Genomic DNA, 57671 nt, shown 5'->3' with positions numbered 1-57671 from the left:
ATATCCCGGTTGATAAGGTAACGACGTTTGTGAAGAGCTTGCGTGACTATCTGAAGACGGGTAAGCCGAAGTATGTGGAAATCGTTCAAGGTCAGAAAGTGTTGACCGATGAAGCTGAAGGTCTGCTGAAGGAAGCGATTACCGAGACGAAGCAAACCATGATGGCTGCTGCGTAGTTTATTTTGCTTCGTTGAAAACGACTTCTGCCCCCTAAATCCCCCATTCTGAGGGATTTTGAAAATCGAGACTTTCTTGGTTTGAGGTTCCTTACAAGTGGGGGATTTAGAAGGTAGACCCTAAGCAATTTGAACTCAGATAAACCGCTCTCTGAAACAGCTTCGGATTTTGGATTTTAGATTGATCCAGAATCCAAAATCTAAACTCTAAAATCGTTTCAAACTATGGCAAACCTAAAATTTATTCGCGATCGCATTCAGTCGGTCAAGAACACCAAAAAGATTACAGAAGCGATGCGGCTCGTGGCAGCAGCGAAAGTGCGTCGGGCACAAGAACAAGTGACAGCAACTCGTCCGTTCGCTGATCGCCTCGCGCAAGTGCTATACGGCTTGCAAGCGCGATTGAGATTTGAAGAAGCAGATCTGCCGCTCTTGAGAAGGCGTGATGTTGGAACCGTTGGATTGCTTGTGATTTCAGGCGATCGCGGATTGTGCGGCGGCTACAATGCCAACGTGATTCGTCGGGCTGAAAACCGCGCCCAAGAACTGAAAGCGGAAGGTATCGACTACAAAATGGTTGTAGTTGGGCGTAAAGCGGCACAGTATTTCCAGCGTCGGGACTATCCGATCGTCGAAAGCTATTCAGGCTTGGAGCAGATTCCAACCTCAGCAGAAGCGGCACAAATCGCGGATGTGGTGCTGACTCAGTTCTTGTCGGAGAGTGTCGATCGGGTTGAGTTAATCTACACGAAGTTCGTGTCCTTGATTGCGTCCCGTCCGGTAGTTCAAACGTTGTTACCACTCGATCCGCAAGGGTTGGAAGTTTCTGATGATGAAATTTTCCGGCTCACAACTCGCGGTGGGCAGTTCCAAGTTGAACGGGAACGAGTAGCGGCGCCTGAAGTTCAAAGCTTCCCGCAAGACATGATCTTCGAGCAAGATCCGGTGCAAATTCTTGATGCGCTGTTGCCGTTGTATCTGAATAATCAATTGCTGAGAGCGCTGCAAGAGGCGGCTGCGAGTGAGTTGGCGGCTCGGATGACGGCGATGAACAACGCGAGTGATAACGCGAAGAATTTGATCGGTTCGCTTACGTTGTCGTACAACAAGGCACGTCAGGCAGCAATTACTCAAGAACTGCTGGAAGTGGTCGCAGGTGCAGATGCACTGACTTAAGATAATTCTCGAAATTCTTTAGAGCGTCCAGGGGAACTTGGGCGCTTTTTTGGTTGAATTACGCCGATAGTCTCAAATCAGCAACGATCGGCACTTCTAAAAACGGATTTTCTTGAAGGCATTTCGAGAAAAATAGAATTTCGAGGTTTTCAATTTCACAAGTAGAAGAATTCAAACGCGCCACAACACGTACTCAATTTCTTCAGATTCTTGTTCAGCATAAGGTTTGCATTTGTTGATGTAGAGAATGTCACCTTTGCGATCGCACTCAAATCCTAACTTTGCGTCCATACAACCTCTCCTTGAGTGACAGTCCGAGACAAATAGGCAGTAAGCACCGTATTCATGAAGCCCGATCGCAAAGCTTCAAAAAGATAGAATGACCCTAGCAGCATGAGGATAGATTCGATGACCCCTCAACTTGGAAACGCGATCGCCATTGCCAAATCTCTCTGTGTTTCTGAACAGAGAGAACTGATCAATATTCTTTCCAACTTGCTCAACGAGTCAGAAGATGATCCAAGCGTTGAAGAAGTCGCCGCAAGTCTTCAGAGAGCGCTACACGAAGTTAAAACTGGACAAACTAAACCCATCTCTCAGCTTTGGGATAGTTTAGATGGAGAATGAGTCTTCGAGTATTGAAGTCGAATTCTCTCTTGAATTTGAGCGACAGTTGAAAATGCTGTTCAAGCGATATCAACAAATTCGCACTGATGTTCAAGCGATGTAGAACAGCCTCAAGCCGGAGAACTTCCCGGAGATTTCTTAACTGGACTAACCGTCGATCGCTGCCGCAGGAATTGAGGAGATTGTTGCTGCGTTGAAGCGTCGAGAAGAGCCTTGAATCAATTGGGTGGAAGAACAACCGCACTCTATCCAGCCTCAACATATTCACAAATCGAGATAGGTTCAGGAATTGACAATCCATCTTCTCTGAGTCCTTCTAGGTGAAAGTCGATCGCTTCTTGAATCAATGCTCTGACTTCCTCGATCGTTTCTCCAACTGCCACACAACCGGGAAGATCGGGAACGTAAGCGCCGTAGCTAGTTTGTCCTTTTTCTATCACAATTGCATACCGCATCAGTTCTCCTCCTCTTCAGATCCGATCAGCTCAATCTGTGCTTGCCGCCAGATGCTTTTTAGTGTACCAATCGGAACATCAACACTGAGTTTACCCGATACGGTAACGGTTCCTGGCTTCTCTGAATGCTTAAATTGTCGATGACTCCCTTTAGTTCGAGCAAGATACCAACCGTCTGCTTCTAATCGCTTGATGACGGCTCTGACTTTCATTTTTCCTTCTATAATGGCTCAGGCGATTATAAATGAATTGTTCGCTAAATTCACCGCGACGCTTTGCATTACAACTTGAACCCTGCAAAATAGAGACTAGGTTACTCAAGGGAATTTCAATGTCTGAGAACATCGTGAAAGTAGAAATCTCCTGATCGATCGCTTCTAGAAGCTGTTTCTTCTCTAGACCTCTCTGAAAAGCGGCAATTGTGGGAAGTTCTCGACGCTGAGCTTTTCGACGATGAAGAAGATTCTCCAGAAGACATTGCTGAAATTCAAGCAGCTTACGCAGATAATGAGGCTGGCGATTGTATGACCTTGCAAGAGTATGCCGCGCAACGGGCGCAGTGAATTTCATGACAGTAATGCTCTAACTTGAGACAAAATATTCAAATTTATGTAGATCAAGCGTTCTAAGTGTGCTATCTATGATAGAAATCCGATGATTCTCGTTTAATTGTCGGATTCCGGGCTACACTAAACACTGATTTTTACTCAACCCCTGTGTACGTCAAGCGCGTTGAACTGACTAACTTCAAATCCTTTGGCGGCACAACGCCGATTCCGTTGCTGCCGGGATTTACTGTGATTTCAGGACCAAACGGGTCAGGAAAATCGAATCTGCTCGATGCTCTGTTGTTTTGTCTCGGTCTTGCTGGCTCGAAAGGAATGCGGGCGGAGCGCTTGCCGGATTTAGTGAATCATACGCAGGCATCGAAAGGTCGATCGACCGTTGAAGCTGCCGTAACTACGGTGTTTGATTTGTCGGATGAGCTGGATTTGTTTCAGGCATTAAGCAATCCGAATGAAGAAAACGCGGATGTTTCGCTGAATGAGCCACATCGCGAGAATGGACATCAACCGGATACCGTTTATGAATTGAATGGCAATGGCAATGGCTCGATTAATGCAGAATGGAGCGTCACTCGTAAGCTTCGTGTAACGCAGCAGGGAACCTATACATCAAACTATTACATCAATGGTGAACCATGCACACTAACAGAGCTACATGAACAGTTAGAACGGATGCGGATCTATCCGGAAGGATACAACGTTGTACTTCAAGGGGATGTCACGCGAATCATCTCGATGAATGGTCGAGAGCGGCGTGAGATTATCGATGAATTGGCGGGAGTTGCATCGTTTGATCGCAAGATTAATCAAGCCAAAGATAAGCTCGATGCCGTTAAGGATCAGGAAGATAAATTCCACATTGTTGAACGTGAATTAATCGAGCAGCGCGATCGCTTAGCGCAAGATCGAATCAAAGCTGAGAAATACAAAAAACTGCGATCTGAACTGCAAGCCAAAGAACAATGGGAAACTGTGATTCGCTACGAGCAGGCGGCTCAAGGCGTTCGCAAATTGCAGGAACAGATTCAAGCGGGTGAAAAAGAAATTGCAGATTTAACCGAGCAAATTGCTGCGATCGATCTGCAAATGAATGAAAAGACGGTTGAGTTAGAAGCACTCAATGCTCATGTGCGATCGCTCGGTGAAGAAGAATTGATCGCAGTGCAATCCACTTTAGCCACCCGCGAAGCTGAATTGCGGCAATTAGAGCGTCAACAGCAAGACTTACAGAAAGCTAGTCGAGAACTGAGTGAGAACTTAGCGAAATTGCAGCAGGATCTACAAGAAAATATTCAAACGTCAACCGCTTTAACTCGCGAGAAACAATCGATCGACACGCAAGAGCTAATTCAGGCAAAACAGCAGCGTGATCAGGCGCGGGAATTGCTCGATCGTAAACGCGATGAAGCGAATGCTTCTGCTGCAAATGCGGATGCTTGGGTGCAGGAACAAACGCAGTTACACCATCACATTGAAACACTGATTAAATCATTGGAGCCTCAGCGTACTGAACAAGCTGCACTAGGAGAGAAGATTAATCAACTCGATCGACAAGTTCAAGACCAAACCGAATCACTCAGAACAACTACCGCTCAACTCAACGAACAGCAAATTGAAGAAGGCGAGTTATCACAGCAATTAAGTGCTGCAATGACTCAAGTTCAATCACTAGCAGCATCGCTTTCATCAGTTGAACAGGAATTACAAATTCAACAGCAAACTCAATCACGACTCCTTGAAGAACAACGCGACAAGCAACGCAAGTTAGACAAACTAGAAGCGCAAACGCAAGCGGTACAAGAAGCACAAGGAACCCAAGCCTCACAAGTCATTCTGAAAATGGGATTGACGGGCATTTGTGGGTTAGTCGCAGAGTTGGGACAGGTTGATCCGCGATATCAGCTTGCTTTAGAAACCGCAGCCGGCGCGAGATTAGCAAATATCGTGGTCGAAGATGACGCGATCGCGGCGGCTGCGATCGACATTCTCAAACAACGCCGCGCTGGACGTGCCACATTTCTCCCGCTCAACAAACTCAACCCGCCACACATTCCCAATCGGGCAACGATGCGATCGATGCAAGGTTGTATCGGTTATGCGATTAATCTGATCGAGTTTGAAGAGCGCTACTACGATGTGTTTGCTTATGTGTTCGGGACAACGGTTGTATTTGAAACTTTAGGCGATGCACGACGGCATTTAGGGCAATATCGGATCGTCACGCTTGATGGAGAATTGCTAGAAGCAAGTGGCGCAATGACCGGGGGAAGTAGCGGACATCGATCGTCGCTCAGATTTGGCACAGGTCACGCGGCAGAATCGCCCGAACTTGCAGGCCTCCGCCGCAGGTTGCAGGAAATTGACCAAATTTTGGGACATTGCGAAGGCGCGATCGCAAAAGCGACGATCGCCCAAAAAGACCAGACCAAGGCTCTCAACGAAGCGCGTCAACAACACCGAGAATTAGAACTCAAACGAGAACAGGTACAAAAGGAACTGAAACGGCTTGAATCTGAGCAAATCCAATTCACTCGCGCTCTTGAAAAGAATCAGCAGGAGCTTTCCACGGCTCAGGTTCGCTTAAAAGTCCTAGATACCGAAGTTCCAACTCAAGAAGCGCAACTCGATCGACTCCGAACTTCTCTCGCTGACCTTGAACAATCCCAAACGCATAGCGAATGGCAACACATTCAGGCAGCGCTACGATCGCTCGAGTCTGCCCTAAACGACAAGGAACTCGCCCTGAGAGCCATCGAGCAACGATCGCAAGATCTCGAAACTCGCCTCCAACGACTACAAGAAAAAATCGAGCAAGGACAACTTCGCATCCAGGAAGCGCGATCGCAGCAAACGCTTTTATTACAACAACAATCTGAAAACACCACGCAACAGACCGCCGTTCAGAGTCAAATCACTGAATTGAAAAACGCACTGGCTGAACTCGATAAAACGCTGGGTGAAGCAAGACATCAGCGCGACGCGGTCGATCGACAACTGCGCGACCTTCAAAACCGCCAGCAGCAACACGGATGGCAGCGTGATAAAACTCACGAAACCATTCAAGCGCGGCGGGAGCAACTGCTGACCGAACAAGCACAGCTTTCGGTTCAAAGCGCAGAACTTCCCGACCCGATTCCCGAAGTCCCTGAAACCGTTACTCGTGATCTGGGACAACTTCAGCACGAAATTCGCTCAATGCAGAAGCGCTTACAGGCGATGGAACCTGTGAATATGCTGGCATTAGAGGAATACGATCGCACCCAAGCCCGCCTTGATGAACTCACCGAAAAACTCGAAACGCTTCAAGAAGAACGCACCGAACTGCTGCTGCGAATTGAAAACTTCACCACGCTCAGACAGCGCGCCTTTATGGAGGCATACGAAGCCGTAGACATCAACTTTCAAAAGATCTTTGCCACCTTGTCCGATGGCGACGGACGACTCCAACTCGAAGATCCCAACGATCCCTTTAACGGCGGCTTAAATCTGATCGCTCACCCAAAAGGCAAGCCCGTTCAGCGGTTGGCTTCCATGTCGGGAGGAGAAAAATCTCTCACCGCACTCAGCTTTATTTTCGCCCTACAGCGCTACCGCCCATCGCCGTTCTACGCTTTTGACGAAGTTGATATGTTCCTAGATGGGGCAAACGTGGAGCGATTAGCTAAAATGATCAAGCAGCAAGCCCAACAAGCGCAATTTATTGTGGTGAGCTTGCGTCGTCCGATGATCGAATCTGCCCAACGCACGATCGGGGTCACTCAGGCGCGAGGAGCCTTTACCCAAGTTCTGGGAATCAAGCTGCCTCAAAGCGTTTAGAGTGCGCTAACCCAAATTGCGTTCGGAATTCCGTATCGATCGATCCTTGATATGGTTTGATAATTAGAAAAAAGTGTAAGCAACAGGATTCGGCACTCAATGACAGAAGAATTTCGCCAACGCTCCGACCTTCTTGGAACTCAGGTGATTACACGCAGTACGGGCAAAAGACTCGGCGTGGTGAGTCAGCTTTGGGTCGATATTGACGCGCAAGAAGTTGTTGCCCTTAGTTTGCGTCCGAATCTGTTGTATGGCACCGCTCAACCAATGATGCTTTCCAGCATTCGCCAAATCGGAGATGTCATCCTGGTGGATGACGAAGACGTGGTTGAAGATGTCGATCTCGAAGGATACAGCAATCTGATCGGCTACGAAGTCATCACCGAAACTGGGGAATTACTCGGAAAAGTGCGCGGCTTCCGATTCAACATCGATACAGGCAAGCTGGATAATTTGGTCATTGCGTCGATCGGGCTTCCCCTCATTCCCGATCAAGTGGTGAGCACCTACGAATTACCGATCACCGAAATTGTGAGTAGCGGGCCTGATCGATTAATCGTAATCGAAGGTTCCGAAGACCGTATGACCCAGCTCAGCGTGGGTGTTCTAGAGCGGCTTGGCATCGGCAAAGCCCCGTGGGAGCGCGAACAAGACCAATACCTTGCCCCCGCTCGCCCGGAAAATCAGCTTCCGTCGGGTCAACCCACGCAGGTCGATGTGCGTCCGCGCATTCAAGAACCGATCGTGCAAGTTGAGGAAACCTGGGAAACTGACGAATGGGAGCGCGAGCCGATTCCACTGCGCCGAGAACAAGAACCTCCGCGTCAGCAATATCGCGAAGCCGAAATTTATCCGCCGTCTTCGGTCTATGACGACGATGAAAAAGAGAACTGGGAGGATAGCGACGACACGAATTGGGGACTCTCGACGCGCAACGACGAGCCTGAATACGATGACGAAGCGTATGACAATACCTATGTCGATGAAGAAGATGACGCGATCGCAGTAGAGTTTGAGGAAGTAGGATCTGAGGCATCTGCATCGCCAGAAAGCTTTGAGCCAGGAAATCTCGATGAAGATCCTTGGGCAGACGCGCCAGAAGAAGATATTCCTCCTCAACCCCTGCAAGAACTGAAGATTCCAGATAAGCCGAAGCAAAAACAGCCCGAATACGAGGAGGAAGGCTACTAGATATATGTCCGCCCATGAACCAAACTTACCCGCGATGTCCCATCCGTTTGCTCATGGGCATATTTTCTCTAGTCCCGGTGGTCACTTCACGTATCGCGTGATTGGGTCTTGCTGTCGCTTATTCGATCGAGAACAACTCCCCTATCCTTGCTGCCGGATCGAATGGCGCGGCAAGGAACCAAGCTGGCGACGCATCGGACGGAGGTTTATTGTCGATTTGGCTTCTCGAAATAGCCCGTCTTACAACGTTGAAATCGTCGGGCGTGAGGCGCACGAGCCGATCGTGCTGACGTTGTACTGGGTCAAACTGCCTCAACCCCTGAAAGAATGGTGGCATTCCCGTAAACCTGCGACTGCCGCTTCAACAGAAGACAAATCTGCTGAAGACATCAAAATTGAAGGATAAACCGCACTTCCCCAGCGCGGATGCACAATTGTGAAACAATTTCCCGCAGGTGTGATCCCATATCCCAAGGTCGATCGCACTACTGCCACGTCGTCGAGCCGTAAAGATCCCGCTTTCGACAAAATCGGTAATCCTGTTTTAGGGTCGAACAATTCCGCTAAATATCCGCGTTGACGCAGCAATTCTGCCACCTTGAATCCAAATTCAAGAAACTGCGATCGCAAAATTTGTTTTTGCAAATCAGTTTCCCAACACCGCTCGGTTAATTCTCGATCAGAAGGCTGCAAAACCACCACGATCGAGCGAACTGGGGTAGACCATTCTGGAAGTAATTTCTCGGAATGCTGACAGATAAACTCGCTTGGTGGATGGACAGAATATTGCATCATTTAGCAAAAAGAAGGAAACGATCGGATATAGTGCTAATGCACCAATTTTAAGTGAAAAATTTTGAGTGAGAGATGCAGCAATTTGACTCAGCTATTGATCATCTTAATTCGCTCGATCGAATCATGATCAATTCAGATCAAAAAACTTCTTCTCCTAACCTTTTCTACGATCATGATAACGGTCAGCTTTGGCTTGGAGATGCGGTGGAATGGCTGAAATCACTCCCTTCTGAGTCAATTGATTTAGTGTTTTCCGATCCTCCCTACAACTTGAAAAAAGCAGAATGGGACAGCTTTGAATCTCAACGATCGTATGTTGAATGGTCGGTGCAGTGGATCGAACAAGCTGCACGAATTCTAAAGCCCACTGGAACGTTTTATATCTGCGGCTTTTCTGAGATTTTGGCAGATCTAAGACTGCCGGCTTCACAATTTTTTCAAGGGTGCCGCTGGCTGGTTTGGCACTACAAAAACAAAGCCAATCTTTCAAATGATTGGGGTCGATCGCACGAAAGTATTTTGCATTTTCGTAAAACGAAGAAATTCACGCTTACAGCTGAAAACATTCGCACCCGTTACAACGAACATACGCTGAAATATCCCGAACATCCGCAAGCATCTACCAGTCGATACAGCGATCGCGGCAAAAACGACACAAAACTCTGGCATCCGCACCCAAAAGGCGCAAAACCGCGAGATGTAATTGAAATCCCGACCACCTGCAACGGAATGAACGAAAAAACGCCGCATCCCACCCAAAAACCCGAAGAACTGGTGCGAAAATTCGTTCTCGCTTCTTCCCAAAGAGGCGATCGCATTCTCGATCCCTTTATCGGCTCTGGCACAACCGCCGTTGTCGCGGAACAACTCGGACGCAACTGGCTCGGCTGCGATCGCTCAGCCGAATATCTCACCTGGGCAGTCGAGCGGATCGAATCTGCCGAACACCGCAGCGACGAAGACTGGTTCTGGCACGATCGCGAGCGCGAAGAACGCCGCACAAAAATTCGCCAAACATTTTGAAAAATTCAGTTGACGATCGTACAACTGCCGTATATCTTTTTCAGGCAACGACACAAGGAGTTTTTGTGAGCATAGTCATCGGCATTCTCGGTAGCATCGTCGGATTTATTCTGTTGGTGATGTTGGCGCTTGAAGTTCAGTACAGGCAGCGACCCACCCGCACACTCGATCTGAGTTTGGGCAAGTGGGAGCTGGCAGTTTATGAGCCTCAGCGATACGTTTTAGTCGGACAGCTAGAGCTACAAAATCTTGCCCGCCGATTAGAGGTGATGACCCCGCGCATTGATGCAGAGGTTAAACTGCTGTCTTCTGGAAGTCTTGACGGGATCAAGGTCAAAACGCGCATCATTCCCCGATTCAAAGATGCAGAAGTCCGCGAGGATGGCTACTGGGAAGGGCGTGTCGTTAAGCTGGGAGCGCGTGATCCGATCGAAGCCGTGATCGAAATCGAAGGCGAAGATCTGCGCGACCTCAAAGTTGCCTGGATTCAACTGCATTATGTCTATTACGGCTCTCAAGGCTGGATTCCCAAAGTTCGGCATGTGATCGTGCCGCTTAAATTCCCTTCAGCCGAGGAATCAAAACGCTGGCGACCTGCAACCCATGCTGATGTCCTACCAATTAAAACTCACCTGCTCACTCACCTGGATGATCCGGTCAGCGTCGTTAAGCGCTACGTCATGCCTCACGCTCAACCCGGCGATATCGTGACGATCGGTGAATCCCCACTCGCAATTATGCAAGGACGATTCCGCGATCCGCGTGAAGTGAAACCCGGCTGGTTGGCAACTCGGCTCTGCTATATGTTCTTCCCCACATCGAGCCTAGCGACAGCTTGCGGTATGCAAACTTTAATCGACATTGAGGGAGCGCCACGGGTGCTGGCTGCGTTTATTATCGGCTCGATCGCGAAACTATTCGGGGTCAAGGGGATGTTCTATCGCTTGGCAGGTGAGCAAGCCCGACTAATTGACGATGTAACTGGAACAATTCCGCCTTACGATCAATTTATCGTTTTAGGCCCAGATAAATCGCAAGAAATTGTGGACAGAATTCAGCGAGAAACTGGATTATCTGCGGCAATTGTTGATGTCAACGATTTGAAAGCAGTTAAAATATTGGCAGCGTCATCTGATATATCGATGCCTTTGCTCAAGCAGGCACTGATCGATAATCCCGCAGGCAACGCTAACGAGCAGACCCCTGTGGTGCTGATTCGCCCAATTGATGCCGCTGAAAAACGATCCGCCATTGGGCTGCAATCGGTGAATCAACCTTAAACGAATACCCCTTAAGGCTGTACCCAAAACCGATGTCCAATTCTTACTCTGGGGTTGAACTGCTGCCTTCCTTTCTTATGCCTCGACTTCCTCAGACTGCTAATGCCCTGATTCGTCCCGTGCAATATCGGGATCTTGATGCGATCGACCAACTGACGCAGCAATCACCGGAACATGAATTGCCGCACTGCTCTGCTGTTCGTGAAAAAAGCGTCTCAATTCGCAACTGGTATGGGGTGATGAAGCTCCTCAGTCTGTTTCCGAATCCGCTGCAAAACTTGCCCTGTGTTCATGTTGCAGAGCTAAATCAGCGGATTCAAGGCATGATTCAGGTTTCTCCGTTCAACCGGACTCGCAGCACTTGGCGCGTTGATCGCGTCGTGGTTGCGCCTGCGATCGTTGAGTCGGAAGGTGCGGAAGCTCAAGTGATGACGCAAGTAGATATCGGTTCTCTGCTGATTCGCTTCTGTCTAGAGCGGATTTGGCAAGCTCGGACTTGGGTGCTTGAAATCGATGTCAATGACAAAGCAGCGCTAGATCTATATCGTCATAATGGATTTCAGCCGTTAGCAAACATGACCTATTGGTCGATTTCACCAGAACAGCTAGAAGAACTGGCAGAACGAGAGCCGGATCTACCGAATCTGCTTCCGGTCAGTAACGCAGATGCCCAACTGCTCTATCAGCTTGATACGATGGCGATGCCGCCTTTGGTGCGTCAGGTCTTCGATCGCCATGTTCAAGATTTCAAAGTTAGCGTTTTCGGTAGCCTGGTCGAATGGGCAAAGCAAGTCTTTACACGGACTGAAGTGGTGGGCGGCTATGTGTTTGAGCCGCAGCGTAAAGCAGCGATCGGTTATTTTCAACTACATCTGTGTCGCGATGGTTCGCAGCCGCATATCGCTCATCTAACGGTAAATCCAGCTTACACTTGGCTTTACCCCGAACTGATGGCGCAAATGGCGCGGATTATGCAGGATCTCCCTGCTCAATCTTTGCAAATGGCATCGCCCGACTATCAACCGGAACGCGAGGAATATTTAGACAGCATTGGAGCCGAGCGAATTGGGCATACCCTGCTGATGTCGCGATCGGTGTGGCACAAGGTTCGAGAAACGAAGTCGATCGCCGAAGGACTGCAACTCGCAGAGATGCTTCAGAATCTTCAGCCCAGCCGTAAACCTGTACCTGGACGCATTTCAATGCTGAAATCGGTTAAGCTTCCGGCACCGGAGAAGGCTCAAGAAGCAGATAAATCCACGCCGAAAAGCGTGCAAGAACTGATGAAAGCTGCATCCCAAGAACCGCATCGCGAAGATCCCTGCTGCTAAAGATGGAGAGAGTTGCGGCACTCGGATTAGATGTGGGGCAGAGGCGAATTGGGGTTGCAGGTTGCGATGGTACAGGGCTAATCGCGACCGGGCTCACCACGATCGTTCGTAAATCTTATCCGCAGACGATCGAAGCCTTGCGTCAAATTGTGCGCGATCGCGATGTCGAAATTCTCGTAGTTGGGATGCCCTACTCGATGGATGGCTCGATCGGCAAGCAAGCTCAGCATATCCAAAAATTCGGAGAAACGATTTCAAAGGCGTTATCGTTGTCGATCGAGTACGTGGATGAGCGATTGACCAGCTTTCAAGCGGAACAATCAATGATCGCGGCAGGAATTTCGCTTCAGCATAATAAAGGATTGATTGATCGCAAAGCCGCCGCAATTATTCTTCAGCAATGGCTGGATGAACGGAGGGCGAAGCGCGATTTCTATCGTCTCGCAAGTTCTAATCAAGAGTAGACTTCATAGCTGCTCATAGTTCATTAGCTTTGAGCGACCTTCTGAAATTTCTTGTTTTGCCTTTCGTGCTGCTATCAATAAGTTATTCTGCGTCCCCTTGAACGAGGCATTCCAGCGCTTTTCATCTTCTAGATCAGCAATGTAGCCCCGAAGATGTTCTACAACTTTTTCTTACAAGTCATCTGGGAAAGATTCGATCATTTTTACGATTGTGGTGATAGTAGCAGACATAGATTGCTCAGGCGTAATCGTTTATTAGCTTCATTCTACTTGGCGCTCGCGCCCGTCATGCTCAAAACTGAATCTACTGCGTATTTCAATCTGTCGTATTTGATAGGCTGACCAACTCGCTGCAATCGAGTAAATGAGATACTTTTCTGTTCACCAAAAACTTCATTGATTTCTTCTGTCGCAACGACAATGAATAACCACTTTTCTAAATCAAGAACGTTAACATTCTGTTCTGCATAGATACAAAAGACATAGCAATCGGAGCCTCGGCTTTCTTCTTCAGCCGTCACGTTTACTTCAGCATCCCAGCCTCTTTTTTTAGCAATATCAAATTTAAGTAATGACGGCTTCTTTTGTTGCCAGCTTTGGATGTAGGCTGATGACTTAACTTCAATCTTCCTGCCACAGTATCGTAAATCAACTGCATCCCACTCAATTCTAGGCTGATGGGTCAAACCCAACGCAGCCGCAACTAAAAACTCAGCAAATATAGAACGATTCCGATTAGACAGAATATCGGAGTAAGCCCATGCCCAAAAATTTTGAACTGTCACATCAACTTGTGAAATAATTTCTGCTCCACTAAGTTTGAATATCTCCATAGTCTTACAAATAGTCTTACAACAAATTCAACCGCAGTAGTGAAAGCTTCTCTGAGGTCATTTCTATCTCGTCTAGATTCTCTCAAGCTATTGACTCACTTGTTCTACGTTTCCAGCCCGAACCCAGCCTTCCTGACCGCTACTTAAACGGATCTTCTGCCAGGTCTTATCAGCATTTGTTTCAAGAACTGTGACACGCTCATTGAAATCGACACCAGCGATCGAGCCTCCTTCCCCTCCTGGCGCATCCCGCACCACAAGCCCGATCGATTGCGTCACCCGTGCTGGAAATGCCCCTGCTGGAAGCGGTTTTGCAGCAGTATCAGGGTTACTCGATTTCTCCGCGGCAGGTTTTGCAGCGGGCTTCGTCGCAGGCTTTTTGGTAGGGGTATCATTTGGGAACGTGGGCTTGGGCGGCATGACAGAAAGGCGTGCCATCATGACTCTTGCGGCAACCAAACTACCAACCGCAAGAAGTGCGATCGCGAAGAACACGCCCAGAAAGAATTTGAGGACTGAAGACCACCGTATAGAAATCGCCCGCGAAGAAGATCGTCCAGATTTTAGCATTTGATTTGAGGTTTGGAGTTATTGGCCCAGTTGCTTGGATCGAGTTACTGCTGCTTTTACCGCTTCGATAAATGCCGATCGCACTCCTGCTTTTTCGAGTTCTGCAATTCCAGCGATCGTCGTGCCTCCAGGACTGGTTACACGGTCTTTCAGTTCCCCCGGATGGAGATTCGACTCTTGCAGCAGTTGAGCCGTTCCCCGCACCGTTTGAATGGCTAACTTGAGCGCGATCACTCTTGGCAGTCCCGCTGCAACTCCGCCATCGGCTAAGGCTTCGATCACGATCGCAAGATATCCCGGCCCTGAGCCGGATAAACCTGTCACTGCATCTAACATCGATTCGGGCACTTCAACCACTTCTCCGACCGTGCTGAGAATCTGTTTCGCTTGTTCAATGTGATGTGGCTCAACCCGCTGACCTGAGGCGATCGCGGTAATTCCAGCTCCAACGGCTGCAGGCGTATTAGGCATCGCTCGAATGACGAGCGCGTTGGGAAATGCCGCTTCAAGCTGCGCGATCGTCGTTCCTGCCAAAATTGAAATGACCAGGGCAGAAACCTGTTGATTTGCTAATTCCTCTGCAACCTGCGGAAATATCTGCGGCTTAATCGCGAGTAAAACAATCTCGCAATCTGCCGCTTGTCGATTTTGCTCGGTCACTTGAACGTGATATTGCTGCGCTAAAAATTCCTGGCGCGATCGATTCGGCTCGCTCACGACGATCGCAGCAGAATCAAACACGTTCTGAGCAATAAGGCGGGACAAGAGAGCCTCTCCCATCATCCCGCCGCCTATCATGCCAAATTGTTTAGACAATCTATTAACCTCAGATAAAGAGATTAAAGGGTTCGAGATCAAACTATCTTTCACCCTTGACTATTTCTCTAACCTTGTACTGCTCTCGGTTCTGTGCCCCAAACGGGTGTCGGAGCGGAGGCGCGGGGACGAGCAGGAGCAGCTTGTGGCAATTCATTGATCACGCCTGCTTGGGTGCTGACTTGAACACAGCTTGGCGTGAACAAGAAAATGCTTTCACCGATGCGCTCTTGATGACCGTCGATCGCATAAGTACCGCCTGCCACGAAATCTACAGCGCGTTGAGCTTGATCCGGATCCATAATCGTCAGATTCAGCACCACTGATTTACGCTCACGCAATGCTTGAATCACTTGAGGCATTTCTTCAAACGTGCGGGGTTCAACCACCACGACTTCCGAAATTCCGTTTGCTGCTCCAGGCATTCCAATCACATTATTCATAGCGGCTCCTACACCAGTGGTTTCACTTGCAATTCCAACACTCCGGTCACGCTCACGTGCAGCATAGTTGTCGCGAAAACGATTTGCCCGACGCGATCGAGTTTCTTCTTCGGTGGCTGCGACTGGAGCCGGAGCGCTCTCTTCTTGATAGAGCGACTGATAGTCTTGTCCGTCCATCTCGTCGTATTCGTACTCGTATTCGACAGGTTCATTGAGTCCAACGAAATCTCGTAATTTACTGAAAATACTCACTGTTCACGCTCCATCCGAATCGTTATTGAGTTTGCTTGGGAAAGGTACGGTCAAATCATTAGGAGTAGTAGATCGACCTCTGATGTGGAAAATCGTTCTCGATTCACCGCTAGACTGTTTCGCGGGTCAGGCAAATTCCATCTTTTGGGCTGACAGCTTAGAGAAATTCCTACACTGTCGCATAAATGATGAATTGAAAAATCAGTATACATCCAGCGATCGAACTTGAATATTTCTTTTGGAGTTTTTCGTCCCCGGCTGCAATTGTATCGGTAGTTTTAGAAGTTGGAGCATAAATCTAGAGATTTTTTTTAAATTTGTTGCAATTCGGTGATGCAGACTGTTCTGACTGATTCAAACTATTGAGATAGGCAGCTCATTTTCAAACATAGGGAAAATTTGACCGCAAAAAAGTAGCTTAATTCAATAGAATTCCGGCGTATATTTTGAAAGAATAGAAACGGCATGATCGACGCTGAAAGCTGGGTCTTTATCCCTGACCTCTTCGCATTCAGCACTATACGTAAGTGATCTTTATTACAAGATGAGAGGCGCACCACTGAAGTAAGGTTTCGATTCGTTTCTGATAAGTGGTACATACAGTACCACTTATTGCTGAAATTCTGCGATTATTTTTGCAGTCTTGCTCCAAACAGCACTCGTCCCGGTCGAATCATCGTTGCGCCCGCCTGAATTGCCGAAGCATAATCACCCGACATTCCCATCGACAGTTGATCGAGATTGAGCTGGCTGTGAGTTCGGATTTTTTCAGCAAGTTCTCTAGCTTGTCTAAACAGCGCGATCGTTGCCTCAGCCTCTAGATCAAACGGTGGGATCACCATGAGTCCCCGGATGTGCAAGTGCTTTAATTGCTCAAGCTGCGGGATCGCGTCCCAAAGCTCTGAAACTGAAAATCCTGATTTGTTAGGATCGCTCATCAGTTTAGTTTGCAGGCAAATTTGCGGCTTGCGGTCTTGTGCTTCTGCAAGCCGATCTAGCCGTTGCGCTAGCTTCAAGCTATCGACCGAGTGAATCCAATCAAACAGGTCGATCGCGATTTTTGCTTTGTTACTCTGCAAATGCCCGATCAGATGCCACGTTACATCGGTTAAATCTTTTAATTCTGCGCGTTTAGTCTCAGCTTCCTGAACCCGATTTTCACCAAAATCCCGAATTCCGGCGGCATAAGCAGTTCGCATTGCCTCTACGGAAACCGTTTTCGTCACGGCAATGACCCGGATGTGCGGTGGAATTTTGGCGCGGAATTCGGCAATGTGGTTCTGTAGAGACGAGATCATTGAAATGTGCTTTTGTGAACTTTCTGAAGCTGATCGTACTCCTTGTACATTCCCGATCGGCGTAACATTCTCATGCGATTTTCGACCATTACTCTTGCATCGCTGCGTCCGATCGATTCAAATTCCAGTCCGTCTGCACCTTGAGATACGACAAAAAATAACCGTTGCGCGTAGAGCGTACTAAATAATTCCCGATGTTCTTCAACCAGACACACCCGAAACAGCAGCCCAAATGTTGGGTGGTTCAAATAATTCTCAGTATCCATCTACCATCCATCAGCAAGAGAGTAAGCGCAATTCGGAATCATCAACATCAATAGGAAATAGGAATTCAGAAATTGTAATCATTAATTGCAATAATATGTCCGTCTTAGCCGTGAGTTGCACGAAGTATGATTGGGGAGTTTTTGCAACCGCGAGAGTTACAGCATAAATTGAGTGACTCAGCTTACCCTGTCATCAAAATAAGTTGCTATCATGTCCGAGATTATTTTAATTGCTGCGATCGCCCAAACAAACGGAGTCATTGGAAATTGCGGCAAATTGCCTTGGTCGATCCCAGAAGACCTCCAACGCTTTCGGCAACTCACGCTGCATCATACCGTCATTATGGGACGGAAAACATGGGAATTTGATCTGCAAAAACGCCCATTATCTCAACGCACTAACGTTATCGTTTCCTCACAACCACTGAAATCCGAGCTACCGAATGTCGAATTTGTGCGATCGCTCTCTGATGCGCTCGAGCGACCAGAAGAAAAGCTGTTCGTGATCGGTGGCGCATCGATTTACCGTCAAGCATTGGAACTTGTGGATCGTATGGAGTTGACGATCGTAGAAGGTAACTACGAGGGCGATGTATTTTTCCTAGAGTGGCGCGATCGTCTAAATGAATTTGAATTAGTCAACTTGGAGTCAAGAGCTGGCTATCGATTTGAAACCTATCGTCGCGTTGTGCCCCAATAAAAAACCGATCGCAGTATTGCGATCGGCTCATAGTCGAAATCAGTTAAACCCTAGCGAATGTACTCTTTCAAAACGCTGTTGCGATTCGGGTGACGGAGTTTCCGCAGAGCTTTCGCCTCGATTTGACGAATGCGTTCGCGGGTCACGTTGAAGATTTGTCCAATTTCTTCAAGCGTTTTCATCCGACCATCATCCAAGCCGTAGCGCAAGCGCAGCACATCTTTTTCGCGTGGGCTGAGCGTTGCCAAAACGCCTTCGAGGTCTTCACGCAGCAGATTCTTAGACACTTGATCTTCTGGGGTTTCACCATCAGATTCGATGAAGTCGCCTAAGCGAGAATCTTCTTCCTTACCGATCGGTGTTTCTAGCGAAATCGGCAACTGAGCAGACTTGGCAATAAAGCGCAGCTTCTCGATCGTCATTTCCATCCGAGTTGCGATTTCTTCTTCAGTCGGCTTGCGTCCCATTTCCTGAGACAACAGTTTCGTTGTCTTCTTGATGCGGGAAATGGTTTCGTACAAGTGAACCGGAAGCCGGATGGTTCTCGATTGGTCTGCAATGGCGCGAGTAATTGCCTGACGAATCCACCAGGTCGCGTAGGTAGAGAACTTGTAGCCTTTTTCGTGGTCGAACTTTTCTGCCGCCCGAATCAGACCCAAGCTGCCTTCTTGAATCAAATCTTGGAACGACAAGCCGCGATTCATATATTTCTTCGCGATCGACACCACTAATCTCAGATTCGACTGCACCATTTTATCTTTAGCGCGACGACCTAAATGCAGGCGATGACGGAACTGCGGCAGGGGCATTTTCACTTCCTGTGCCCAATCTGCATCTGAAGGTTCGCGATCGAGCTTGTCGGCTAACTTGAAGCGAATGCGCTCTAATTCCAGCAAGTCCGCAATCTTACGGGCGAGTTCAATTTCTTCGTCGGCGCGGAGGAGGCGAATTCGGCCGATTTCTTGCAAATATAACCGAATCGAATCTTCGGTGTAGTGCTTCTTCTTGGCTTGAGTCCGGCGACGAGTTGCACGCCCCTTGACGGGTTTTCCCTCTTCGTCATCCTCTCCTTGATCTGAATCGTCAAGATCATCAAGGTCATCGAGTTCTAACTCGATTTCTAGAGCTTCTGAAGGGTCAAATGCCTCTTCTACAACAAGTAAGTCTTTGGCTTGGGTCATGCCGCGTTCCTCGTGCTCCTTAAGTAATGAAGTAAAATGTCCCAGCACTGAAAACAGATGTTGGTGGTTCGATGCAGTCTTGCTGACCCAGAGGCGATGTTGCTTGCGGAAGCAAGCTCTCGTTCGTCAACTGGTGTGCAGTAGAGCGATCGGCAAAATGATTCAGTCAAAACGAGCAACTGCTACAACTTCCGAGAAAATACGGTTGGCAGAGGCTGATTTTCTGAGATCATTATTTCTAAATGATTGGAATGACTCCCCGATTGTAGCCTTTCTCACAAAAGTTGCACCCTTTTCCTGATTTCTTTATTAATCATTCTTGATAAATCTGCTGTGTCTAGCATTCACGTTGCTGTTCCGATGATCGCGATCGTTTTTATCAGGATCTTTGAGTTGCACAGTGATTCATCTCTTAATGGGACAACCTCTCTGTTAGAGTCAGGCATCAATCTGATTCAAATCTATCGCAAAATTCTGGCGTGATCCACGTTTGTATCTCTATGTCACCCCCGAAAGTGATAGATAATTTGTGGCCTGTTGACAACGTTAGCCCAAAATTATCAGACTGAATCAATTGGTTAATTAGCTTACCTAATGCAACGCGATTCGATATTCAAGGCGCAAATTCCTACTAAATCGGTATTTTGAGGCGTTCACTACGATTAACCCGATGATAAGCGGCAGTTATTGCAAACTAGGTTGCATGGAAAGAAATTCGCTAAGGTATTAGTTTTATTTATTTGGCTTGAGAACGAATTAAAAATGTCTGTCTTTGGAAAGATGCGAGGTTGAATGCTGAATCTGAATCTATTCAGATGAGAGATCGTTGACAGTATTGACGAGCAGAAGCAGAATGAATCAGTGAAAATAGTACATCTGGGCTTAACGGTTTAACGAGAAAACCATCAACATCGGGGTGCTGCTCTTGATAAAGCCAGCTCGGAGAATCAGTTTCTGTAACGATTACAAGCGTCATGCGGTCTGCATGGGCAATCGTGCGGAGTTGATGAATTGTGGCTTCCGATCGCAGATGCTCTTGCAGAATGACAAGACAAGGGGGATTTTGGCTCACTCGTGCTAGGGCTTGATCAGTGGTGTCTACAATCTCTACGTCGAGTGCGACTTGCTGAAGGAGCGATTCTAGCCCGTGCAATTCTTCGATTTGTGGAGCTAACAGCAGAATGTAAGTGGACGGAAAGACCATGACGAAAGTACCAATCTGAAATTTAATATAGCGACTGGTTTATTCGCCTTTTTCACGGTGAAACTCGCTGAATATCTTTCGATGCTTGAGTTTCAATCCTTTATTGCTTGTTTTTATGCTTCGGTATTTCTTAGCTTTTAAGCTTTTAGAAATACTTCCCAGAAACTTTTTGTCTACAATTTCTATTCTCTTTAGAAACTACAAATTAGGGTTGCTCCGTACGCTCGATTATGGACTATTGCTTGTGGTGCAAGGCTTACGCAAAATAAAGTGATAGAGATTACTTCTAATTTTGTACTGATTGAGTGAGCCAAGACCGCCGCTAAATTAAAGCCGCTTCAAAAAGAGTTTGAAGATTTTTGACTTGCTCTTCTAACAGAATGTTTAGAGTATTTATGAGACAAGAATCTACTGATTTCTTTTAGATTTCATCTCGTTTTTTCTAGAAATGAATGCAGAATTAGCCCTACTTCAGATGTGCGGTTTTATTCAACTTTTGGAAGCAAATCTTAAGCTAATTAAGGCAAGTTTATTGAAACAATTCTTGACTTTGAGAAGTGGCAAGCTCCGGATGTCCAGCTTCAATGAGTGCTCGATCGCGGATTCGACAAGAATCACACACACCACAAGGAACTTCACCGCCTTGATAGCACGACCAGGTTTTGTCAATTGGCACTCCAAGCGCGATCGCTCGCTTCACGATATCCACTTTGGAATCCATGACCAGGGGGGCAATTAATTTCGGCGCTCTGCCTTCTAATCCTGCTTTGGAAGATAACTCAGCTAAATGTTGAAACGCAGTGAGATACTCTGGGCGGCAATCTGGATAGCCTGAATAGTCCACCGCATTGATGCCTAGATAGATAGCTTCTGCGTTTTTTGCCTCCGCTAGAGAAAGGGCGATCGCAATAAATACGGTATTGCGCCCTGGAACGTAAGTAATCGGAATTTGATCAGGCTGAATGCCTTCTGTCGGCACCTCAATTTCTGTATCGGTCAGTGCTGAGCCGCCCCACTGCGCGAGATTCACATCGATGACAAAATGTTGGGACAACTTGAAGTGCTGCGCGATCGCCTGTGCGGATTGGAGTTCGCGATCGTGTCGTTGACCGTAACGAAATGAAAGCGCGATCGGTTCATAGCCATCGGAGATCGCTTGTGCAGTTGTGGTTGCGGAATCTAAACCTCCGGAGAGTAAGACGATCGCTTTCGGCATAATATTCTTCCAAACTTGCCGTCTATGATCTTTGCACCATCTCCGCGTAATTCTCAACCACTAGACATTCATTTAGCGCTGAGCAAGTTGGGGAGTGCGTCCGGTTAAGCCTGACATGATGCGAAAAACGATCGTTCTTAAGGGCTGAAGGGTTCGCAAAATCCACAAGCCCAGGCGACGAAGTTGCACGATCGGGACAATCTGATTCGAGAAGGTGCGATTTAAGATGTCGGTGATGCTCAAGATCAGCAGGTTTTCCCACTGTCGCCAACGTTCGTAGCGCTTTAGAACGCGCAGACTGGCAATGTTCTCGCCGCGTTTTTTTGCGGTTTGTAAGACTTGTGCGAGGGCAGCAGCATCGCGGATTCCCATGTTGATGCCTTGACCGCCTAACGGATGGCAGCTATGAGCGGCATCTCCGATTAAGGCAAACTGCGGCAAGACATACTTGCGGCTGTGCATCAACTGAATCGGGAAGAGGTAGCGCTGTCCTTCGATTTCTGGTGTGCCGAACTTCGAGCCATATCGCGCTTGGAAGGCTTCAATAAAGGCGCGATCGTCGAGTGCTAACAGGGCTTCGGCTTCAGCGCGTGGGGCTGTCCAGACAATCCGACAGCGATTACCGGGAAGCGGAAGAATGCCAGAAGGCCCTGTTTTCCAGAACCATTCGTAGGCGGTGTTGTCGTGGGGGGCATCGAGCTTGAGTGTAGCGACGACACAAGCTTGCCAGTATTGCCAGCCAAGCGTTTTAATTCCGGCTTGTTGGCGGAGTGGCGATCGTGCTCCATCTGCCGCGACGACTAGGCGCGATCGGATTTGCTGCACTTCACCTTTGAGCAAGACATCGAGAACCACATCACCAGATTGGTGCTCGGTTTTAATCACTTTAGCAGGGCAGAAACGATCGACATTTGAGCAAGTTTGAAGCAGATCCTGAAGTGCGGTAATTAAAACTCGATGTTCTGCAACATACCCTAAAGTTTCAGTACCAATATCGCAGGGTGCAAATTGAACGGCAGTCGGATAGTCCGAGTCTGAAAGGCGCACGTTCTTGTAGGTTTCAACTTGAGGGGAAATCTGTTGCCAAATGTTCAAGCCTTCAAAGATGCGGCTGGATAAGAGCGAAATAGAATACGCTTGAGCGCGAGAAGCCGCCAGCGAAGACACTTCAGCCTCGATTAATGCGACTCGAAAGCCAGAATCTTTTAAGGCACAGGCAAATGTGGTTCCTACGACACCGCCACCGACGATCGCAATGTCGTAGTCAGGAATTTTCGATTCAGCGATCTGCATAGCCGTTGAGCGATACGAAACTTTACACCTATTGTCGCGTAGATTTCTGATGTGAGCAATTGTTAAGCGATCGATGTGTTAAGCGATCGATGCCATCATTAGTTCTTCAGCAATGTCAAAGTTGGCGGTCGCGTTTTGCACATCATCGAGTGCATCAAGCGCGTCCATCAGCTTGAGCAGAGCGCGAGCGTGATCGGGGTCGGTGACTTCGATCGTATTTTGGGGAATCCAGCGGAGTTCGACTTGCGCCACAGTGTAACCCCGGTCTTTCAGGCTTTGACTGAGGGATTCCAGGTTTTCGACTTCGGTAAAAATTTCTGCGGCTTGTCCGTCTTCGGTTTCGATTAGCTCATAAGCGTCGGCTCCACCTTCGAGGCAGGCTTCGAGGAGGGCTTCTTCGTCGATCGACACTGCTTCGATTTTGCGGCTGCGTCCGGTTTTTTGCGGAGCGAAAGAAAGTTCGACAATGCCTTTTTGCTCGAACATCCAGCCCACGCAACCGGGTTCACCCAAGTTACCGCCGTTTTTGCTAAAGGCTTCTCGTAAGTCAGCAGCGGTTCGATTGCGATTGTCGGTAAGGGCTTCGATCAGGACAGCCACACCGCCTGCACCGTAGCCTTCATATTGAATGGCTTCCAGTGGGGCATCTGTGCCAAGCTTGCCAGCACCTTTGGCGATCGCGCGATCGATATTTTCGTTAGGAATGCCTGCGGCTTTGGCTTTTTCGATCGCGGTTCTGAGCTGAAAATTACCTGCCGGATCAGGAACTCCATTGCGAGCCGCAACAATGATTTCACGGGAAACTTTAGTAAAGATGTTTGCTCTTTTAGCGTCTACTCTGGCTTTTTGGCGTTTAATGTTTGCCCACTTGCTGTGTCCTGCCATACCTACAAATCGAAACGGGTGCGATTAATAGGATATCGAAAAAGTTACGATTTGCCTCCGGTGAAGGCTACGCCCTGAATAAAATAGCGATTGAAGAACGCATAGATAATCAGGGCTGGCAGCGTGAAGACCATCGAAGCTGCCATGATGTAATTCCAGTAAGTGATGTATTGACCTTTGAAGGCGTTTAAGCCGATCGGTAGGGTGAACATTTCAGGATTTGACATGACAACGAGGGGCAATAAAAAATCGTTCCAGGAACTCATGAAGATGAAAATTGTTTGTGCAGCTAGAGCGGGTTTTGCTAAAGGCAGAACAATCTGAAAAAAGGTTTCAAATCGATTTAGTCCATCGAGTTGTGCAGCTTCTTCTAGCTCTTTTGGAAAATTAATAAAGAATTGCCGCATCATAAAAATAAAAGTGGCGTTGACGACGGTTGGGGCAACTAATCCTTGATAAGAATTGAGCCAGCCTAAAGATTTGAGAATTAGAAATTTGGGAAGTAATGTAATTTGAGCCGGGACAACGAGAACTGCCAGAACCAGAAAGAAGAATAAACGGTTTCCGGGAAATTGAACTCTGGCAAGGGCGTATCCTGCCATTGAATTGAATAGAAGATTAAACAGGGTGACAAAAATAGCAACGATCGCGCTATTGAATAACCATCTGCCAAAGAGCGGTTCTTGTGCAAAAATTGCTTTGTAATTCTCTAAAGTAAACTCCTGGGGAATAAAGTTTGCTCCACTTGCTGAGATTTCTGAGAGTGGTTTAAACGAAGCAGAGAGCGCCCATAAAAAGGGAATAAAGGTGACGATCGCATAAATGATCAGTCCACCATACATTAACCAAATCCACCAGCGAACTGTGTTTGTTTTTAACATGATTAATCTAAGCTCTCTTCTCTAAAGAAATAGCGTTGAATTAAAGTCGCTAACATAATGACGAGCGTAAGAATGAGTGTTAATGCAAGCGCATATCCCATGTCTAACCGATTGAAAGCGTATTGATAGATCAGAAGTACGATCGTTAATGTGGCGTTATCAGGGCCACCTGAGCCGTTTGAGAAGATATAAGATTGATCAAATAATTGGAAGGTTCCAATAATGCCGATCGTAATCACAAAAAACGTTACAGGCTTGAGAAACGGCAACGTAATACACCAAAATTTCTCCCAGGTTGTTGCACCATCGATCGAGGCTGCTTCATATAAACTCTCTGGAATATCTTGCAGTGCAGCCAAATAAATCACCATAAATAACGGTGCAGTTGCCCAGATATTCATCAACATAATTCCTTTGAGTGCAACTTGTGGATCACCAAGCCAATTATAAGTAGGCAAACCGACTGCATCTAGAAAATTATTTAACAACCCATTCGAGTTATAAATCCACATGAATATGAGTGTGAGAACGGCTGAAGAAGTCACAGTAGGTAAGAAGAATGCAACTCGAAACCAGCTTCGACCGCGAATTTTAGCATTAAGTAATAAAGCAAGAACGAGGGCTAGAATCGTTTGGGTTGGAACAACGAGCGCAACATATTGAACTGTATTCGCAAGCGCGATCCAAACTCGTTCATCATCTTGAATCCGAATAAAATTTCTCAATCCTGCAAAGCGAAAATCAACCTCACCGAGTAATTGAACTCGATAGAAGGAAAGCACGATCGCATAAATCACAGGCAATGCCAAAAATACACCCAAGATTACGATCGCAGGTGTCATAAAGGCATAACCTGATAACGCTTCTCTAGATTTTTGTTTCATTGTTATTTCGATAAATAGATTTCTCGATTTGCAGTATTTTGAGCGCGTTTCATTGCTTCGGGTAAAGGTTGCTGTCCGAGCATCGCACTGACAAATTGATTATCAAAACTGGTGACAATGGTTGGTAAAGTTTCGCCCGCTTGCCAGAGTGTTCCATACTTTGCACCTGCAACAAAGGGTGAATAAATCGGATTACGATCGTATTTCATTTCCGCTAACACCGATCGCCGCGATGGCAAGGTAACACCCTGTTTTGCCCAAGCTTTCATCCCAGATTCACTCGTTAAAAACTCAATTAATTTCCAGGCTGCTGCTTTCTGTTTCGATTGCCGATTCAGTACATAAGCAACGGTGTAAATCATCGTGCCTCGTCGATCGTTAATTTTCGGAACTTCTGTCGTTTGAAATTTCAGGTTTGGAAAGGTTTCTTTGAGATATGGAATTGCCCAATTTCCATCGAGCGTCATTGCTACTCGTCCCTGTCCGAATGCTTCACTATTTGAATTAGCACCGATATCAGTTGCTTGTGCGGCGGTGCGATCGCGTCGATATTGTTCAATCACAAGCCGTAGTCCTTGAAGTCCCTCTGGACTATCAAATGCGGCGTAGTCGGTTTGATCCACTAGCTTTCCGCCAAATGCCTTAATCATAAAGGTTTGACGCGGCAATTCAGAGACAATTCCCATGCCGTACTGATCGATTTTGCCGTCTTTGTTTTTGTCAATTGTTAGTTTCTTGGCTGCTTGCCTCAACTCATCCCAGGTTTTAGGAGGTTGGGCAATTCCTGCACTTTTCAAAGCAGTTTGATTATAGAAAAGTGCGAGCGTTGAAAAATCTTTTGGAATGCCGTAAACGCTGTTATTTCGTTTAAACGCGTTTAATAAGCTGGATTCAAAATCATTCAGTTTGAATTCTGACTTGATGTAGGAATTAAGCGGCTCTAAGACACCAGATTTAATTAAGGTTGGTGCTTCAAATGCTTCTAAATAAAATACATCAGGGGCAACTTCTCCAATTAAACGAGTTCTAATCACATCCATATACTGGCTATTGATGACTTCTCGTTTGACTTTGATGTTCGGATTTTTTGTCTCAAATTCTCGAATCACTTGATCGAGTAGTTTTCCTTCGTTTAGATTACTTTGCCAGCCACTTAGCGTGATTTCAACTGGTTTTGAATTAGAGTTCGATCGACACCCCACCGTAAAGAATAGTAAACTGATTGTGATCGCGCTTGGAATCAACTTTCTCATACACTAATCAGAGATTCGTAATTCTTTCATCCTAATCATGTCGCTGCGGTTTGCCCATTTGCTGAAATTTGTTTTTACGATCGCGATTTGCCTAAGTTTATTTGGATGTCAACCTGCTCAATCCTCTAATGTAATTCGATTAACGCTGTGGCAAGGGGTGAACCCGCCGCCGAATCGGGATGTTTTACAGAAGTTGGTCGATCGTTTCAATCAAGCTCACCCAAACATTCAAGTTGAGTCGCTCTACGTCGGACAAGGTGATCAGCAAATGCCCAAAATTCTGGCGGCAGTAGTCGGAAATGCTCCTCCAGATATGTTGTGGTATGCACCAATGATTACTGGGCAACTGGTGGAATTGGATGCGCTGAGGTCGATCGATGATTTTCTCGCGACTTCATCGGTTAAATCAGAACTCGATCCTGCTTTGCTCAATACGATGCAATATGAAGGAAAAACTTGGTCGATTCCTTTTGGTACGAACAATGTCGGTATTTATTATCGTCCGAGTCTGTTTGAAGCAGCAGGTGTGAAAAAACTTCCGCGAACTTGGACGGAATTTCGGCAAGTGGCGAAGCAGTTGACTCGCGATACAGATGGAGATGGAAAAGCAGACCAACATGGAATGCTTTTACCATTGGGCAAAGGAGAATGGACAGTCTTTACCTGGTTGCCGTTTATGTTTAGCGGGGCTGGAGAGTTGGGCAGTGCGACTGTAACTTATGGCAACGAAATCACCCCTGAAAAGGTTATTCCGAGTAGCGCTTCAGCCGGAGTGAATATTGCTAATTCAGGAGCGATCGCAGCTTTACAGTTCTGGCGCGATTTGATGCAAGACGGCTCTGCGATTCTGTCTCAACCCGAGCGCGGTTATGAACTCAATGGATTTTTAGCAGGTAAAGTCGCGATGCAGCTTTCAGGGCCTTGGACATTGGGACAATTGCAAGCGACCCAGGTTGATTTTGGGGTATTGCCAATTCCAAAGGGAACTCAAGCGGGAACAGCGATCGGCGGCGAAAATCTATTTCTATTCAAATCCACGCCAGAGCGAGAACGAGCGGCGTTTGAGTTTGCTGAATTCGTCATGAGTGAGGAATTTCAGACCGAATGGGCGATCGGCACAGGATACCTACCCACCAATCTAAAATCGCGAGAAAGTGAAGCTTACAAAGCCTTCCGAGCAACACAGCCTGCGGTCGATGTATTTCTCGGTCAAGCGCAATTTGGGCGATCGCGTCCGATTTTCCCAGGATACAACCGAATTTCGGATAACTTAGGACGAGCGATCGAGGCGGCATTGCTCGATCGCAATACACCAGAGGAAGCACTAAAAGCTGCGCAGCAAAGATTAGATTTAATCTTTAAATAACTTCAAAACTTCGAGGGTCTGTATTCAAAAAATCGAGCAGTTGATTAAGTTGAGTATCAAATGTTGAAGAACAATGTGTTTTCCCACCAAAGCTGAGATGTGTCTTGCTAGGATGAAATCAATGAACAGAGATAGTTCAAGCCATTAAAACCGCCAGCCAAGCTCTTTAATAGTGCTGGTTTATTAAAAATCAAGCCCAGATCGAGGATCGATCTGGGTTTATTGTTTGAACAGATCGAGCGGCAAATGCCCAAACGTTTCATTTACGCCATCCTCAAATGCAGACTGGCAAGAAATTAATACCCCCCGATGGTTTCCGCTGTAGGGTTCCATATGCGATCGACCCGTTAATGGATTGAATTTAATGTAGATAACCCCAGGAATCGATCGCGTTTCTGGTACATCATATTTCAGTGCACCCACATAGCTCGACAGTGCTTTCAAGCCCTCCTCAGCCGTTTCTGCACAGATTCCTAGAATTTGATAATCAGATAAATCTGCCACAATTAAGACCGCTTCTCGAATCGCTGCATAATCCAGCGGTTCAGAAGATCGTTCAGTACAGATAAATTGCCGCAAAATAGTTTCAGCTTCCGATCGCGTCATGAATTTCGGTTTGAAGTCTACGATCGAACTAGTTTACCGCTTAAAGTAGTAGTACATATTCTCTACTAAACCTATGGCTGCTGATCCTGTTGTTTCCAGTGTGTTAGAGATTCGCGAGAAGCTATTACAAACGCTGCGGAGTATGCTGCGTCCGGGGCAGCGAGAAATCGCCGATTGGCAAGGCGGGCGATTGGCGGTGTCGGCGGTTCCGGGGGCGGGGAAATCGACCGGAATGGCAGTTGCGGCAGCAGTCGCGATCGCGCAATACCAACTCCACAGCCGCCGTCAGTTAGTCGTCGTCACCTTCACGCGATCGGCAGCCGCAAACATTAAAGCCAAAATTCGTGAGTATCTGAAAAAATTAAGCCTTCCTCAAGGTGGGTTTGTGGTTCACACGCTGCATGGATTAGCTTGGTCGATCGCCAGAAGCGCTCCGGAGCGATCGGGCTTTAATCCCGATTCAATTTTAATCACACCCACACAAGGAAATCGACTGATCCGCACCAGTGTAGAACAATGGTTAGGACTGAATCCGCATCTCTACCAGCGCTTGTTAGAAGGGCAACAATTCGACGGGGAAGAAACCGAGCGGTTACGAAGACAAGCTGTATTGCGAACCGAAGTGTTGCCTGCACTGGCAGAAACGGTAATTCGAGAAGCGAAAAGCTCAGGGTTGTTACCGGAAGATTTACGTAGTCAGATTGCATCCGATGACTATTCGATCTTGTCAATCGCTGCAGGACTGTATGAACAATACCAACTGCAACTTCAAAGCAGGAGCTTCATTGACTATGACGAGATGGTTTTAGGTGCGCTACGAGTGCTAGAACATCCGGGAATTAGAGCGCGTTGGCAATCTCAAGTGTTTGCTGTGTTTGAAGATGAAGCACAAGATTCAAGCCCCCTACAAACGCGATTATTAGAACTATTAGCAATCGATCCAGAACAGTTGCACAATCAAAACCTAGTGCGGGTCGGTGATCCGAATCAAGCCATTAATTCAACATTCACGCCTGCTGATCCGGTGTTCTTTCGAGAATTTTGTCAGACTTGCGCGATCGAAAATCGGCTTGCTGAAATGAATCAAGCAGGTCGCAGTAGTCGGATCATTCTCGAAGCTGCAAATTTTGTATTGAACTGGGTGAATCGAACTTACGGAAACGAAGACGCTGCACCGTTCCGATCGCAGATGATCCACCCAGTTTCTAACAATGACCCGCAAGCCGATGCAAACCCCAGTCCTGAAGGCTTAGGCTTTGAGATTCACACGCCCGAAGATGTTCATCAAGCGGTGGAATGGATCGGCAAAAGAGCGATCGCATTGTTCAATCATTATCCAGAGCGCTCGGCGGCAGTGTTAGTTCGCACCAACGAGCAAGGAAAATTTGTAGCACGAGAACTAGCGCGATGGTTCGCTGACAAGCTTTCAGTCGTTGAAGTGGGAATGCGCGATCGACAGTCTCACATCCCCGCAGAGATGTTATCACTGTTGCAATTCCTTGATCGACCTCATTCTCCGGACAATCTTAAAGCTGCACTCTCTGTCTTTGTCAATCGTCGCATCATTCCGAATCAAGATTTAAATGCTCTGATCACTTTTCCGGAACAGTTTCTTTATCCTGCTCCGCTTGATCCACCACAAGATCCACAAGTTCAACAAGCAAGCCGTTTCTGTACAAGCCTACTCAGAGCAAGATTAGAGCTTCCACTCTATCAATTGATCTCATTTCTCGCTTATACCTTGAACTATGAGCAAACAGAGCTTGCAACTGCTGACAAACTTGCAGAACGCGTCATGCAGCAAACCCGCGAGAACTCACTTACAGCAATGCTAGAAGTGTTAAGCGACGTTGTCAGTTCAGAGCGATTTGAACCTGTCGAAGCAGAAGACGACGATCGCTATGTTCGTCCCAGCCAGCTAACCGTGATCACAATGCACAAAGCAAAGGGTCTCGATTGGGACTATGTTTTCATTCCGTTTTTGCATGAAAACATGATTCCCGGATCGCTCTACATTCCGCCTGCAATGCAGTTTCTTGGCGACTTTACTTTATCTGAGGTCGCAAGAGCGCAAATTAGGGCGATCGTGCATCATGAACCGATTCCGACCAATGACGAAGCTTGGGAACGAGCCGGATCGCTCAAGACTGCTGAAGAGTTTCGATTGTTGTATGTTGCAATGACTCGCGCAAAACGATTGTTATGGATGTCTGCGGCAAAACAAGCTCCCTTTAGCTGGAACAAGCCGGAGAATTTGGACGATCGCAAACCTTGCCCAGTGATTCCTGCATTGAAGCAACAGTTTCCACTGTCGGTAATCGGAGAGTCTGATGAAGACGATGTAGAGTTCTAGAGCGATCGCAGTGCTACTCAGACAACCATCCGAACAATGTTTGAACTGTTAATTGAATGTTGCTTGCAAACGATGGTACAGGCAAAAGCTGCTCTGGAACATCAAAAAATCGGATTGTACGATCGGCAAAATAAACAAACACAACTTTCTCATCGGGATCAATCAGCCAACCCATCTGCGTTTGATGATCAATACAGTGCAGAATGTTTTTGATCACTTTCGTTGGGCTTTGATCTGGAGAAAGAATCTCGATCGTCCAGTCTGGAGCAATTTGAAAGGTATTTGCGACCTCACCATTTGCATCGCGAGGAATTCGATCCCAAGTGAACACACTGACATCTGGAACAATCGATCGTCCACCGAACGTACAACGCAATTCAGGATAAGCCCTGGCAACTCGATCAGGTCTCAGAATACCGTCAACTTTACCTATCAAGTCTCGCTGAACTGTGCTGTGCTTTCCTTGTGGCATGGGCTTCTGGATAATTTGACCGTCAATATACTCGCTTGCTGGCTTCGTTTCTGGAAGCTTTAAAAATTCTTCTAGCGTTAGAGATTTAGCAGGAGTCTGAACCATAGCTGCCACCTTTTAACTATCTAAGACTTTCATTTTATTATGTCGATCGAGTTCTTCTCACCAGCGAAAGTAATAGCCAGATAAAAATCTACGATAGGGATCAGGTGACCCCCATCGTAGATGACTTAATTCAAGATGCCATCTTTTTTCGCCATCGTAGTCATCAAATCAATCACTCGATTCGAGTAACCCCATTCGTTGTCGTACCAAGACACAATTTTAAAGAAGTTGGAATTCAGTTCGATACCTGCACCTGCATCAAAAATGCTCGATCGACGATCGCCCTGAAAATCAGTCGAAACCACTTCCTCATCGGTATAGCCTAGAACCCCCTTCAGCGTTGTTTCTGAGGCTTCTTTCATCGCTTCACAGATTTCTTTGTAGCTCGTTGGCTTTTCGGTTTTGAAGGTTAGATCGACAACGGAAACATCGGGAGTCGGCACACGAAATGCCATTCCAGTCAGCTTTCCTTTCAGTTCCGGCAGCACCAGCGTCACCGCTTTAGCAGCTCCGGTTGCAGCAGGAATAATGTTTTGAGCAGCTCCGCGTCCACCGCGCCAGTCTTTTTTACTTGGGCCATCCACAGTCGGTTGAGTTGCCGTCATTGCATGAACGGTGGTCATTAACCCTTCGACTAAGCCGAAGCGATCGTTTAACACTTTCGCCACTGGCGCTAAACAATTGGTAGTGCAGCTTGCATTCGAGACGATCGTATCTTTTTCAGGATCGAAAGAATCGTGATTCACGCCCATCAGCAGCGTTTTCACGCGCTCTGGATCTTTCGTCGGAGCGGAGATAATCACCCGCTTTGCACCGGCTTTTACATGGTTAGAAGCACTTTCAAAATCGGTAAACAATCCGGTCGATTCGACCACGTAATCTGCTTCAAGATTGCCCCAGGGTAAATCTGCTGGATTCCGCATCGCAAAACAAGGAATAAACTTGCCGTTTACCGCAATGCCATCAGGCTTCGCTTCGATCGTGCCCGGATATACCCCATGCGTCGAATCGTACTTGAGAAGATACGCCAAATTATCGGGCGGAACAAGATCATTGATGCCAACGATTTCAATGTTGGCATCGTCGAGCGCAGCGCGAAACACTAAGCGACCAATCCGACCGAAACCATTGATCCCTATTTTCACAGTAGCCATTGGAAGAACTCCAAAAACAAAGAATAAAGCGTGAGAGGAGAGTCACACTTCAAAATTTTTAGTACCTCATCACGCTATCGCATCTATCCGATGAACCGCATAGACATAATCTTTTGATCACTGTTGAGGCAAAATGTTATCGAATACTCACTTTACGATCGTAAAAATTTCAACACATAAGTTCCAAATTTTTTAAGAATTTAAGCTATATCAATAAGAGAACAATCTAAGAACAGGATTATGTCACGCACTAAACCTTATCAACCTTCACTGCTGCGCTTTCTGCACGGAGTCAATGCACTGTTGGTGATTGCGGCATTGATCAGCGGGTATTGGGTGTATGACACATTTGATGGACGCTTTGGAAAGGTCCCCTTACCCAGAATCAATCCGATCATTGACTACCACGGCACGATCGGACTGACGTTTTTTCTATTTGCACCGTTATTTGTGATTTATAGTCTTTGGTGCGGTCGAAAGAAATTAGTTCAAAAAGACTCGATCGCACAATTGTCGAACATTGGAAAGCCAATTTGGTGGATTAGTCTACAACGGCTAACAAATACAGTAATGTTACTTGCGATCGTATTTGCTGCAATTAGCGGAAAACTAATGGATGAAACTTGGTTGCCCACAGGTGAACTGCATCATTTGGCTTATTCCTTACATCTCGCTGCTTGGGCAACGATGCTTGTCTGTTTAGCACTGCATCTATTGATGAGCGCTAAAGTCGGAGGTGTGCCGCTTTTGTTATCGATGAGCAGCTTTAAGGTGCGATCGGACGACCACCCAAAATTGTGGATTCAACAACTCCGAAATCGAGTTTAATAGCTTAGGCTGCTATGTATTGAGTAGGCATCGATCTATGAGTTTTACGATTCAGAATGTTTTGATTGCAGAGGGTGAGGGGTATAAAACAGTCGATGTGCAAATCCAAGATGATCGCATTGTTGCGATCGCGCCTAACTTAGCGGTGATTGGAACTGCGATCGATGGCACGAATCAGCTTTTACTGCCTGGATTTGTGAATGCTCATACCCACTCCTCGGAAATGTGGCAGCGTGGATTGATTCCGCCTGTGCCGCTCGAACTCTGGATCGCAGAACTCTACGAAACTACACCTCTCGACCCGGAGCAAGCTTATCTCAGTGCAGTGGGTACTGCGATCGAAACTCTCATGACTGGTGGAACGAGTGTTGTCGATCATTTGGTGCTGATTCCAGGAAAAGAAATCGAAACCATTGCTGCGGTCGATCGAGGTTATCGGGAAGTGGGCATCCGAGCCTTCATCGCGCCGCTGATTCAGGATGAGGCTTTGAGCGCAGGCATTCCGACTGGTGGTGATGAAGTAAGACATAGCAACTTTGAACAACCGACTCAGGCAGTGCTTGAACTTCTTCAAGCAGCAATTTACCAGTTTCATCGTCCGGATCAAGGAATTGAAGTTGTCGCTGCGCCGACTGGAATTCAGCTTTGTTCGGATACGTTGTTTGAAGGCTGTATTGAACTCAGCGATCGATACAACCTGAGTCGCCATGCTCATCTACTCGAAACCAAAGCCCAAAAGATGCTGGCTGAAGAAAAGTATGGGTGTAGTGCTGTTCAACATCTTAAAGAGATTGGATTTTTGAGTGAGAAAACTTCCCTAGCACATTGTGTTTGGCTCGATGACCAAGATATTGAGATCATGGCAGAAACGCGATCGACCGTGGTTCACAATCCATTGAGCAACTTACGCTTAGGAAGTGGGATCGCTCCAATTCTGAAGTACCGTCAAGCAGGAGTGAATGTTACATTTGGGTGTGATGGTGCTGCAAGTAATGATTCTCAAGATTTACTCGAAGCGATTAAAATTGGGTCAATTTTGCATTCAGTCACAGACTTTGATTACCATCACTGGATTACTCCTCGACAATCTGTGGAAATGGCATCACTAGGCGGTGCAACAGGCTTGGATCGTGCAGATCAATTTGGATCTTTGACGGTTGGCAAGAAAGCAGATTTGGTAATGTACGACCTGAAATCGTTGTCCTTGTTACCGCGAACTGATCCGATCGGCTTACTGATTCTCGGTCGCCCTGTAAATGTTGTAAGTTATGCTTGGGTGAATGGTCGGCAAGTCATTTCTGATCATGCAATCTGCAATGTGAATGTGAACGAATTGAGAGAAAAACTGTTTGATCGTAGTGAATGGACAACACAACGCAAATCGATCTCTGTTGCAGAAACTGAAGTGCGATATCGATCGGTGATGAGACTACCGGGATCAACGATCGGCTATTCCTGATCTTCGTTTCGCTGCCGCTTGAGAAACTCGGTGCGGAACGATCGTGTGTCATTGATAACCCTGTTGAATTGTTCCTGTAATTCCCGATTACGCTGAATCTAAGCTTTAACGGTTGCCTGAGGGGCAATTTGATTGCGTTGATCGGCGTTGTTCATTTTGTCCCATTCTTTCGATGAGCGAATCATAGCAACTTCGGTTAAGATCTTTGATTCAAGCGCTGATGTGCTTGTAAACCCCTAACTCCCTATCCTGATCCTATGGCAACTCCAGCAATTGACCTCGCGAATCGGCTCGATCGCTATTACGAAGAAGTGCGATCGATTATCTTGAGTCGTCAGAACCCAATTTCTGGACTGCTTCCCGCCAGTACCGCCGTGAACGCTCACGGAGACTACACCGATGCTTGGGTGCGGGACAATGTGTATAGCATTCTGGCAGTTTGGGGATTGGCATTAGCTTATCGAAAACTTGATGACGATCGTGGACGCACCTATGAGCTAGAACATAGCGTCGTCAAGTTGATGCGCGGATTGTTGTTTTCGATGATGCAGCAAGCGCAAAAGGTTGAGAAGTTCAAACATAATCAGAATCCGTTAGATGCCCTCCATGCAAAATATGACACTGCAACCGGATCAACGGTAGTCGGTGACGATGAATGGGGACATTTGCAGCTAGATGCAACTTCAGTATTTCTATTGATGTTGGCGCAGATGACCACTTCGGGATTGTCCATTGTTTACACCTGTGATGAAGTGAACTTTGTGCAAAACCTGGTGTACTACATTGGTCGGACTTATCGCACGCCTGACTATGGAATTTGGGAGCGCGGTAACAAGATCAATCACGGCAATCCCGAACTGAATGGCAGCTCTGTCGGCATGGCAAAAGCGGCACTCGAAGCGATGAATGGGCTGAATCTGTTTGGAACACAGGGCGGACAGAGTTCAGTGATTCATGTGCTGCCGGATGAGATTGCTCGCTGTCGGACAACGCTAGAATCATTGCTGCCACGCGAATCAAGCTCTAAAGAAGTCGATGCTGCATTGCTCAGCGCGATCGGGTTTCCTGCGTTTGCAGTTGAGGATATCGAACTAGTCGATCGCACCCGCGATAAGATCATCGATCTGCTGCAAGGTCGCTATGGCTGTAAGCGCTTCTTGCGCGACGGACATCAAACCGTGATCGAAGACACCACACGATTGCACTATGAGCCGTTTGAACTGAAGCAGTTTGAACATGTTGAGTGTGAATGGCCCTTATTCTTTACCTATCTTGCGTTAGATGGCATTTTTCGGGGCGATCGCATTCAGGCACAAGACTATCTCGATCGTTTAGATGCGCTGACGGTCGAGCGGGATGGAGTGAAATTATTGCCTGAACTATTCATTGTGCCGGAGAGCGCGATCGCAGCCGAAAAAGCGAATCCTCATAGTCAAACTCGCATTCCCAATGAAAACATTCCCCTGGTTTGGGCACAGAGTTTGTACATGCTAGCGAAAATGCTGCATGAAGGATTGATTTCCGTTGGAGATATTGATCCCTGTGGGCGCTATTTACGTCGAGGACAACGCCGAAAAGCAACGATTCAGATTGCACTGTTAGCAGAGGATGAAACGTTACAGGCTAAACTTGCAGCTAACAATGTGACCACACAAACGCTCGAACAAGTGGAACCAATTCAAGTCCGTCATGCACGCGAATTGGCTGCTGCTTATACCCAGGTGGGACGCAACGAAAAATTGGCGCTGACCGGACGACCGCAGCGACGAATGCGGAGTCTCACCACTGCACGGGTGTATCGCATTCAAGGAGAAACGATCGTAGTCCTGCCTTCGTTTCTTGAGCCGGAACGGTTTTATCTGACGTTGGACTATCACTTTTTAGTATCAAACATCAAAAGCGATTTAGCCTACATTCATCGACATTGGCAACAAGTGGGTCGCCCGATCGTCACCTTGTGGCTAACGCACGAAATGTATGAACTCGGTCGAGAAGCATTGTTAGATTTGGTGCAAGAACTCCAAGCGGGGCGATGCGGAGACATTCCGGTTCAGTTGGGTCAGCTTAAACAGTTTGTCAGAACAGCAGGAACTGAGCGGATTGATTGGCTGCATGGCTTTCAGTTTGAATCAAAATCAGTCGCTGAAGTGGGTGTGTCTCGCTATTTCCTGGCATTTGAACCCGATCGTACCCATCCATTGAGCATTGCGCAGGAATTCAAACTAGAGTATGAAACTGATGTTCAAGTGCTGTTGGAGAGCTTACGATCGTCACAGAACCTTTATGAGCAAGTTGAACTACTAGGGACATTGGCGCGGCTAGAAGGACTGAACTTTGAAACCGGATTTGCGGGGGCACAGTCATCAGTGACAGTTCGAGACTTGCTGAATGAACTATACACGAAAGCAAGCAAGGGGGATTCTACGAGATCGCCGTATTGGAGCATCTTACGGCGCTGTGCAGGATTACTCGATAAGATTGATGTGGGCTTGTCGGATGCTGTCACAGATATCTTAGTGAGACAGAAGCAGATTGCGATCGGACGTGCCTACAGCGAAGACTCATTGATTATGCAGCCGCTACCACACACGGAGGTCTTAGAAAAGATTCGTGAGTTCTGCCGCGAAGATATCCGCGATCGGGTACTGACTCAGGAAGTAATTATCTATCTCAGCTTATTGATCAAAGCAGAACCGAAACTATTCCAGGGATTGTTAACCTTACGAGTCGGCTATCTAATTTTGTTGATTACAACCGATTTGGCGCAAGAGTTAGAACTGACTCAGGATGAAGCTTACGAGAAACTGATGAGCTTAAGTCCGTTTGAAATTAAAACTCGACTGCGTGAGATTGTGGTCGGTTATGCCGATCTAAACAAAGCGCTGCTGAAACAAGAATCACTCAAAGTGAAATTGCCTAACAGCGCGATCGATTGGGTGATTCTGGTTGATAAAACCGAAATCGAACCCAGTGCCCAAAACTGGTGGCGTAAACGTCAAGTGGATGGGGCACTCAATCGCGTTCCCAAAGACTTCTATCCAAGCGTATGGAAGCTGCTACATCACTGCCAAGGGTTAGTTATCGGAGACAAACTAGAACGGCGGAATCGGCTTGAGAGTGAATTTCTCACGACCGAAATGACCGCAGGTGAGAAAAACTTTGCACTAAAAATCGAACATCTGCTCAACAAAATTCAAGCTCCCGAATATCGTCAGGCGAATGTTGAAGCTTTGATGGAACTTTCAGCGATCGCACAACGTAACCCAGAGTTCAAAGTCGAAGAATACATTGTGATGGATGTTCTAATTGGTCACGCGGTGCGGTTGGCATGGCTTGATCGACATCCAGAGCATCGCGATCGCTATGATGAATATAAAAGCTCAGCTTGGCGATCGTTCTATGAGACTTCACCTTACGATTGTGCAAGTTCAGTGGCAAAAGCAATGCAGTTCTTGACGCAGTTGGGGGGCGAATTTTCATGACGCAGGCAAAGCGGCGGTTTGGAACTTTTGAGGAATACCTTAACTATGACGACGGAACTGATACTCGCTATGAGTTAGTAAACGGAGAATTAGTAGTAATGGCTCCGGAGAATCCACTCAACGTTGTGATTGTAAGCTTTCTTTTTGCCAGGCTTTTAGAAATGAGGATTCCCTCTTATCGGTTAGCAATCGGGCATCAGATTGCAACCCGTTCTACCAAGGTAACAGCGCAACAACCTGACTTAATTGTTCATACCGAAGAATCTGCCGCTGCAATTCTTGCTGGAGGAAATGTGTTGAGACCTGAAATGCCGCCTCCTTTGCTCGTGGTCGAGGTTGTTTCAAGCAGCGATCAGCAATCTAGAGAGCGCGATTACGTTGATAAGCGCAAAGAGTACGCTGAGCGCGGTATTTCTGAATATTGGCTGATTGATCCAGCGCAATCCATAATTACAGTGCTGCAACTTGAGAACGATCGTTATCGGGAAGTAGGGAAGTTCAAACATACTGATACGATCGTTTCTCCCGCATTCTCAACCCTGCAATTGACTGCTGAGCAAACTCTCAAAGCCGGACGTTAGCTCAGCAGCAGTTCTATTTGTGTTTTGTACTATTTGTGTTTGTACTATTTGTGTTTGTACAAAGACGCTAGAAGTTGAGGACGCAATTGTTTTGCCCAAAGCTCAAAGTTAAAGGATGGGCTATTCGGAGAATTTTCTGTACCCGATTTAGTGGCACGATCGTTCGATTGATCCAGAGTCTTTGTCATAATCAGAAGCTCCAGGAGGTTAGCTACAGGCGCGATCGTACTCACTGTTTTCTGAAAGCGGGTTAAGCTCTGGTCAAGAAGTCGTAAAGATTGTGCGTTCTTGCCTCGATCGCCATTCCCCGTTTGAATGGAAGGTAACGTTATTTTTTCTGTGAATGGACTTTACCCTGATCGTTTCTAACTTTCTGAATCCGCCTGTGTTGTTCTTTTTTCTAGGAATGCTGGCGGTTTTGGTGAAATCGGATCTTGATATTCCCGCACCCATTCCGAAGTTGTTTTCGCTGTATTTGCTACTGTCGATCGGGTTTAAAGGTGGCGTAGAGCTGGCGCGGAGCGGGATTAGCCAAGCGGTTATCGTGACGTTGAGCGCTGCGATCGTAATGGCGATTGCTGTTCCAATCTATACGTTTTTCATTTTGCGATCGCGCTTAGATCCCTATAATTCAGCAGCGCTCGCGGCGACTTACGGATCAATCAGTGCGGTGACGTTTATTACGGCTGGATCATTTCTCGATCAGCTTCAGATTGCTTATAACGGTTACATGGTCGCAGCATTGGCGCTCATGGAGTCACCTGCGATCATTATTGGGTTAATTTTGGTGAATGTGTTTACCGATCGTGCTAGTGATGAGCCGATTCAATGGTCGGAAGTGCTGCGAGAAGCATTTTTTAACGGTTCGGTGTTTCTGTTGGTGGGGAGTGTAGCGATCGGTTTTATCACTGGAGAGCATGGCTGGCAGACGTTGAAACCGTTTACGCAAGATATGTTTTACGGAGTGCTGACCTTCTTCCTGCTAGATATGGGACTGGTCGCGGCAAAGCGAATTCAAGAACTACAGAAAACTGGGGCGTTTTTGGTGTCGTTTGGGGTGTTGATTCCGATGCTAAATGCGACGATCGCCATCTTTCTCGCAAAAGTAATCGCGCTGTCTTCGGGTGATGCACTTTTGTTTGCGGTTCTATGTGCAAGTGCGTCTTATATTGCAGTTCCCGCAGCAATGCGTTTAACGGTTCCAGAAGCTAATCCTAGCTTTTATATTTCTGCCGCGCTTGCGGTTACGTTCCCATTCAATATTTTGATCGGAATTCCATTGTACGAATACGGAATTACTCTTCTTTGGTAAAGTTATGCACGCTGTTAAACGGATTGAAATTATTTCAGATTCGATCGAACTTCCAAAAATTCTCACTAGCCTGAAGCAATCCGAAATTGATCGCTATACTGTGTTCCGCAATCTTGAAAGTAGCGGGGTTTCTGGAAGCGACGAAATGATTGAAATGGCGTATATTATTGCGTTTTGTGCGCCAGAACAGTTGAAGGATGCGATCGAGAAAATCCGCCCAATTCTCAACCGATTTGGCGGATCGTGCTATATCTCGGACGCGATGGAGGTGCGATCGTTGAATTGTACTGCGTTGATTTAGTGGAACTTTGGCATAAGTTTTTCGCTTCGTTTTGGACAGCTTCAACCCCCTAAATCCCCCATGAATGGGGTACCTTGAAGTAATATGCAACCCTGAAACTGTGTTAACACTCTTGAGAAGAACATAAATGAAAATTGATGACAAGTCTGCTTCCAAAGCTGATCAGATTTCTTCTCAAAGTCCCCCACTTGTGGGGGATTTAGGGGGCAAGAACTAACTAAAACGGAGCAAATCCGTTCTATCGATCGCCCTTCTCTAAGCCTCTCCCGATTCCAGAACGACTTCTCTCACCTTTAGATTCAACGGCACTTTCAACGCCGATCGCTGCTGCAAACTCATCTGATATCGCCCTAATGCTGTCAGTGAAAAATGCTGCTGATACAGGTGATACTTCAGATAAAAATGTCCTGGAAATCCTGTGCCCGTGAAGTAGTCTTCATTCCACGCGCCATCTTTCTGAGTCTCAATCAGATAAGCGATTCCTTTGTCGATCGCGTCCCACTCATAATCCCCAGTGGCATCTCCCGCCGCCAACAATCCAATCACTGCCCAAGCGGTTTGAGATGCGGTACTGTCGCCTTTTCCTTTGAGCGCTGGATCTTTGTAGCTTTCGCAAGTTTCACCCCAGCCACCATCAGGATTTTGCGATCGCACAAGCCAAGTCGCTCCCCGTCGAATGCTGGTTCGATGTGACTTCGGAGCCGCCTTCGACAATGCCACTAAAACGCCACTCGTTCCGTAAATGTAATTCACACCCCAGCGCCCAAACCAAGAGCCGTCCGCTTCCTGTTCGCGCATCAAGTACGCTAAAGCACGATCGATTCTTTCCAGTGTTAAAGTTGCACAACGTTTGGCATCTCCGGTTTGAAGCTGCCCGAACATCTCTAAAACACGAGCCGTCACATCCGCAGTATTCGGATCAATCATGGCTTTAAGATCCCCGTAAGGCATCGCGTTTAGCCAGTCTTGATCGTTATCGAGATCAAACGCTGCCCAGCCTCCGGGCTTACACTGCATCGTGCTAATCCAATTCACACACCGAACGATTGCTTGTTGCTTCAAAGCTTCATCCGGCATCTGAAGCAGATCCAGCGCCATCACGATGACTGCCGAATCATCAACATCCGGGTAAAAGCGATTCTCGAACTCAAACGCCCACGCTCCGGGTTTTCCTTCGGTGTTTTTAACCGCCCAATCTCCGTAGCTGAGAATCTGTTTGTCTAAAAGCCATTCACCCGCTCTTACCAATGCCGGATCAGACGGAGACACACCCGATTCAACCAGCGATCGAATCACTAATCCCGTATCCCAAACCGGAGACACACAAGGCTGAATCCGATAACTATTCTCTTCTTCGATCGCGAAATTGTCGATCGCCTTTAATCCCCGTGCCACAAACGGATCGTTCGCGTTGTACCCTAAACAGCGCAATGCAAGCAGCGAATTGATCATCGCGGGAATAATCCCACCCCAATCTCCAGTAGCTTCTTGGCGTTCAAGAATCCATTTTTCTGCCGCTTTGATGCCTTCCTCGCGTAGCGGCATGAAATTCAATTCTTCAGCAAACTTGAACGCCCGATCGAGATCCAAAAATAAGTCTGTCCAATCCGATTTTCTCGGCAACTCATACACCGCATTATGTACCCCTTCGGCGTAGAGTTCATCGAGCGTAATGGCTGGATCGGTAATGAAAACGGGCTTGCGATCGAACGCGACCAACAACGGAACGGTACTGCCTCGCGCCCAACTCGACATCTCATAAATGCTGAAGGTATGTCCTGAAAAAAGCGGCTCTGTGCCAAACGGATTCGGGATTTCCACTTTCAGCGAGGGTAAAAACATAATCCAAGGCGGCAGCGAAGGAATACCGCGCCAATCAAAACACCCAATCAGCGCCAAATGAAACTTGGTAAAAATCCGCGTTTTGGTAATCCCGCCTCGCGCCAGGATAAATCCTTTAGCTCTGACCAATGCCGAATCAGCCGCCGCAACCCCAAGCAGCCGTAGCGCCATGTACGCTTCAACCGTTGTACTCAGATCGCCGCCATCGTTGTAATACAATTCCCAACCGCCATGATCACGCTGCTGCGATCGTAAATAGTCCTCGGCTTTGTGCAATGGTCGTGCTTGATCGGTTCCCCAAATCTTGTGCAGCAAAATGGTCTCAGCCGTGATCGTCACATTCGATTCAAGCTCTGCCCACCAGTATCCTTCTGGCTTTTGCAGCGATAAAAGATACTGCTGACTTGCTTCAATTGCGGTTAAGAGCGATCGTTCCTGCATGCCAAATTCTCCTCACACCCAAACATTACCAACCTCTACGGCTATGCTGCCATTCTGCGCTCGCTTCGCTATTTTTATTTTGGGGCAAATCCTCACGCGCATGAAGAATATCCCACAATTTATAAGCGGCTGCACCTTTGATCGCAACCACTTCGTTTTTGTCGCCACCTGTTAGGAAAATTGATCCTGAGAGTTCATCATTTTCAGCATTAAGTTTCCACTTTACTTTTACGATGTACTGGGTGTTCACAGTGATGTTTTCATCAACGCGAATGAAAGCCATTGCGATCGCTCCCCGTGTAATTAAAGCATTTATCGTGATTGTGACATGAGCGAAATCATTCTTGGGCTGTCGATCGTAAGTTTATTAATTTGGATCTATTTGCTAGGATTCCGGGGGCAGTTTTGGCGAATGGATCAACGCTTGCCGGATGGAGAGCTAGAAAGTGCTTCGGTTTGCGTCGTAATTCCAGCCCGAAATGAAGCGGATTTGCTGCCGATTACTTTGCGATCGTTGCTCACACAATCCTATTCCGGTTCGCTCCAAATCATTCTAGTAGACGATCACAGCACCGACGGAACTGCAGAAGTCGCCAAGGAAACAGCCGAATCGCTCGGAAAAGCCGCTCAGCTACAGATTCTCTCAGCGCAACCCCTACCCGCAGGTTGGACAGGAAAACTGTGGGCGTTGGAACAGGGCATTCAAAAAGGCTTGGAGTTGCAGCCGGATTATTTTTTGTTGACGGACGCAGATATTGAGCATGATCAGAACAATCTGCGAGATCTGGTGAGTCATGCGATCGCAGACGATCGCGAGTTAGTATCGCTCATGGTGCGATTACGCTGTGTGAGTTTTTGGGAGAAGTTACTGATTCCAGCGTTTGTGTTCTTTTTTGCTAAGCTATATCCGTTTCGTTGGGCAAATGATCCGGGTCGATCGTTAGCGGCTGCGGCAGGTGGATGTAGTCTCATTCGACGGGGGGCATTAATTCGAATTGGCGGTGTCGCGGCAATTCGGCAAGCGTTAATTGATGATTGTGCATTAGCGGATGCGATTAAATCGACGGGTTCTAAAAGAATCTGGCTCGGATTGACTCCAACGACAATCAGTTTACGTCCCTACGATTCACTCGGTACGATCTGGAACATGGTTTCTCGTACTGCTTATACTCAGCTAAATTATTCTCCTCTGCTATTAACGGGTGCAGTATTCGGAATGTTTATTGTTTATCTCTCTCCCGTGATTGGAATATTAACCGGAAATCCAATTAGCTTATTAACTTACGCACTAATGACTCTGGCTTACTTTCCAATCGTGCAGTTTTATCGCTGTTCATTTTGGTATGCGTTTTGCTTACCTGCGATCGCATTTCTCTATCTACTCATGACGATCGATTCTGCCGTCAAACATTGGCAAGGACAGGGCGGTGCATGGAAAGGGCGCACGTACTAGAGATTTGCGATCGCTTCGAGTTCGCTACGGCTGAGAATTTGAGCGTGACGAACATAAGCGGTTCCGCGATCGCTCCAGATAAAATGCAGATAATATGGCTGAGTTCCTGATTTCTCAACTTGATACACTCGCATTCCTACATCTTCATTGATATCTTTCTCAGTCACTTGATAGCCCTGATCTTGTAGCTGCTTCTCTAGCGTTTTCGATATCATTCTCCCCTGTGTTTCAGCAATTTCCCAGCATCCTTCGCGCCCATTACAGCCCGGAGTTGCACCATCGAGCTGTAAAGCGTCTTTAGGCGAGGGGGACGGCGTTGGAGTCGGAGAAGTCGTTGGCGTTGGAGAGGGTGATACAACTGGAGAGGGTGACGCAACTGGAGAGGGGGTCGGAGTCGCAACGATAGGAGTCGAGACACTTGGCTTGGGTTGAGAAAGAGTTGCAGGAGGTTCAACTACACGAGGCTTCACCAACAGTTGCGGAGTAGGCTTGGGAGAAGCCTTTGCTTTGGGAGTCGGCGGCGTTGTTGCTTTGGAAGAAGGATTGGGCACATTGGCAACCCTGACCGTTTTAGGATTTTGCCGCTCTACGATCGCATCTTGGGAAGGAACTGGAACAATAAACATCAGTCCATGTAACCCAAGGGCGATCGGAACCATATGCCAAACATTGATTCTCGAAGACAGCAGCATGGTAATTGAAAATATTGTGCAACAAGCAAGATTTTGATTACCTTACCACAGATTACCGAAGTGAACAAAGTGCCCAAAGCTCAAGTCCGTTTTTTCAACAAAACTCATTGGCTTAAATTGAAATGCAACCCTCTTCTTCCCAGATTCGGTCTGTTCTCGCGTTCTCGATCTCGCTTATGTGCGCCTTGCTCATTCACAACCCGATGAATGCAACTGAACTAAATCCCGCTGTGTTTGTCGATATTCGATCGATCAACCCCCGGATCGGGCTCGATATTCGTTACGCCACCACTAACAATTTTGTCAAACGGAAGCTTTATCCCCAAGCGAGATGTATTCTACGCGCTTCGGTTGCACAACAGTTATCGCAAGTGCAAACAAACTTAGAAAAAGAAGGGCTTGGACTGAAAGTATACGATTGTTACCGCCCGTTATCCGTCCAGAAGCGCCTGTGGGAGATTGTCCCCGACGAGCGCTATGTCGCCAATCCCGCTAAAGGATCACGGCATAATCGAGGAGCGGCGGTTGATCTCACACTGGTCGATCGCACTGGAAAAGAACTTCCCATGCCGACTCAATTTGATGATTTCACAGAACGCGCTAGCCGGAGTTACACTGATTTACCCGCACCAGTTCTGAAAAATCGACAACTGCTAGAAAATGCAATGGTGAGAGCAGGTTTTATCCCGCTCTCGACCGAATGGTGGCACTTTGACGGCAAGGGCTGGCAAAACTTCTCAGTTCGAGATGTGCCGTTTGGCGCAATTGCCTCACCCCCGCTCAATAATTCCGCCCCCAAGTAGCACCTCTCCGTCATACCAAACGGCGGCTTGTCCGGGTGTGATACTAAACTGCGGCTCATCAAACACAATCCGCACCCGATTATCTTCGATCGGAATCACTGTTGCAGGAGTCGCTGTCGATCGATACCGAATCTGTACATCGGCTTTGATCGGTGTGGTCGGTTGCGTGATCGACACCCAGTTAATCCGTCCCACCGTACATTCGGGGTTCTGCGCTTCTGATCGCTCACCCACAATCACCCGATTGCGAACCGCATCTAAACCAATCACATAAAGCGGCTCTGTGTGAGCGATTCCTAACCCTTTACGCTGCCCGATCGTATAGTGATGCACGCCCTCATGCTGACCGAGAACTTTACCAGCGCGATCAACAATTTCGCCTTTGTGCGGCGTGATGTATTTATCAAGAAACGCTTGCATTGAACCGTTCGCTTCGACTAAACACAGATCTTGGCTTTCGGGCTTGTCTGCGGTGTGCAATCCAAACGCAGCAGCAATTTGGCGGGTTTCAGTTTTGTGTTTTTCACCGAGCGGAAAGAGCACCCGCGACAGAACTTCTTGATCCAGGTCATACAAGAAATAGGATTGATCTTTGGATCGATCGATCGCTCTCAACAGTTGATACCGCCCATTTTCAACCCGAATGCGGGCATAGTGACCCGTGGCGATTTTATCAATCCCCAACGTTTCCCGCGCATAGTTCAGCATCGGGGTAAACTTCACCGCTTTATTGCACTGCGAACAAGGCAACGGCGTAATTCCTTCTCCGTAGCCTGTCACCAGGTAATCGATAATATTTTCCTGAAATACATCACGGCTATCGACAATGTGATGTGGAATGTCCAACTCCTCACAAAGTTTAGCCGCATCGATCATGCCTTCAGAGCAGCACTGACCCTTCCCTTTCATCAACCAAAGGGTCAAGCCCACGACTTCATAGCCTTGATCATGCAACGTGGCAGCCGCAACCGAACTATCGACTCCCCCAGAGAGTCCTACCACAACTTTGTTCATCGGAGTTTCGCAATCTAAAATCCCTTCTAGGCTAACATTTTGCCGCAAAATCGGTGTAGAACTGGCTTGTTTTGACTGTAACAACGGTCGTGGCAATAGCCTTTATCCCCCGACTTTTCAGCTTTCAATCAACGTAGCGAGGAAAAGATGCACAAACTCTTGATGTTCAAAGACGAAAAGCTTCTACGTCGCTCACTCACTCACCGTTCCTATGTGAATGAAAATCCTAGAGGAGATGGAGATAACGAGCGTCTAGAATTTCTGGGCGATGCCATTCTCAATTTCATCAGTGGCGACTACCTTTATCAGCTTTATCCCGAAATGGGAGAAGATGAAATGACGCGACGACGAGCAGCACTCGTAGACGAAAGGCAACTTGCTAAGTTTGCGACTGAAATTGGATTAAATTCCAGAATGAGGCTTGGACAAGGCGCAATTCGTGACGGCGGTTATCAGAATCCAAATCTTCTGAGCAGCACTTTTGAGGCAGTGGTGGGAGCTTATTACTTAGATCACGATCGCGATATTGAAGCGCTACGTCCTTTGGTGACAGAGCTATTTGGCACTGTGCCCCAAGAAGCGATGGTAGTTCGCTCAAACGTGGACTCAAAGAATAAGTTTCAGGAGTTCGCTCAGGCAAATGGTGCTGCGGCTCCACCAAAGTATGTAACAGAGAAGTTAGGTGGAGCCGATCATACTCCAGTGTTCGTTTCTAGAGTGTATGTGGGTGAAAAACTTTATGGTGAGGGTAAAGGTCGCAGTAAAAAGGATGCAGAAAAGCAAGCGGCTGAAGATGCGATGTCTAAATTAAAAAAACGAGGACTCCTATGATACGCGAACGATCACTGAAATCTGCTCAAATTTTACTCAGAACACTGTTCTAAACAAAGCTGACGAAAATGATCGCCCCGTTGCTCAAAGTTCTGATATTGATCAAAGCTGGCACACGCGGGAGATAGAAGGACAACTTTCGCAGAATATTGTTTTGCAAGGGTGGTCGATCGCGCTACCGCCCGTTCCATTGTTCCAACATCTTCATAGTTCGAGTAACCAATCTCCTCAAGCCGTTTTCCAAAGGTCGGAGAAGCTTCACCAATCAACAGCACAAATGCAGCTTTCGATTGAATTGCATTGAGCCAAGCTTGATCCTCACCAATTTTAGGCTCTCCGCCTGCAATCAGAATCACTGGAGCTTCGACCGCGACAAGTCCAACTTCTGCGGCATCATAGTTAGTCGCTTTACTATCGTTGATAAACTCGATTCCCTGCCAAGTGCAAATTCGCTCTAATCGATGTGGAACGCCTGGAAACTCTGCAACAGCTTGAGCGATCGCATCTTTATCAATTCCTGCGAAATGTGCGGCTGCTACAGACATCAATAGATTCTGCAAATTGTGTGCTCCCGGCATTCTTAGCGCATCTGCCCGAACAATCTTTTCACCTTGGACGATCGCCCAGGCATCCTCAATATAGGCTCCGAATTCTGCCTTTCCAATCAGTTCAGATTTACCCTTTACGCTTGTCCAGCAAGCCGTCTCTTGGATTGGATAGCCTTGCTGCGATCCAATGTTTCTTAGATATGGATCATCACCGTTAAAGATCTGATGCTTAGTTTGATTGAGCAAACTGGCTTTGATATTGAAATAGTTCTCTAAGGTTTTGTGGCGATTGAGGTGATCGGGTGTAAAGGTTGTCCAGATTGCAATTTCAGGTGCGATCGACGGAGAGGATTCAATCTGATAGCTGCTAATTTCTGCGATCGCCCAATCAATCTTTTGATCTAACAATGCGACTTCGCAAGCAGCATAGCCAATGTTGCCGAATGCAGGTGCATGGCATCCCGCTTTCTGAAAGATTGCCGCAGTTAAAGCTGTTGTCGTAGTTTTGCCATTCGTTCCAGTAATTGCTACCCAGGGAGCATAGCTTAATGCCCTCCAGGCAAGTTCCATTTCGCCGATCGTTTCAATATTCATCGATCGAGCCTTGGCTAAACTCGGCACATCCCACGGTACACCCGGACTCACCACAATTAAATCTGGTTGCACTAATTCAGGATCAAAGTTATCGCCCAAACGCACATCGATTCTTTCTGCGATCAGTTCTTGTTGTTGCGATTGAAGGGTATCGGAAGCACCGCGATCGCTAATGGTGACTTGCCATCCCTGGCGTTTGAGAAGTCGGGCGGCGGCGTTGCCAGATTTTCCCAACCCAATCACAGTAGCATTCGGCATAGTCACAGATACGATTACTCTTTTTGCATTTCTAATCCTACTGCCTAACGCTATGATTTCTACTCACTAAATTATTTTATTAGATGAATAGACCTATTTATCCGATCGCTCAACAACTCCGATCGCTCAACAAGAAAGAGAATGGTTTTTGCTTTGTCAATTGATCGCGACAATGTTGGTTCCAATTTATCGAACCATTTGGGCCCTTATTCATTCGCCAAGCGCTTGGCGAATGCTAAAGCGCTTTAGCATTAAGTGGCTTATTCGCCTTTTGCTCGCACCAGTTGCCTAGTTCCTCTAGGTTTGTCCATCCCTCATCGTGTTAAAGAACGACTAATGAAAGAAGGGAAGCGGAACCTTAACTGCAAGATAAATGACACCCGCAAACGCAAAAAGTGTTGCAAACCCAATGTAAACCATCTTGAATTCGTGATGCTCGATCGCATCTTCAAGCTTCTGATTTAGTTCTTGACGAAACTCGTTAATTTTTTCCTTGCCGGTTTGATCAACTGGCAGACGTTGAGCTTTTCTAACCATAGCCTCTGTGTTTGTATAATCTTGCTTTGCATGAAGAGTACCCGATTCTGCTCAGAGAATTATCCCTCACCACCGTTACTCTAATATCGGCTTGGGAATCATAGAGCTATCTCTAAACCTTGCAAAACGAGTGGGGCGATCGCACGTGCTCAAGAACTTCTGGTATGCGGTTGAATTCAGTGCTGCTGTCACAGCCAAACCAAAACAAATCACGCTGATGGGACAGCACTATGTTCTCTATCGGGATGCAGATCATCAAGTGATTGCTCTCGACGATCGCTGTGCCCATCGTGGGGCGGCTCTATCTGGGGGGTGGATTGAAGAAGGTTGTCTGCGCTGTCCCTATCATGGTTGGAAATATCAATCAGATGGGGCTTGCGTCGAAGTTCCAGCAAATCAAGCAGACGTGCCGATTCCTAAGCGGGCACGAGTGGGGACTCACCCAGTGCAGGAAAAGTATGGTTTTATTTGGATATTTGTGGGGGATGCGCCAGAGTCAGAGCGTCCCCCAATTCCACCGTTTCCAGAGTATGGCGACCCCGCTTGGCGGCAGGTTCAAGGCGAATATGTTTGGAATGCTCACTACACTCGCGTGATTGAGAGTGGCTTAGATACTTCCCATGCACCTTTCGTTCATGCTGCTTTTTTTAATAACCGGGATGATGCAGAGGTTGGGGATTACGAAGTCGAGAGCGAGGAATGGAGTACAAGCGCGACTGTTCGCACTAAGCCACCCAAGCGAGTAGGACTGCTGAAATACATTGTGAAGCGCGATCGTCCTTACTCCAGTGCAACCTTGACGGTTTATCTGCCAAACATCAACCGGATTGCACTAGACTTTAACTTCCGTGGCTATCAATATGTCTACTTTGCAACCAACATTCCCGTTGACGAAAACACAACCCTAACGAAGTGGATTGGAGTCCGCAACTTTCTCACACAACCTTGGGCAGACTATAACTCGATCAAAAATACAGTCGATACCTATCTGGAAGACAAAGCGGTGATTGAGGCGCAAGAACCTCGCGTTGTGCCTTATGGATTAACCGAAGAAGTTTTAGTGACTTCAGATAATCTACTCGTTGCTTATCGCAAACTACTGCGTAAGTTCCTAGATAAAGGCTGGGGAATCGGAGATTACTCCACTAAAGCAAAGCACAAATCAGCTTTAGAGCCTGAATCTAACCCAGGTTTGTTTGAGCATCCGATCGCTCAGTCATCGGAACACCCTGTAGAAGTTGCGAAGACTTAAGGAGCCTCAACGATGTTCAAAAATTTCTGGTATGCCGTTGAATTTAGCAAGGCAATCACACAGCGCCCAACCCTTGTTACATTAATGGGCAGGAAAATGGCGGTGTATCGTGACAGCCAGGGAAAAGTGGTCGCGCTTGACAATCGTTGTGCCCATCGAGGCGCATCTTTAGCGGGTGGATGGGTTGAAGGAAATTGTCTTCGCTGTCCCTATCATGGCTGGAGGTATGAGGTAGACGGCTCCTGTCGTGAGATTCCAGCAAATCCAGCCTCAATTCCCATTCCGAAACGAGCGAAAGTAGAGGCTTATCCGGTTCAAGAGAAATACGGATTCATTTGGGTATTTGTCGGTGATTTACCGGAACGCGATCGTCCCCCTCTTCCCTCGTTCCCACAGTTTGAGAATCCAGTTCGTGAACCCGCTCAGAGCGTCTATACCTTTAACGCTCATTTCACTCGCACAATGGAGAACACGCTAGATGTTTCCCACGCTCCATTCATGCACGGGGGGTCAGTCGGGAAAAGCAAAACTCCTGAGAACACGGTGACTGAGGATTATGACTTGAAAGTGACTGAATGGGGATTATCCGCAACTTTAGGCATCAAGATTAACCGCATTAACGGGCCGATGCGATTTTTCTTGAAGGACGATGACCAAGATCCTTGGAAACAGTACATTTTTGCACCACCAAACATCACCTATTCCGGTGTCAATTTTGGTCAGTTCAAGATTGAAAGTATTTTGGCTCATATTCCAGTTGATGAAAACACGACGATCGTTAAATCGATCAATATTCGCAGCTTTCTCAATCATGTTCCTGGGCTGAGCCATTGGTTAGATCAAAATACAACTCAAGTCGGTACTCGCATTTGCATGGAGGATAACGTCGTTGTCCAAACTCAGATCCCTCGGCTTGCACCGCTCAATAACAGTACCGAATTAATGGTTGCCTCGGATGCGACATTGATTGCTTATCGAAAACTGCTGAAGAAGTTTTCGGACATGGGATGGATGATGGAAGCCTCCTGATCTGTTTCACACTGCGGTATTGCTGTCATTGTCCTCCACTGTGCTGAATCTATCGTGCAAAAACGAATTCCTCTCAAAACAATTAGCTATGGGCTAATCGGAGCACTCTCGATCGGGTCGCTGGGATTAGGTGCAGCGTATTTGTCTCAGTCTAAAGTAAAGCAAAATGCGGATGCAGGCCTATCGAGTCAACCTGCGCCTGTGCAGTCTGTGACTGCTTTAGGTCGAGTTGAACCGAAAGGCTCTGTGATCAAGGTCTCTGTTGTGAATGCAAGAGATAGTCGAGTGGATCGGCTACTGGTCAAGCAAGGAGATCGAGTGCAAGCAGGGCAGGTGATTGCTATTTTGCAGGGATTGGATAAGAAGCAGGCGGCACTCGAACAGGCGAAGCAAAATGTTGCAGTGATGCAAGCAAAGCTGGCACAAACTAGAGTGGGCAGTGCAACTGTTAGTGGACTGTCTGCACAAAAGGCAGCGATCGCACGGCTAACCGCGCAATTTGATACCGAAATGGCTGCAAGACAAGCAGCAGTCGCTCGTGCTAAAGCTGAAGCTCGGAATGCTCAGGCGAGTTATGAACGATCGCAGAAGCTCCAAAAAGAAGGAGCAATCAGTGCCTCTCTCTTAGACAACGATCGCAGAAGCTTTGAGACTGCTACCGCATCACTGCAAGAGGCAAAAGCACAACTGCAAGAAACAAAGCTGACTTTATCTGCCCAGATTCAGGAAGAAACCGCTAAGCTGCAAGCGTTAAGTGAAGTTCGTCCAGCCGATCTCCAAGTTCCTCAAGCTGAGATAGAGTACGCGATCGCCCAACAAAAACAGGCAGAAACTCAACTGGGAGATTCGTATGTCCGCGCTCCGATCGCGGGTCAGATTCTACGAATCAATACTCAGATTGGGGAGCAAGTTAATGCAGAGCAAGGCATTGTCGATCTGGGACAAACTGAGCAAATGTATGTTGTTGCCGAGGTGTATGAAACCGACATTCCCAGAGTGAAACGGGGACAACAAGCTCTGATCACGAGCGAAAATGGCGGGTTTAATCAACAATTACGCGGCACAGTTGAGCAGATCGGACTTCAAATCAAAAAAACTGATTCGCTGAATACCGATCCAGCAGCAGACAAAAATGCGCGAGTCGTGGAAGTCAAAATTCGGCTCGACCCAGAGGATAGTAAAAAAGTTGCAGAACTTACCTATATGCAGGTACGAGTTCAAATTCGTTTGGACTGATCGGAATCTCTTACTCATTTAACCGCGACCATGCACTTTCTTCTCCCCAAACGACTGGTTAATCGCTTCGCTCAGGAGCCTCCCTTAGCTTGGTCGCAGCTTTCCCATCAGAAAGTGCGTTTAGCCGTCGGACTAGCGGGGATCTCCTTTGCTAACATTCTCATCTTTATGCAGTTGGGCTTTCGAGCAGCGATGTTTGATGGGGTATCGCGGATTCAGGAGAACCTCAAAGGGGATCTCTTTCTGGTGAATCGAACGAGTCAGTTTCTTGGAAATAAAACCATTCCCAAAGCGCAACTATATCGAGCGAATGGAATTCAGGGAATTGCTTCTGTTGATCCGCTTTACTACAGCCGGACTTCTTGGGTGAATCCACAGACCAAAGAACTTGCAGATGTGAATATCATTGCTTTTAACCCAGCACGATCGGCAATGGATTTACCCGAAATTCGTGGGCAACTTGGGACGATCGCACAACAAGATACAGTTCTATTTGATAGCAAATCTCTTCCGTCTCTGGGAGCTGTGAGCGAACTGTTCAGCAAAGGAGATCCCGTTAATAGTGTTGTAGGTGGGCGAAACGTGTCAGTCGGGGGGCTTTACAGCCTGGGTAGTAGTTTGTTCAAACAGGGACATATTGTGATGAGCGATACCAACTACTTGCGGCTCTTTGGTCAAGCTGGAGCAGACGAAGTTCACTTGGGGGTTATTACCCTGGAACCTGGTGCTAATCCTAACGCTGTTGCTCAAGGTTTACAAAAGCTGTTACCGCAAGATATCAAGGTTCTAAATCGTCAAGAGTTTATCGCATTAGAGCAGGGATACTGGGCGAAACAACCGCCTGGGATTATCTTCAATTTCGGCACAGTGATGGGATTCATTGTTGGCATTGTGATTGTTTATCAGGTGCTATACACCGACGTGAATGATCACCTACCAGAATATGCAACCTTGAAAGCGATCGGCTATTCTGATTCACGACTGTTAGGAATCATTTTTCAAGAAGCGATCGTTCTAGGCGTACTTGGTTTTCTCCCTGGATTTGCTTGTTCTGTGGGAATGTATGGGTTGCTTGGAACTTTAACTCGTGTTGCAATCGTGATGCGTCCTGATGTGGCACTGCAAGTTTTCATTCTGACGCTGTTAATGTGTTTGATTTCAGCCGCGATCGCAGTGCGAAAATTGCGGTCTGCTGATCCAGCTGATGTATTTTAGAGAGATCAGTTATGTCTCAAGCTCCTGTCATTGTCGCTAAGCAGCTAAATCATTCTTTTGGTAAGGGCGCACTCCAAAAACCCGTACTTTCAGAAATTGATCTGGAGATTCATGCAGGTGAAATAGTGATTTTGACAGGCCCTTCTGGAAGTGGAAAAACAACGCTATTAAGCTTAATGGGCGGATTGAGATCAGTTCAAGAAGGCAGTTTGAAAATTTTGGAGCAGGAACTCTGTGGAGCGAGTAAACAACAACTGGTGCAGGTACGGAGCCAGATTGGATATATCTTTCAGGCACACAATCTACTGGATTGTTTGACGGCTCAGCAAAATGTCGGAATGTCTCTGCGCCTGCACAAAAATCTGACCCTAACCGAGCGGATCAATCATTCTATAGCAATGCTACACGCCGTTGGATTAGGACATCGAATCAACTATTACCCGAATGATCTGTCTGGTGGACAGAAACAGCGAGTTGCGATCGCTCGTGCCTTGGTTAGTCAACCGAAAATGGTTCTAGCAGATGAACCGACCGCAGCATTAGACAGTAAATCGGGACGAGATGTGGTGGAAATCATGCAGCGATTAGCAAAAGAGCAGGGCTGTACAATCCTGCTCGTCACACACGATAACCGAATTTTAGATATTGCCGATCGCATCATTCACATGGAAGATGGACGGTTGGCAGCAGCTTAAGCTGCTGTCAACCCTATGACCTTGCGGACTCGGAGGACATCGATTGTAGATTCATCCAGGTTGTTCCAAAGGCAAATAGGATGAAAATTGCTCCCAGCCAAAACGGAGAGAAGATCCCAATATGATCAAAACACCAGCTTGCCCACAACGGGCCTAGAATTGAAGCAATACTCTGTAGTCCTTGAGCACTCGCAAGGGTACGTCCCTGTTCTTGAGCAGAAACGCGATTAGAAATCAGTCCTCTAAGACAGGGCAGAATCAATCCCACACCCAGCGCTAACAATCCTTGGCTTAGATAAAGCAGGACATAAAGAGTTGGTGTTTCTGATGGAATGACCCCGATCAGCCCAAAGCCGATCGCCAACGCAACTAACCCCGCTAAAGTTAGCTTTCCTTCACCAAACGCAGGAATCAGCTTGCGAATCAGTCCACCTTGAATTACGGTCGAAAACACACCAATAAAGACAAACACAAGCGCCGCCGAAGCAGGCCCCCACCCAAAACGCCGACTCAGAAACAGCACAAAAACGCTGGAGAATCCAGAGAACGCAAAGTTGAAAATAAAAGTCGTCCAAAGAAACCCTTTGATACGATCGTGCTGAAATAAATCATTGATTTGACCGAGCGGATTCAAATCTTTTAAGCGTAAAGCACGACGGTTTTCTGGCTTTAGAGATTCGGGCAGGCTCACCCAGCCTAAGATGAAATTGAGCAATGCGACAGTGCCCGCAAAAAAGACAGGTAAATTGAGGTTAATTCCTGCAAGCGATCCACCTAAAGCAGGTCCTAACACAAATCCCAACCCAAAGGCAGCACCCGTCAGCCCGAAGTTTTTAGCGCGATCGGCGGGAGTTGAAATATCGGCAATATAAGCTTGTGCGGTTGCTGCAACACCCCCAGTTACACCATCAATCATGCGTGAGACAAACAGCACCCACAGACTACCCGCTAAGCCAAACAGGTAGTAGGAAAGAGAAGTTCCTAACACACACAGCAATAGAACAGGACGGCGACCATAGCGATCGGAGAGTGAGCCAATCAGAGGCGTAGCAAAAAACTGTGCTAAAGCAAATGAGGATGTCAACAATCCTAGTGTCAGTGCATCTGAGCGAAATCTTTCCAGCAAGAATGGCAGAATTGGAAATAGAATACTTTCCCCTAACTTATCCAGCAGAATCGTTACGAAGATGAAAAGTAAGGGAGAAACCTTGAGACTTTTCTTGAGACCTTTAGAGTGAGTGGGCATGAATTGTTTATTCCTTTCAAATCGTAGAAGCTTCGGGTTGTTCGTGTTGAGCTAGCCATTTTTGCAGAATTGGATTAACTAGCTCTGGTGCTTCATCTTGAGGACAATGCCCAACGCCTTCGAGTGGAATGAACTCTTTTACGGCTGGAAACTTCGCTAATTCTCGACCCTGCGCGATCGGCTCAAACGAATCTTCAGTTCCCCATAGCATCAATACAGGGCAAGTAATTTCAGGCAGCAAATCTTCGGGCAGCACACCCTTAGAGTGAGTAATAAATGAGAGAAACACATCCGCTGCACCGGGATCTTGAGCGGGTTTCAGCAAGATTTCTACTAATTCATCCGTCACCGCTTCATGTCGAGCATAGGCTTTTAGCAAGGCTTTACGAATGACTTTGGGTTGAGCCAGTTTTGCAAAGAAGAAATGCCCGATCGCTGGAGACAGCAGGAGTTTTTGCACCCACGGAAAGATAAGGCGGCGAATTCCCTTGAGCTTGTGTTCATGTTGCAGGCGTAAGGCACAATCTAACAACGCTACTGCTATCATTTGTTGCGGATTGATCACCGTGGCTTGCAGCGCTACTAAGCAGCCGATCGAGTTTCCCACTAAAAAAACGGGTGCTTGAATCACTTCACGACAAAAATCAGCAATCTGTTGTCCCCAAGTTTCAAAGCGATAGTTCAGCGATTCGCTCGGTTTTGGTTTAGCAGACTGACCAAAGCCAATTAAGTCGATCGCATACACGCGATGGTTTTCCGCTAGAACTGGAATGTTTTTACGCCAATGATCACTCGATGCGCCTAATCCATGAATGAGCAGCACGATCGGACCTTGAGTTCCGGCAGTCTGATATCGAATTGGGTAGCCGCGCCACTGCCAAATCTGGGAAGAAGGCGATGCTACGGTCGGCTCATTTGTAATCATGGCAACTCCTGGCGAAACATTTGAGTTAATTTAGGAATCTAGAGCATTCCAAATGGTTGAAGGAACTTGACGACCACGTCTTGAAGCGAGACAAGGCTGATAACAGAGGTGTCCTTCGGCTTCTATTGACTGCAAGAATCCTTCTGCTGCAAGCTTCTCTAGGTGC

General features: G+C 47.1%; 58 protein-coding genes and 2 pseudogenes (2 of these 60 cut by a window edge). 28 read left to right on the top strand and 32 right to left on the bottom strand.

Annotation, left to right across the window (positions count from 1 at the left end; translation table 11 throughout):
• Both atpA and NC980_RS07670 read left to right on the top strand, forming a co-directional pair.
• Positions 1-176 carry the final stretch of a F0F1 ATP synthase subunit alpha gene (gene atpA / locus NC980_RS07675; protein WP_190378325.1) on the top strand. It extends 1342 nt beyond the left edge of the window, so 176 of the gene's 1518 nt are visible here — the last part of the coding sequence; the start codon falls outside the window, past its left edge; it ends in the stop codon at positions 174-176.
• A gap of 225 nt (positions 177-401) precedes the next feature.
• On the top strand, positions 402-1352 hold the full coding sequence (locus tag NC980_RS07670; RefSeq protein WP_190378324.1) for a F0F1 ATP synthase subunit gamma: 951 nt from the start codon (positions 402-404) through the stop codon (positions 1350-1352).
• A 58-nt stretch (positions 1353-1410) separates the two neighbouring features.
• On the opposite strand, the pseudogene NC980_RS07665 reads toward NC980_RS07670, so the two are convergent.
• Positions 1411-1643 (bottom strand): annotated as a pseudogene (locus tag NC980_RS07665) (DUF2283 domain-containing protein).
• 117 nt (positions 1644-1760) lie between these two features.
• Between NC980_RS07665 and NC980_RS07660 the strand changes: the two are divergent.
• Entirely contained in the window at positions 1761-1979 is a 219-nt protein-coding gene (locus NC980_RS07660; protein ID WP_190378323.1) for a hypothetical protein, read from the top strand.
• 245 nt (positions 1980-2224) lie between these two features.
• Here NC980_RS07660 and NC980_RS07655 read toward each other — a convergent pair whose 3' ends face one another.
• Positions 2225-2434: a type II toxin-antitoxin system HicB family antitoxin gene (locus tag NC980_RS07655; RefSeq protein WP_190378322.1), complete on the bottom strand. Its 210-nt coding sequence runs from the start codon at positions 2432-2434 to the stop codon at positions 2225-2227.
• Positions 2434-2646, bottom strand: a complete 213-nt coding sequence (locus NC980_RS07650) for a type II toxin-antitoxin system HicA family toxin (RefSeq protein ID WP_190378321.1) — start codon at positions 2644-2646, stop codon at positions 2434-2436. Before NC980_RS07650 ends, NC980_RS07655 begins: the two co-directional genes overlap by 1 nt.
• Before the next feature lie 207 nt (positions 2647-2853).
• Here NC980_RS07650 and NC980_RS07645 point away from each other — a divergent pair, with 207 nt between their 5' ends.
• From NC980_RS07645 to NC980_RS07630, 4 genes are all read left to right on the top strand, one after another.
• Positions 2854-2997: a hypothetical protein gene (locus NC980_RS07645; RefSeq protein WP_190378320.1), complete on the top strand. Its 144-nt coding sequence runs from the start codon at positions 2854-2856 to the stop codon at positions 2995-2997.
• Positions 2998-3150: 153 nt separating this feature from the next.
• A complete protein-coding gene (smc, locus tag NC980_RS07640) occupies positions 3151-6816 on the top strand; it encodes a chromosome segregation protein SMC (RefSeq protein WP_190378319.1) in 3666 nt (1221 codons plus the stop codon).
• Positions 6817-6915: 99 nt separating this feature from the next.
• The gene (locus NC980_RS07635) at positions 6916-8007 is read left to right on the top strand and encodes a PRC-barrel domain-containing protein (protein WP_190378318.1); all 1092 of its coding nucleotides are present in this window, start codon (positions 6916-6918) and stop codon (positions 8005-8007) included.
• Between the two features lie 4 nt (positions 8008-8011).
• Complete coding sequence (locus NC980_RS07630; RefSeq protein ID WP_190378317.1) at positions 8012-8413, top strand: hypothetical protein; 402 nt, start codon at positions 8012-8014, stop codon at positions 8411-8413.
• Here the strand turns inward: NC980_RS07630 and NC980_RS07625 are convergent.
• Complete coding sequence (locus tag NC980_RS07625; RefSeq protein ID WP_190378316.1) at positions 8320-8802, bottom strand: methylmalonic aciduria and homocystinuria type D protein; 483 nt, start codon at positions 8800-8802, stop codon at positions 8320-8322. The two genes, NC980_RS07630 and NC980_RS07625, sit on opposite strands and share 94 nt — an antisense overlap.
• A gap of 123 nt (positions 8803-8925) precedes the next feature.
• On the opposite strand from NC980_RS07625, the gene NC980_RS07620 reads away from it, so the two are divergent.
• From NC980_RS07620 to ruvX, 4 genes are all read left to right on the top strand, one after another.
• On the top strand, positions 8926-9825 hold the full coding sequence (locus NC980_RS07620; protein WP_242027099.1) for a site-specific DNA-methyltransferase: 900 nt from the start codon (positions 8926-8928) through the stop codon (positions 9823-9825).
• A gap of 119 nt (positions 9826-9944) precedes the next feature.
• Entirely contained in the window at positions 9945-11105 is a 1161-nt protein-coding gene (locus NC980_RS07615; protein ID WP_190378442.1) for a F420-0:Gamma-glutamyl ligase, read from the top strand.
• Positions 11106-11182: 77 nt separating this feature from the next.
• Positions 11183-12436 (top strand): GNAT family N-acetyltransferase, encoded by a 1254-nt coding sequence (locus tag NC980_RS07610; RefSeq protein WP_190378441.1) that lies wholly within the window; start codon positions 11183-11185, stop codon positions 12434-12436.
• Positions 12437-12438: 2 nt separating this feature from the next.
• Positions 12439-12900: a Holliday junction resolvase RuvX gene (gene ruvX / locus NC980_RS07605; RefSeq protein ID WP_190378314.1), complete on the top strand. Its 462-nt coding sequence runs from the start codon at positions 12439-12441 to the stop codon at positions 12898-12900.
• A gap of 3 nt (positions 12901-12903) precedes the next feature.
• On the opposite strand, the pseudogene NC980_RS07600 reads toward ruvX, so the two are convergent.
• The 7 genes and pseudogenes from NC980_RS07600 to pipX form a co-directional block, all read right to left on the bottom strand.
• Positions 12904-13131: pseudogene (locus NC980_RS07600) on the bottom strand (hypothetical protein).
• 35 nt (positions 13132-13166) lie between these two features.
• Entirely contained in the window at positions 13167-13733 is a 567-nt protein-coding gene (locus tag NC980_RS07595) for a hypothetical protein (protein WP_190378313.1), read from the bottom strand.
• Positions 13734-13820: 87 nt separating this feature from the next.
• Positions 13821-14303 (bottom strand): SH3 domain-containing protein, encoded by a 483-nt coding sequence (locus tag NC980_RS07590; RefSeq protein ID WP_190378312.1) that lies wholly within the window; start codon positions 14301-14303, stop codon positions 13821-13823.
• An 18-nt stretch (positions 14304-14321) separates the two neighbouring features.
• Entirely contained in the window at positions 14322-15119 is a 798-nt protein-coding gene (gene proC / locus NC980_RS07585) for a pyrroline-5-carboxylate reductase (protein WP_199298647.1), read from the bottom strand.
• Positions 15120-15187: 68 nt separating this feature from the next.
• Positions 15188-15814, bottom strand: coding sequence for a cell division protein SepF (locus NC980_RS07580; RefSeq protein WP_190378311.1), 627 nt, complete (start codon positions 15812-15814; stop codon positions 15188-15190).
• A gap of 629 nt (positions 15815-16443) precedes the next feature.
• Positions 16444-17112 (bottom strand): YggS family pyridoxal phosphate-dependent enzyme, encoded by a 669-nt coding sequence (locus tag NC980_RS07575; RefSeq protein ID WP_190378310.1) that lies wholly within the window; start codon positions 17110-17112, stop codon positions 16444-16446.
• Complete coding sequence (gene pipX / locus NC980_RS07570) at positions 17109-17378, bottom strand: transcriptional coactivator PipX (RefSeq protein ID WP_190378309.1); 270 nt, start codon at positions 17376-17378, stop codon at positions 17109-17111. Before pipX ends, NC980_RS07575 begins: the two co-directional genes overlap by 4 nt.
• A 211-nt stretch (positions 17379-17589) precedes the next feature.
• Between pipX and NC980_RS07565 the strand changes: the two genes are divergently transcribed.
• Positions 17590-18078 (top strand): dihydrofolate reductase, encoded by a 489-nt coding sequence (locus NC980_RS07565; protein WP_190378308.1) that lies wholly within the window; start codon positions 17590-17592, stop codon positions 18076-18078.
• Between the two features lie 50 nt (positions 18079-18128).
• On the opposite strand, the gene rpoD is transcribed toward NC980_RS07565, so the two are convergent.
• From rpoD to NC980_RS07525, 8 genes are all read right to left on the bottom strand, one after another.
• Entirely contained in the window at positions 18129-19259 is a 1131-nt protein-coding gene (rpoD, locus tag NC980_RS07560; RefSeq protein ID WP_190378307.1) for an RNA polymerase sigma factor RpoD, read from the bottom strand.
• An 811-nt stretch (positions 19260-20070) separates the two neighbouring features.
• Entirely contained in the window at positions 20071-20463 is a 393-nt protein-coding gene (locus NC980_RS07555) for a response regulator transcription factor (RefSeq protein WP_190378306.1), read from the bottom strand.
• 529 nt (positions 20464-20992) lie between these two features.
• On the bottom strand, positions 20993-21679 hold the full coding sequence (gene queC, locus NC980_RS07550) for a 7-cyano-7-deazaguanine synthase QueC (RefSeq protein WP_190378305.1): 687 nt from the start codon (positions 21677-21679) through the stop codon (positions 20993-20995).
• A gap of 72 nt (positions 21680-21751) precedes the next feature.
• Positions 21752-22972 (bottom strand): FAD-dependent hydroxylase, encoded by a 1221-nt coding sequence (locus NC980_RS07545; RefSeq protein ID WP_190378304.1) that lies wholly within the window; start codon positions 22970-22972, stop codon positions 21752-21754.
• A gap of 78 nt (positions 22973-23050) precedes the next feature.
• The gene (locus NC980_RS07540) at positions 23051-23857 is read right to left on the bottom strand and encodes a YebC/PmpR family DNA-binding transcriptional regulator (RefSeq protein ID WP_190378303.1); all 807 of its coding nucleotides are present in this window, start codon (positions 23855-23857) and stop codon (positions 23051-23053) included.
• Between the two features lie 44 nt (positions 23858-23901).
• Positions 23902-24738: a carbohydrate ABC transporter permease gene (locus NC980_RS07535; protein WP_190378302.1), complete on the bottom strand. Its 837-nt coding sequence runs from the start codon at positions 24736-24738 to the stop codon at positions 23902-23904.
• A 2-nt stretch (positions 24739-24740) separates the two neighbouring features.
• Positions 24741-25622, bottom strand: coding sequence for a sugar ABC transporter permease (locus tag NC980_RS07530; RefSeq protein ID WP_190378301.1), 882 nt, complete (start codon positions 25620-25622; stop codon positions 24741-24743).
• A 2-nt stretch (positions 25623-25624) separates the two neighbouring features.
• On the bottom strand, positions 25625-26875 hold the full coding sequence (locus NC980_RS07525) for an ABC transporter substrate-binding protein (RefSeq protein ID WP_190378300.1): 1251 nt from the start codon (positions 26873-26875) through the stop codon (positions 25625-25627).
• A 37-nt stretch (positions 26876-26912) separates the two neighbouring features.
• Here NC980_RS07525 and NC980_RS07520 point away from each other — a divergent pair, with 37 nt between their 5' ends.
• Positions 26913-28241, top strand: a complete 1329-nt coding sequence (locus tag NC980_RS07520) for an ABC transporter substrate-binding protein (protein ID WP_190378299.1) — start codon at positions 26913-26915, stop codon at positions 28239-28241.
• A 219-nt stretch (positions 28242-28460) separates the two neighbouring features.
• Here NC980_RS07520 and NC980_RS07515 read toward each other — a convergent pair whose 3' ends face one another.
• Positions 28461-28847: a DUF1824 family protein gene (locus NC980_RS07515; protein ID WP_190378298.1), complete on the bottom strand. Its 387-nt coding sequence runs from the start codon at positions 28845-28847 to the stop codon at positions 28461-28463.
• Positions 28848-28920: 73 nt separating this feature from the next.
• Between NC980_RS07515 and NC980_RS07510 the strand changes: the two genes are divergently transcribed.
• Complete coding sequence (locus tag NC980_RS07510) at positions 28921-31200, top strand: ATP-dependent helicase (protein WP_190378297.1); 2280 nt, start codon at positions 28921-28923, stop codon at positions 31198-31200.
• A 13-nt stretch (positions 31201-31213) separates the two neighbouring features.
• Here NC980_RS07510 and NC980_RS07505 read toward each other — a convergent pair whose 3' ends face one another.
• Together NC980_RS07505 and gap are read right to left on the bottom strand one after the other, a co-directional pair.
• The gene (locus NC980_RS07505) at positions 31214-31777 is read right to left on the bottom strand and encodes a Uma2 family endonuclease (RefSeq protein ID WP_190378296.1); all 564 of its coding nucleotides are present in this window, start codon (positions 31775-31777) and stop codon (positions 31214-31216) included.
• Between the two features lie 125 nt (positions 31778-31902).
• Positions 31903-32931, bottom strand: coding sequence for a type I glyceraldehyde-3-phosphate dehydrogenase (gene gap, locus NC980_RS07500; protein ID WP_190378295.1), 1029 nt, complete (start codon positions 32929-32931; stop codon positions 31903-31905).
• Positions 32932-33171: 240 nt separating this feature from the next.
• On the opposite strand from gap, the gene NC980_RS07495 reads away from it, so the two are divergent.
• The 4 genes from NC980_RS07495 (at position 33172) to NC980_RS07480 (ending at position 39281) form a co-directional block, all read left to right on the top strand.
• On the top strand, positions 33172-33759 hold the full coding sequence (locus NC980_RS07495) for a cytochrome b/b6 domain-containing protein (RefSeq protein ID WP_190378294.1): 588 nt from the start codon (positions 33172-33174) through the stop codon (positions 33757-33759).
• Between the two features lie 37 nt (positions 33760-33796).
• Positions 33797-35218: an amidohydrolase gene (locus NC980_RS07490; protein WP_190378293.1), complete on the top strand. Its 1422-nt coding sequence runs from the start codon at positions 33797-33799 to the stop codon at positions 35216-35218.
• A gap of 257 nt (positions 35219-35475) precedes the next feature.
• Complete coding sequence (locus NC980_RS07485; RefSeq protein WP_190378292.1) at positions 35476-38700, top strand: glycoside hydrolase family 15 protein; 3225 nt, start codon at positions 35476-35478, stop codon at positions 38698-38700.
• The gene (locus NC980_RS07480; protein WP_190378291.1) at positions 38697-39281 is read left to right on the top strand and encodes a Uma2 family endonuclease; all 585 of its coding nucleotides are present in this window, start codon (positions 38697-38699) and stop codon (positions 39279-39281) included. The genes NC980_RS07485 and NC980_RS07480 overlap by 4 nt, the downstream gene beginning before the upstream one ends.
• Positions 39282-39325: 44 nt before the next feature.
• On the opposite strand, the gene NC980_RS07475 is transcribed toward NC980_RS07480, so the two are convergent.
• Positions 39326-39469 (bottom strand): hypothetical protein, encoded by a 144-nt coding sequence (locus tag NC980_RS07475; protein WP_190378290.1) that lies wholly within the window; start codon positions 39467-39469, stop codon positions 39326-39328.
• A 155-nt stretch (positions 39470-39624) separates the two neighbouring features.
• Between NC980_RS07475 and NC980_RS07470 the strand changes: the two genes are divergently transcribed.
• Positions 39625-40593 (top strand): sodium-dependent bicarbonate transport family permease, encoded by a 969-nt coding sequence (locus NC980_RS07470; RefSeq protein ID WP_190378289.1) that lies wholly within the window; start codon positions 39625-39627, stop codon positions 40591-40593.
• Positions 40594-40597: 4 nt separating this feature from the next.
• Positions 40598-40894: a P-II family nitrogen regulator gene (locus tag NC980_RS07465; RefSeq protein ID WP_190378288.1), complete on the top strand. Its 297-nt coding sequence runs from the start codon at positions 40598-40600 to the stop codon at positions 40892-40894.
• A gap of 255 nt (positions 40895-41149) precedes the next feature.
• On the opposite strand, the gene shc is transcribed toward NC980_RS07465, so the two are convergent.
• Both shc and NC980_RS07455 read right to left on the bottom strand, forming a co-directional pair.
• Positions 41150-43177: a squalene--hopene cyclase gene (gene shc / locus NC980_RS07460; protein ID WP_190378287.1), complete on the bottom strand. Its 2028-nt coding sequence runs from the start codon at positions 43175-43177 to the stop codon at positions 41150-41152.
• Between the two features lie 25 nt (positions 43178-43202).
• The gene (locus NC980_RS07455; protein ID WP_190378286.1) at positions 43203-43460 is read right to left on the bottom strand and encodes a hypothetical protein; all 258 of its coding nucleotides are present in this window, start codon (positions 43458-43460) and stop codon (positions 43203-43205) included.
• Positions 43461-43505: 45 nt separating this feature from the next.
• On the opposite strand from NC980_RS07455, the gene NC980_RS07450 reads away from it, so the two are divergent.
• Entirely contained in the window at positions 43506-44630 is a 1125-nt protein-coding gene (locus NC980_RS07450; RefSeq protein WP_190378285.1) for a glycosyltransferase, read from the top strand.
• Here the strand turns inward: NC980_RS07450 and NC980_RS07445 are convergent.
• Positions 44627-45322, bottom strand: coding sequence for a hypothetical protein (locus NC980_RS07445; protein WP_190378284.1), 696 nt, complete (start codon positions 45320-45322; stop codon positions 44627-44629). The genes NC980_RS07450 and NC980_RS07445 overlap by 4 nt on opposite strands.
• 176 nt (positions 45323-45498) lie before the next feature.
• Between NC980_RS07445 and NC980_RS07440 the strand changes: the two genes are divergently transcribed.
• A complete protein-coding gene (locus NC980_RS07440) occupies positions 45499-46125 on the top strand; it encodes a M15 family metallopeptidase (protein WP_348253914.1) in 627 nt (208 codons plus the stop codon).
• On the opposite strand, the gene mnmA is transcribed toward NC980_RS07440, so the two are convergent.
• Positions 46093-47139: a tRNA 2-thiouridine(34) synthase MnmA gene (gene mnmA, locus NC980_RS07435; protein ID WP_190378439.1), complete on the bottom strand. Its 1047-nt coding sequence runs from the start codon at positions 47137-47139 to the stop codon at positions 46093-46095. The genes NC980_RS07440 and mnmA overlap by 33 nt on opposite strands.
• A 147-nt stretch (positions 47140-47286) precedes the next feature.
• On the opposite strand from mnmA, the gene rnc reads away from it, so the two are divergent.
• Positions 47287-47970, top strand: coding sequence for a ribonuclease III (rnc, locus tag NC980_RS07430; RefSeq protein ID WP_190378282.1), 684 nt, complete (start codon positions 47287-47289; stop codon positions 47968-47970).
• Between the two features lie 32 nt (positions 47971-48002).
• Here the strand turns inward: rnc and murD are convergent, their stop codons facing one another.
• Together murD and NC980_RS07420 are read right to left on the bottom strand one after the other, a co-directional pair.
• Positions 48003-49370, bottom strand: a complete 1368-nt coding sequence (murD, locus tag NC980_RS07425; protein WP_190378281.1) for a UDP-N-acetylmuramoyl-L-alanine--D-glutamate ligase — start codon at positions 49368-49370, stop codon at positions 48003-48005.
• A 333-nt stretch (positions 49371-49703) separates the two neighbouring features.
• The gene (locus NC980_RS07420) at positions 49704-49907 is read right to left on the bottom strand and encodes a hypothetical protein (RefSeq protein WP_190378280.1); all 204 of its coding nucleotides are present in this window, start codon (positions 49905-49907) and stop codon (positions 49704-49706) included.
• 145 nt (positions 49908-50052) lie between these two features.
• Here NC980_RS07420 and NC980_RS07415 point away from each other — a divergent pair, with 145 nt between their 5' ends.
• The 5 genes from NC980_RS07415 to NC980_RS07395 are packed head-to-tail and all read left to right on the top strand — an operon-like array spanning position 50053 to position 55334.
• A complete protein-coding gene (locus NC980_RS07415) occupies positions 50053-51159 on the top strand; it encodes a Rieske 2Fe-2S domain-containing protein (RefSeq protein ID WP_190378438.1) in 1107 nt (368 codons plus the stop codon).
• Positions 51160-51171: 12 nt separating this feature from the next.
• Entirely contained in the window at positions 51172-52188 is a 1017-nt protein-coding gene (locus NC980_RS07410; RefSeq protein WP_190378279.1) for an aromatic ring-hydroxylating dioxygenase subunit alpha, read from the top strand.
• Positions 52189-52242: 54 nt separating this feature from the next.
• Positions 52243-53424, top strand: coding sequence for an HlyD family efflux transporter periplasmic adaptor subunit (locus tag NC980_RS07405; RefSeq protein ID WP_190378278.1), 1182 nt, complete (start codon positions 52243-52245; stop codon positions 53422-53424).
• Positions 53425-53454: 30 nt separating this feature from the next.
• Entirely contained in the window at positions 53455-54639 is a 1185-nt protein-coding gene (gene devC / locus NC980_RS07400; RefSeq protein WP_190378277.1) for an ABC transporter permease DevC, read from the top strand.
• Positions 54640-54650: 11 nt separating this feature from the next.
• Complete coding sequence (locus tag NC980_RS07395) at positions 54651-55334, top strand: DevA family ABC transporter ATP-binding protein (protein ID WP_190378276.1); 684 nt, start codon at positions 54651-54653, stop codon at positions 55332-55334.
• A 13-nt stretch (positions 55335-55347) separates the two neighbouring features.
• On the opposite strand, the gene NC980_RS07390 is transcribed toward NC980_RS07395, so the two are convergent.
• The 3 genes in view from NC980_RS07390 to NC980_RS07380 are tightly spaced (at most 30 nt apart) and all read right to left on the bottom strand, a layout consistent with a single transcriptional unit that may run on beyond the window.
• Positions 55348-56580, bottom strand: coding sequence for an MFS transporter (locus NC980_RS07390; RefSeq protein ID WP_190378275.1), 1233 nt, complete (start codon positions 56578-56580; stop codon positions 55348-55350).
• A 16-nt stretch (positions 56581-56596) separates the two neighbouring features.
• A complete protein-coding gene (locus NC980_RS07385; RefSeq protein ID WP_190378274.1) occupies positions 56597-57505 on the bottom strand; it encodes an alpha/beta fold hydrolase in 909 nt (302 codons plus the stop codon).
• A 30-nt stretch (positions 57506-57535) separates the two neighbouring features.
• On the bottom strand, positions 57536-57671 hold the 3' end of the coding sequence (locus NC980_RS07380) for a hypothetical protein (RefSeq protein WP_348253913.1). 185 nt of this gene lie beyond the right edge of the window; 136 of the gene's 321 nt are visible here — the last part of the coding sequence; its start codon lies off the right edge, out of view — the gene reads right to left on this strand; it ends in the stop codon at positions 57536-57538.

It is taken from the genome of Leptolyngbya sp. AS-A5, assembly GCF_039962495.1.
Classification (GTDB): Bacteria; Cyanobacteriota; Cyanobacteriia; order Leptolyngbyales; family Leptolyngbyaceae; genus Leptolyngbya.
This window is presented reverse-complemented; position numbering and strand designations above follow the sequence as displayed.

Coding starts and splice junctions, on each gene's coding strand:
- NC980_RS07670 (WP_190378324.1), top strand. CDS start 402: ATGGCAAACCTAAAATTTATTCGCGATCGCATTCAGTCGGTCAAGAAC.
- NC980_RS07660 (WP_190378323.1), top strand. CDS start 1,761: ATGACCCCTCAACTTGGAAACGCGATCGCCATTGCCAAATCTCTCTGT.
- NC980_RS07655 (WP_190378322.1), bottom strand. CDS start 2,434: ATGCGGTATGCAATTGTGATAGAAAAAGGACAAACTAGCTACGGCGCT.
- NC980_RS07650 (WP_190378321.1), bottom strand. CDS start 2,646: ATGAAAGTCAGAGCCGTCATCAAGCGATTAGAAGCAGACGGTTGGTAT.
- NC980_RS07635 (WP_190378318.1), top strand. CDS start 6,916: ATGACAGAAGAATTTCGCCAACGCTCCGACCTTCTTGGAACTCAGGTG.
- NC980_RS07630 (WP_190378317.1), top strand. CDS start 8,012: ATGTCCGCCCATGAACCAAACTTACCCGCGATGTCCCATCCGTTTGCT.
- NC980_RS07625 (WP_190378316.1), bottom strand. CDS start 8,802: ATGATGCAATATTCTGTCCATCCACCAAGCGAGTTTATCTGTCAGCAT.
- NC980_RS07620 (WP_242027099.1), top strand. CDS start 8,926: ATGATCAATTCAGATCAAAAAACTTCTTCTCCTAACCTTTTCTACGAT.
- NC980_RS07615 (WP_190378442.1), top strand. CDS start 9,945: ATGTTGGCGCTTGAAGTTCAGTACAGGCAGCGACCCACCCGCACACTC.
- NC980_RS07610 (WP_190378441.1), top strand. CDS start 11,183: ATGCCTCGACTTCCTCAGACTGCTAATGCCCTGATTCGTCCCGTGCAA.
- ruvX (WP_190378314.1), top strand. CDS start 12,439: ATGGAGAGAGTTGCGGCACTCGGATTAGATGTGGGGCAGAGGCGAATT.
- NC980_RS07595 (WP_190378313.1), bottom strand. CDS start 13,733: ATGGAGATATTCAAACTTAGTGGAGCAGAAATTATTTCACAAGTTGAT.
- NC980_RS07590 (WP_190378312.1), bottom strand. CDS start 14,303: ATGCTAAAATCTGGACGATCTTCTTCGCGGGCGATTTCTATACGGTGG.
- NC980_RS07575 (WP_190378310.1), bottom strand. CDS start 17,112: ATGATCTCGTCTCTACAGAACCACATTGCCGAATTCCGCGCCAAAATT.
- pipX (WP_190378309.1), bottom strand. CDS start 17,378: ATGGATACTGAGAATTATTTGAACCACCCAACATTTGGGCTGCTGTTT.
- NC980_RS07565 (WP_190378308.1), top strand. CDS start 17,590: ATGTCCGAGATTATTTTAATTGCTGCGATCGCCCAAACAAACGGAGTC.
- rpoD (WP_190378307.1), bottom strand. CDS start 19,259: ATGACCCAAGCCAAAGACTTACTTGTTGTAGAAGAGGCATTTGACCCT.
- NC980_RS07555 (WP_190378306.1), bottom strand. CDS start 20,463: ATGGTCTTTCCGTCCACTTACATTCTGCTGTTAGCTCCACAAATCGAA.
- queC (WP_190378305.1), bottom strand. CDS start 21,679: ATGCCGAAAGCGATCGTCTTACTCTCCGGAGGTTTAGATTCCGCAACC.
- NC980_RS07545 (WP_190378304.1), bottom strand. CDS start 22,972: ATGCAGATCGCTGAATCGAAAATTCCTGACTACGACATTGCGATCGTC.
- NC980_RS07540 (WP_190378303.1), bottom strand. CDS start 23,857: ATGGCAGGACACAGCAAGTGGGCAAACATTAAACGCCAAAAAGCCAGA.
- NC980_RS07535 (WP_190378302.1), bottom strand. CDS start 24,738: ATGTTAAAAACAAACACAGTTCGCTGGTGGATTTGGTTAATGTATGGT.
- NC980_RS07530 (WP_190378301.1), bottom strand. CDS start 25,622: ATGAAACAAAAATCTAGAGAAGCGTTATCAGGTTATGCCTTTATGACA.
- NC980_RS07525 (WP_190378300.1), bottom strand. CDS start 26,875: ATGAGAAAGTTGATTCCAAGCGCGATCACAATCAGTTTACTATTCTTT.
- NC980_RS07520 (WP_190378299.1), top strand. CDS start 26,913: ATGTCGCTGCGGTTTGCCCATTTGCTGAAATTTGTTTTTACGATCGCG.
- NC980_RS07515 (WP_190378298.1), bottom strand. CDS start 28,847: ATGACGCGATCGGAAGCTGAAACTATTTTGCGGCAATTTATCTGTACT.
- NC980_RS07510 (WP_190378297.1), top strand. CDS start 28,921: ATGGCTGCTGATCCTGTTGTTTCCAGTGTGTTAGAGATTCGCGAGAAG.
- NC980_RS07505 (WP_190378296.1), bottom strand. CDS start 31,777: ATGGTTCAGACTCCTGCTAAATCTCTAACGCTAGAAGAATTTTTAAAG.
- gap (WP_190378295.1), bottom strand. CDS start 32,931: ATGGCTACTGTGAAAATAGGGATCAATGGTTTCGGTCGGATTGGTCGC.
- NC980_RS07495 (WP_190378294.1), top strand. CDS start 33,172: ATGTCACGCACTAAACCTTATCAACCTTCACTGCTGCGCTTTCTGCAC.
- NC980_RS07490 (WP_190378293.1), top strand. CDS start 33,797: ATGAGTTTTACGATTCAGAATGTTTTGATTGCAGAGGGTGAGGGGTAT.
- NC980_RS07485 (WP_190378292.1), top strand. CDS start 35,476: ATGGCAACTCCAGCAATTGACCTCGCGAATCGGCTCGATCGCTATTAC.
- NC980_RS07480 (WP_190378291.1), top strand. CDS start 38,697: ATGACGCAGGCAAAGCGGCGGTTTGGAACTTTTGAGGAATACCTTAAC.
- NC980_RS07475 (WP_190378290.1), bottom strand. CDS start 39,469: ATGACAAAGACTCTGGATCAATCGAACGATCGTGCCACTAAATCGGGT.
- NC980_RS07470 (WP_190378289.1), top strand. CDS start 39,625: ATGGACTTTACCCTGATCGTTTCTAACTTTCTGAATCCGCCTGTGTTG.
- NC980_RS07465 (WP_190378288.1), top strand. CDS start 40,598: ATGCACGCTGTTAAACGGATTGAAATTATTTCAGATTCGATCGAACTT.
- shc (WP_190378287.1), bottom strand. CDS start 43,177: ATGCAGGAACGATCGCTCTTAACCGCAATTGAAGCAAGTCAGCAGTAT.
- NC980_RS07455 (WP_190378286.1), bottom strand. CDS start 43,460: ATGGCTTTCATTCGCGTTGATGAAAACATCACTGTGAACACCCAGTAC.
- NC980_RS07450 (WP_190378285.1), top strand. CDS start 43,506: ATGAGCGAAATCATTCTTGGGCTGTCGATCGTAAGTTTATTAATTTGG.
- NC980_RS07445 (WP_190378284.1), bottom strand. CDS start 45,322: ATGCTGCTGTCTTCGAGAATCAATGTTTGGCATATGGTTCCGATCGCC.
- NC980_RS07440 (WP_348253914.1), top strand. CDS start 45,499: ATGTGCGCCTTGCTCATTCACAACCCGATGAATGCAACTGAACTAAAT.
- mnmA (WP_190378439.1), bottom strand. CDS start 47,139: ATGAACAAAGTTGTGGTAGGACTCTCTGGGGGAGTCGATAGTTCGGTT.
- rnc (WP_190378282.1), top strand. CDS start 47,287: ATGCACAAACTCTTGATGTTCAAAGACGAAAAGCTTCTACGTCGCTCA.
- murD (WP_190378281.1), bottom strand. CDS start 49,370: ATGCCGAATGCTACTGTGATTGGGTTGGGAAAATCTGGCAACGCCGCC.
- NC980_RS07420 (WP_190378280.1), bottom strand. CDS start 49,907: ATGGTTAGAAAAGCTCAACGTCTGCCAGTTGATCAAACCGGCAAGGAA.
- NC980_RS07410 (WP_190378279.1), top strand. CDS start 51,172: ATGTTCAAAAATTTCTGGTATGCCGTTGAATTTAGCAAGGCAATCACA.
- devC (WP_190378277.1), top strand. CDS start 53,455: ATGCACTTTCTTCTCCCCAAACGACTGGTTAATCGCTTCGCTCAGGAG.
- NC980_RS07395 (WP_190378276.1), top strand. CDS start 54,651: ATGTCTCAAGCTCCTGTCATTGTCGCTAAGCAGCTAAATCATTCTTTT.
- NC980_RS07390 (WP_190378275.1), bottom strand. CDS start 56,580: ATGCCCACTCACTCTAAAGGTCTCAAGAAAAGTCTCAAGGTTTCTCCC.
- NC980_RS07385 (WP_190378274.1), bottom strand. CDS start 57,505: ATGATTACAAATGAGCCGACCGTAGCATCGCCTTCTTCCCAGATTTGG.